This window comes from Streptomyces sp. GL_140, from assembly GCF_057834465.1.
This window is the reverse complement of the sequence record NZ_CM174404.1, coordinates 7,263,099-7,317,342: the sequence shown is the minus strand read 5'-3', so window position 1 is coordinate 7,317,342 and position 54,244 is coordinate 7,263,099. Positions and strand designations below refer to the sequence as shown.

The window sequence follows — 54,244 nt, the reverse complement described above, 5'->3', positions numbered from 1 at the left end:
TGGTGCGGGAGTTCGGCCTCGGGGACTGCCAGGTCGAGGTCCGGGAATCGGGTGAAGAGGGCTTCGAGGGCGATCGTGGCCTCCAGCCGGGCGAGCGGGGCTCCGACGCAGTAGTGGGCGCCGTGGCCGAAGGAGAGGCTGCGGGCCGCGGTGGGGCGGGTGACGTCGAAGCGGTCGGCGTCCGGGCCGTGGAAGGCCTCGTCGCGGCCGGCCGCCGTGTACCCGGCGAGGACCGGGGTGCCCTGCGGGATCACGGTCCCGTCCACGGTCACGTCGCGGGTCGGGTAGCGGAACGGGAACCAGCTGACGGGGCCGTCGAAGCGCAGGGTCTCGTCGACCACGTCCGACCAGCTCGCCTTCCCCCCCAGCACCAGCGCGAGCTGGTCGCGGTGGGTGCACAGCGCCCGGACCGCGTTGCTGATGAGGTTGAGCGTGGTCTCGTGGCCCGCGACGAGCATCAGCCGCATGGTGCCGATGAGTTCGGCCTCGCTGAGCCGGTCGCCGTCCCCCTCGCGGGCGGCTATCAGCGCGCTCGTCAGGTCCTCGCCCGGATCCGCCCGGCGGGCGGCGGCGATCGTGCCGAGCAGCTCGACGAGTTCCCGTACGGCCGCCATTACCTCGGCCGGGGTGGTGTCGGTCGCGATGATGACGGTGTTGGACAGCGTGTGCAGTCGCCCCCGGTGCTCGGGGTCCACTCCGAGGAGCTCGCAGATCACGCTCATCGGGAGCGGCAGCGCGAAGTGCGTGCGCAAGTCGGCCGTCCCGTCCGGGGATTCGGCCGCCGCCCGATGCAGATCGTCCAACAGCTCGGCCGTCAGCTCCTCGACGCGGGGCCGCAGCCGCTCCACCTGGCGGACCGTGAAGGCATTGCCGACGAGCGAGCGCAGCCTGCGGTGGTCCGCGTCGTCGGCGGTGTGCATGCCCTGGGCATTGGCGAAGACGCGCAGCGGCCAGTCCTTGGCGATGGTGCCGTCGTGCAGGGCCGGGAAGTGCCGGGCGTCCTTGGCCACATCGGGGTGACCGAGGAACTCCTTGAGCGCCTCGTGGCCGAGGACGACCGCCCCGGGCACTCCGCCGGGCAGGACCACTTCGGCTACGGCGCCCTGGGCGCGCAGCCGGGCGTTGAGGGCGTGCGGGCAGCCGCCGGCGGGGTCGATGACGTACGCGCTTGCGTGATCGGGGGACAAGCCTGATCTCCTGACGATGTGGACGAACCTCGGCCAACAGTGCGGGTTGGGGGGCGGGTTGTTCAAGCCCGCTCGCGTCCCGTCTCACAATCGGGTCCGGGGCGGCCCGGCCGCGCCGTGTCGCCCCGGCCGTCGCGCGCACGCCCCGTAGGGTCGAGGCCATGACTCAAGCACAAGGAACCCTCGAAGGCAGGGTCGCCCTGGTGGCCGGAGCCACCCGGGGCGCGGGCCGGGGCATCGCGGTGGAACTGGGGGCCCGGGGCGCGACCGTGTACGTGAGCGGGCGCAGCACGCGGGGCCGGCGCTCGGAGTACGACCGGCCCGAGACGATCGAGGAGACGGCCGAGCTGGTCACGGCGGCGGGCGGACGGGGCATCGCGGTGGTCGCGGACCACCTGGTGCCCGCGCAGGTGGAGGCGCTGGTCGGGCGGATCGACGCCGAGCAGGGCCGCCTCGACGTACTGGTCAACGACATCTGGGGCGGCGAGCGGCTCTTCGAGTGGGAGAGCACGGTCTGGGAGCACGATCTGGACAACGGGCTGCGGCTGTTGCGGCTGGCGGTGGAGACCCACGCCGTCACCAGCCACTACGCGCTGCCGCTGCTGCTGCGCCGACCGGGCGGACTGGTCGTGGAGATGACGGACGGCACGGCGGAGTACAACGCGAGCCGCTACCGGAACTCCTTCTTCTACGACATCGCCAAATCGTCGGTGCTGCGCATGGCGTTCACCCTCGGCCACGAGGTGGGCCCGCGCGGGGCGACGGCGGTGGCCCTGACCCCGGGCTGGATGCGCTCGGAGATCATGCTCGACACCTTCGGCGTCTCCGAGGCCAATTGGCGGGACGCCCTGGAGAAGGTCCCGCACTTCTGCATCTCGGAGACCCCGTCCTACGTCGGCCGCGCGGTCGCGGCGCTGGCCGGCGACCCGGAGGTGTCCCGCTGGAACGGGCAGTCGCTCTCCAGCGGGCAGCTCGCCGGGGTCTACGGCTTCACGGATCTCGACGGCAGTCGGCCGGACGCCTGGCGTTACATGGTCGAGGTCCAGGACCCGGACCACCCGGCGGACGCCTCCGGCTACCGCTGAGAGCGGTCCGGCTGCCGCCGAACCCGGCCCGGCCCGGCTACCCCGCCCGCTCCCCCTGCTCCGCCCGCTCCACGATCCGGGCCAGCCCGTCGAGGAGGCAGCGCAGACCGAAGTCCCACACGGTCCCGGGGCTGTACCCGCCCACCGCGCTGCCGACCCGGCCGGCGAGGGGGTAGCGCTCGGGGTCCATGGCCCGTTCCAGCAGGGGCGCGCTGGCGGCCCACCAGTCCTCGTCGCTCTGGCGGGCGTTGTGGTCCGCGGTGTCGGCGGCGGCCAGGGCGTTGGCGTGGACGAAGCCGAGGAGGTGGGTGAGGGCGGCGTCCATCTCCACGTCGGTGAGCCCGATGCCCTCGAAGGCGGCGAGCTCGTGTTCGTACTTGCCGATCACCCCCGGGCCCAGCGGGGGGCGGGTGACGGACAGGTCGGCGATCCACGGATGCCGCAGGAACAGCGCACGGTTCTCGTCGGCGACGCGGGTGACCTTCTCGCGCCAGGATCCGGCCGTCGGGGAGGGCGCGCCGCGCTCCATGGCCCCGTAGGCCTCGTCGAGCATCAGGTCGAGGAGTTCGGCCTTGCCGGGGACGTAGGTGTAGACGGTCATGGGCGTGACGCCGAGCCGCTGGGCGAGCGCCCGCATGGTCAGTGCGGCCAGCCCCTCCTCGTCGGCGAGGGCGATCGCGGCGCCGACGACGGCATCGACCGTCAGCCCCTGCCGGGGGCCGCGGCGGCCGCTCGGGGCCCCCTGTCCCGGTTCGCGCCACAGCAGTTCAAGGGTGCGGACGGGGTCGCCCGCCCCACTGCGGTCCTTCGCCATTCCGGGCCCCTTCCGCAGGCTCGCGCATTAACTCTCTACGCCGTACAGAATACTATGTACAATATAACTTCGAGACACGGTAACAGGAGGAGCCCATGCGGATCACCAGCACCGCCATATGCCTGACCGTCGAGGAGGTCACGGCCTCCGCCACCTTCCTGAACAGGCACTTCGGCTTCGAGGAGACGATGGCGGCCGAAGGCTTCGCCTCCCTCACCCACCCCGACGGCCCGCACGTCGTCTTCGTTCGGCGCGGCCTGGAGGTCCTGCCCGAAGGGCTCCGCGAGCAGTGCGCGGCCGGGGCGATCCTCGCGTTCACCGTCGCCGACCTGCCCGCCGAGTACGAACGGCTGCGCGCGGAGGGCGTCACCATCGCGATGGAGCCGCGCGTGGAGCCCTGGGGCGAGCGCGTGTTCCTGGTCGCCGACCCGAACGGCGTGATCATCGAACTGGTCGACTGGGTCGACGCCCCGGCCGCCGCGACCACCGCCGACGACAAGTGAGGACGGCCCCGTTGAACCGCGCTTCGAACCCCGCCCCGAACCCCGCCTCGCACCCCGCCGACAGTCATCAGGTCATCCGGATCCGGGGCGCCCGGGAGAACAACCTCGCGGACCTCTCGCTCGACATCCCCAAGCGCCGCCTGACCGTCTTCACGGGCGTCTCCGGCTCCGGGAAGTCCTCGCTCGTCTTCGGCACCATCGCCGCCGAATCGCAGCGCATGATCAACGAGACGTACACGGCCTTCATCCAGTCGTTCATGCCGAGCCTGGGCCGGCCGGACGTGGACGGCCTGCACAACCTGAGCGCGGCCATCGTCGTCGACCAGGAGCGGATGGGCGCGGGCTCCCGCTCCACCGTGGGCACGGCCACCGACGCCTACACGATGCTGCGGATCGTCTTCTCCCGGCTCGGCACCCCGCACATCGGCACCTCCAGCGCCTTCAGCTTCAACACCCCCGAAGGCATGTGCCCCCGCTGCGAGGGCATCGGACAGGTCTCCGACATCGACGTGGACCAGCTCGTCGACCGCGAACTCTCCATCAACGAGGGCGCGATCACCGTCCCCGGTTTCGCCGTGGACTCCTGGTACTGGCAGATCATGGCCAACTCCGGCTTCTACTCCCCCGACACCAAGCTCAAGGACTTCACCGAGGGCGAGTGGGCCGACTTCCTCCACAAGGCCCCGGTGAAGGTCAAGGTCGGCTCCAACAACTTCACCTACGAGGGGCTGATCGCCAAGATCAGCCGGACCTACCTCGCCAAGGACCGCGAGTCCATGCAGTCCCACATCCGGGCCTTCGTGGACCGCGCCGTGGTCTTCGCCGACTGCCCGGACTGCCGGGGCACCCGGCTGGCCGCCGCCGCACTCACCTCCCGCATCAACGGGTCGAACATCGCCGACTGTTCGGCGATGCAGATCAGCGACCTCGCCGCCTTCGCCGCCGGAATCGACGACCCCGGCGTCGCTCCGGTGGTCGCGGGCCTGCGCGGGCTGCTCGACTCCCTCGTCGAGATCGGGCTCGGCTACCTCAGCCTGGACCGCCCCTCCGGCACCCTGTCGGGCGGGGAGGCCCAGCGGGTCAAGATGGTCCGGCACCTCGGATCCTCGCTCACCGACATCACGTACGTCTTCGACGAGCCGACCACCGGTCTGCACCCGCACGACATCCGACGCATGAACGACCTGCTGCTGCGGCTGCGCGACAAGGGCAACACCGTGCTGGTCGTGGAGCACAAGCCCGAGGTCATCGCGATCGCCGACCACGTCGTGGACCTCGGACCGGGCGCCGGAACGGCCGGCGGCCGGCTCTGCTACAGCGGGGACGTGGCCGGGCTGCGCGCCTCGGACACCCTCACCGGGCGCCACCTCGAACACCGGGCGGGACTCAAGGAGTCGGTGCGCGTCGCGCGGGGACAGCTGTCCGTCAAGGGCGCCGACCTGCACAACCTCAAGGACGTCTGCGTGGACGTCCCGCTGGGCGTACTGGCGGTGGTCACCGGGGTCGCGGGCTCCGGCAAGAGCTCGCTGATCCACGGCTACCTGGCGGGCCGGGACGGGGTGGTGGTGGCCGACCAGTCCCCCATCCGCGGTTCGCGCCGCTCCAACCCGGCCACGTACACCGGCCTGCTGAACCCGATCCGGACCGCCTTCGCCAAGGCCAACGGGGTCAAGGCGGCGCTGTTCAGCGCGAATTCGGAAGGCGCCTGCCAGCACTGCAACGGCCTCGGGCTGGTCTACACGGACCTGGCGATGATGGCGGGCGTGGCTTCGGTCTGCGAGCAGTGCGAGGGCAAGCGGTTCACGCCCGAGGTGCTCACCTACCTCCTGCGCGGCAAGAACATCAGCGAGGTGCTGGACATGCCGGTCGCGGAGGCCCACGAGTTCTTCGCCACCGGCCAGTCACGGGCGATCCTGGGACGGCTCGCCGACGTGGGGCTGGGGTACCTGCGGCTCGGACAGCCGCTCAACACCCTTTCGGGCGGGGAGCGTCAGCGGCTCAAGCTCGCTATCAGCATGGCGGAGAAGTCCTCCACCTACATCCTGGACGAGCCGACGACCGGGCTGCACATGGCCGATGTGGACAAGCTGCTCGCGCTGCTGGACCGGCTGGTCGACGACGGGAACTCGGTCATCGTCATCGAGCACCACCAGGCGGTCATGGCGCACGCCGACTGGCTGATCGACATCGGTCCGGGCGGCGGCCACTCGGGCGGACAGGTGGTCTTCGAGGGGACCCCGGCGAAGCTGGTCGCCGAGGCGGACACCCTGACCGCCCGTCATCTGCGGGAGTACGTGGCCTCGTAGGAGCACCCGCGCAGCGGCCCCGGCCGCTCCCGCCCCGACCGCTCCCGCCCCGACCGCCGGGCTCAGCCGAGCGGGGCGAAGAACCGGGCCACGTCCTGCTCGGTGACCTCGCCGAGAGTGGCCGGGGACCAGCGCGGAGTGCGGTCCTTGTCCACGACCTGCGCCCGGATGCCCTCCACCAGGTCGGGGGAGGTCAGCGCATGGCAGGAGACCCGGAACTCCTGGTCCAGCACCGCCTCCAGCTCCCCGAGGGCGGCGGCCCTGCGGACCGCCTCCAGGGTCACCTTGAGGGCGGTCGGGGACTTCGCGAGGATCGTCTCGGCGGCTTCCTTGGCCGCCGGGTCGCCCTGCGCGTGCAGCCGGTCCACGATCTCCTCGACGCTGCCGGCCGCGTAGCAGTGGTCGATCCAGCCGCGCCATTCGGCGAGCGGGCCCGGCTCGGGGGTGGCGGCGTGGCGCGCCAGCACCTCGTGGGCGGGGGCGTCCGCGAGCTCGGCGGTCAGCGCGGGCAGCCGGTCGGCGGGGACGAAGTGGTCGGCCAGCCCGCACAGCACCGCGTCGGCGGCGCCCACGGCGGAGCCGGTGAGCGCGAGGTGGGTGCCGAGGAGGCCGGGAGCACGGGCGAGCAGGTGGGTGCCGCCCACATCCGGCACGAAGCCGATGCCGGTTTCGGGCATGGCGACGCGGGAGCGTTCGGTGACCACGCGGACGCTGCCGTGGGCGGAGACTCCGACCCCGCCGCCCATCACGATGCCGTCCATCAGGGCCACGTAGGGCTTGGGGTAGCGGGCGATGTACGCGTTGAGCCGGTACTCGTCGCGCCAGAACTCCGCCGAGGCCCGCGTCCCGGCCTTGGCGTCGTCGTGGATGGCCCGGATGTCCCCTCCGGCGCACAGCCCGCGCTCCCCGGCACCCCGGATGAGCACCCGGTCGACGCCCGGGTCCCGCTCCCAGCCGGTCAGGGCCTCGGCGATGCGCAGCACCATGGGGTGGGTGAGGGCGTTGAGGGCCTTGGGGCGGTTGAGGGTGATCACCCCGGTCCGGCCCCGGACGGCGCACAGGACGGTGTCGTCACGGGTGCCGGCGCGGGTTTCGTCTTCGATGTTCACACCGGCCAGTATGGAGGGCGCATCCGGCGGACCGCCGGTGCGGGCGGCGCCGAGGCGCCCTGCCCGTCCGGCGCCGACAGGGCCCGGAGGTAGCCGGACAGGGCCGCCGCGGTGTCGGCGAGCGGGAAGCGGGCCCCGAGGTACCCGTCCGGGCGCACGAGGAATCCGGTCGGGCCGTCGGGGCGGTAGAGCCGGGCAAACTCCCCGGCGGCATCCCGGTATCCGGGCAGCTCCGCGGGGTCGGTCACGCCCTCCGGGGCCTCGCGGTCGAGGACGCCGACGGTCTGCAGCCCGAGCCCGGCGGACGCCCGGTCCGCGGCCCGGGAGGCCTCCGCGGCCGCGGCCAGGTCGGTGGAGTCGGCCCCGTACAGGAGCACCACGTGCGCCGTGCGGTCGCGCAGGACGTCGAACAGGCGCATGGGGTAGGTGGCGAGCGGCAGGGTCAGCCCGGCGCAGTCCGGGGCCCGGTCACCGGGCTGGGGCGCGCCGGCCGGGCCGGACGGGGCACCGGCGAGCGGGCCGTCCCGGTAGGAGATCAGGAGCTGGGCCTCGCGGAGCATCACCGTGCGGGGGTCGTCCGGGTCGCTGTCGATGCCCTGCTTGCTGTGCCGCAGGGTCCGGCCGACGACCTCCTCGCCGACCGGGCGGCGTTCGGCGTCGTAGCCGGCGAGCAGGGCGGGCCCGGCGGCGCCCCGCAGGACGAGCGCGAGCTTCCAGGCCAGGTTGCAGGCGTCCTGGATCCCGGTGTTCATCCCCTGCGCGCCGGTGGGCGGGTGGATGTGTGCGGCGTCGCCCGCCACGAAGACCCGGCCGTCCCCGTAGCGGTCGACGATGCGGTGGCTGATGCGGAAGACCGACGACCAGCGCATCTTGGAGAGGGTGGCCGGGCGCGGGGAGAGCCGGTCCACGACGGCCTGGATGTCGGACAGTTGGGGAACCCGCCCGCCGTCGGCCTGCAGGCCGTGCGCCACGCCGTCGTCCGCGGCCGCACGCTCGTCGCGGGTCCCGCCCTCGTCGCGGGTTCCGCCCTCGTCGCGGGTTCCGCCCTCGTCGCGGGCCGCCTGCTCGGAGAGCTCGGGCGGGACCATCATCGACATGCGGTAGCGGCCCTCGCCCGGCAACGGGACGCAGATCAGCACGTCGTCGGGGGACCCGTCGGAGGCGAAGTGCGTGGACCGCACGCCGTACTCGTGGGGCAGGTCCCAGTCGGCCACCACGTCGGCCAGCATGTACTCCTCCTGGAAGGCCCCCGCCCTCGAAGCTCAGCCCCAGCCCCTTGCGCACGGTGCTGTGCGCTCCGTCGCAGCCGATGAGGTAGGGGGTGCGCACCTCCTCCTCGGCGCCGGAGGCCGTACGCAGCCGGGCGGTGACCCCGTGCTCGTCCTGGGTGAACGACAGCAGTTCCGTGCCGCGTTCGATGACCGTGCCCAGACCGGCCACGTACTCCTCGATGAGCCGCTCGGTCTCGTACTGCGGCAGCGCGGCGAATCCGTAGGGCACCTCGGGCGGCAACTCCAGCTCGATCCGAGCCACTTCCCGGCCATTGGCGTAGAGCAGCTGTCCGAACAGCGGAACCGAGGCCTCTACGACCGTGCGCGCCAGGCCCATCCGGTCCCAGACCTCCAGGGTGCGCGGCTGGATGCCGATGGCCTTCGCGTACGGGAGCCTGGCCGGCAGCCGGTCGATCAGGCGACAGCCCACACCGTGGCGGCGGAGCTCTGCGGCCGCGCTCAGTCCGACCGGACCGGCGCCCGTGATCAGTACTTCGGGTGTGCGGGTTCGAGCCACGGGTGCCTCCCAGCGCCTGGACCCGGAACGGTCTCCTCCACCATCGTCACCCGGCGGTGGCCCGAATGCGAGCCGGACCGCCGGCTACCCGGCGCCGCCCGCCTTGGCATGGGCTCCCGGCGTGTGTCCGAAGGCCCGGCGGAAGACGTCGATGAAGGCGCTCGCCGAGGACCAGCCGCAGCGGTGCGCGACCGCGGTCACCGGGGTGTCGACGGCCAGCAGCCGCAGGGCGTGGTGCAGCCGCAGCTGGGTCCGCCACTGGGGGAAGGTCATGCCCAGCTCGGCGCGGAACAGCCGACTCAGCGTCCGCTCCCCCGCCCCGGCCCCGGCGTGCGCGGCGAGCTCCGCCAGCCCGCGCGGATCCGCCGGATCGGCGTGCAGCAGCGCGCACACGGCGGCCAGCCGGGGATCGGCGGGGGCGGGCAGGTGCAGCGGCTGGAGCGGCGAGGCCTGGAGCTGGTCCAGCAGCACCCCGAGCATCCGGCGGCGCTGCGGGCTGCCGTCCTCGGGGGCCCGCGTGTACGCCAGGATCAGCTCGCGCAGCAGCGGGCCCACGGCGAGCACTGCGGGGGCGGTGAGGGCGAGCGGGTTGAGGTGGGTCGGCAGGCCGATGCAGTGCAAGTCGGCGCGCCCGAAGGCCCGGTGCTCGTGCACCGTCCCGGCCGGGATCCACAGAGCGCGGGTGGTGGGGGCCACCCAGGTACCGGCGTCGGTGGTGACGGACAGCACCCCGGAACCGGCGTAGCAGATCTGGTGGTCGTCGTGGCGGTGCGGATCGATGCCCTGGTGGGTGTCGAGTTCGCGGATGCTCGTCGCGGCGCGGGGGGTGTGGCGGATTTTCTGCATCACCCGGCAATTTATCGGAAGCGGGCCGACCCCGGCGAGAGCGATTCTCAGTCGGTGACCTCGACGACAGCTCCGCCCCCGCCCCCTGCCCGGTCCCCCGCCCGACCCGTGCCCCGCTCCCCCGCCCGGCTGCGCACGGCCGCCTTCTCCGCCGGACACTCCTGCGTGGACGTCTACCAGGGCGCCGTGGCCGCGCTCGTCCCCTTCCTCGTCTCCGAGCGCTCGTACGGATACGCCGCCGCCTCCGGCATCGTGCTGGCCGCCTCCCTGCTCTCCTCGGTGGTCCAGCCGCTGTTCGGGGCGCTGACCGACCGGTGGCCGATGCCCTGGCTGATCCCGCTGGCCACCGCGGCCGCCGGGCTGGGCGTGGCGCTGGTCGGGCTCGACGCCGGGTACGCGGCCACCCTGGCCGCCGTCGCCCTGTCGGGGCTGGGCGTCGCCGCCTACCACCCGGCGGCGGCCCGGATGGTCCGCGTGACGGGCGGCTCCGGGCACGGCGCCATGAGCTGGTTCGCGCTCGGCGGCAACATCGGATTCGCCTGCGCCCCGCTGCTGGTGGTCGCCGCCCTGGCGCTGCCCGGACCGGCGGGATGGTGGCTGCTGGCGCTCCCCGCATCGCTCGGCATGTTCCTCAACTGGCCGCCCGCCGCCGCTCGTTCGCGGTCCGCTCCGATGCCCGGCCCGGCGCCCGCCGACCGGCCGTCGGACGACTGGCGGGCGTTCCTGCGGCTCTCCCTGGTCGTGGTCGTCCGCTCGGTGGTCTTCATGGGCCTGAGCACCTTCATCGCCCTCTACGTCTGCGAGCGCGGCGGCAGCGGAACCGCGGGCGCCGTGGCCCTGTTCGCGCTCTTCGCGGGCAGCGCCGGCGGCACCCTGCTCGGCGGCCGGCTGGCCACCCGCTGGGGCCGGGTCACCACCGTCCACCGCTCCTACGCGGCGGCCGTGCCCGCCATCGCGGGCATCCTCTTCCTCCCGCTGCCCCTGGTGTACGTGTGCTCCGCGCTGGCCGCCGCCGCGCTGTACGTGCCCTTCTCCCTCCAGGTCACCCTGGGCCAGGACTACCTCCCGACGCGGATGGGCACGGCGAGCGGGGTCACCCTGGGCCTGACCGTCAGCATCGGCGGTCTGGCCAGCCCCCTCATCGGCGCCGCGGCCGACGCCACCTCCCTGGGCACCGCGCTCCTCCCGCTGGCGGCCCTCCCGCTCCTGGCCTGGCTGCTGGCCCGCGGCCTCCCGGAGCCGGCCGCCGCGAAGGAGCTCCCGGCCTGAGGTCTGCCCCACCTCCCCCGGCGGGCGGCCGGGGTCGGGCGGCGGCGGGCGGCTCCGGGGTCCGGCGACCGGCGACCGGCGACCGGCGACCGGCGACCGGCCCCAGGATGGGCGACCTGGCCTAAGACCCGGCCCGCGCGTGCGCGCCGCGGTGCCGCGGCCCGCGGGGCAGGGCTAACGTCGGGGCGTTCCGTGACCCAGCCTCCTCGGAGGGCGCCGTGTCCCACCGCCCAGTCAGCGGCCGCATCCGCGCCCGAGTCCGTACCCTCGTCCACGTCCGTACCCGCGTCCGCGCACTGGCCGTGACCGGCCTGCTGTGCGCGCTCACCGCCGCCGGTCCGGCCCCGGGCGGCGCCCCTGACCCCGGTCCGGGCGCCGCTCCCGGACCGCCACCGGTCACGGCCGTCTCCGCGACGCCGGGGAGCACGACCGCGCTGGCGGGCTACGCGGTGCAGTCGACGGCCCGGGTCTCCGAGACCGCGGCGGCCGTCTCCACGCCCGGCTACCGGGCGAGCGGCTGGTACCCGGCCGGGCCGCGTTCGACCGTGCTCGCGGCTCTCCTCGCGCACGGCACGTACCCCGATCCCTTCTACTCCACCAACCAACAGCGGATCCCCGCTTCCGAGTTCGCCGTGCCGTGGTGGTTCCGGTCCGATTTCACCGTGGCCGACACCAGTGCCCGTACGCATCTGGACTTCAGCGGGGTGATCTCGGCCGCCGACGTGTTCGTCAACGGCCGGCAGGTCGCCGCCGCGTCCACGGTGACAGGCGCGTACACCCACCACGAGCTGGACGTCACCGCCCTGGTCCGGGCGGGCACCAACACGGTCGCCTTCCGGATCCAGCCCAACAACCCGCACAAGCACCTCACCACGGGCTGGCTCGACTGGCTGCAGCCCCCGGCCGACGCGAACATGGGGATCGTCCGCGACGTACTCGTACGCCGGGACGGCCCCGTCGCCCTGCGCGATGCCCACGTGGTGACCGGCCTGGCCCTGCCGGCCCTCGATTCCGCCGACCTGACCGTCAAGGCGAAGCTGCGCAACGACTCGGCCGCCCCGGTCACCGCCACGGTGACCGGGACACTGACCGGTCCCGCCGCAGGCGCCGCGGCCGGCGCCCCGGAACCGGCGTACGCCCCCTTCAGTCAGGACGTCACGCTGCGCGCGCACGAGACGAGGACGGTCACCTTCACCCCTGCGAGCTACCCCCAACTCCACCTGAAATCGCCCCGCGTGTGGTGGCCGGCCGGCATGGGCGCGCAGGAGCTGTACGGCCTGCGCCTGACGGCGACGGCGGCCGGCGCCCTCTCCGACGCGGCCGACGAGACCTTCGGCATCCGCGAGGTGCGGGCCCCGCTCAACTCCGACGGCGCCCGCCAATACCAGGTCAACGGCCGTCCCCTGCTCATCAGGGGCGGCGGCTGGTCGCCGGACGAGTTCCTGCGCTGGGACCGAACCTACGTGGAGGACCGGCTCAAGTACGCCCTCGACCTGGGGCTGAACACGCTGCGCCTGGAAGGGCATCTCGAGCCGGACGAGTTCTTCGACCTGACCGACCGCTACGGGATCCTCACGCTGCCGGGCTGGCAGTGCTGCGGGAAGTGGGAGGGGCAGGTCAACGGCACGGAGGCCGGGGAGCTGTGGGAGGAGGACGACTACCGCGTCGCCGCCGCCTCCATGGCCGCCGAGGCCGCCCGCCTGCGCCGCCATCCCAGCGTCGCCTCCTTCCTCATCGGCAGCGATTTCGCGCCCGACGCCGAGATCGAGCGGGGGTACGTGGACGCGCTGCGCGCCGCCGACTGGCCCACGCCGGTGGTGTCGGCGGCCACCGCCGCTTCGGCGCCGCTGACCGGCAGTTCGGGGATGCGGATGACCGGGCCCTACGACTGGGTGCCGCCCGGCTACTGGTACGACAAGCGCGAGGGCGGGGCCACCGGCTTCAACTCCGAGACCAGTGCCGGGCCTTCCGTTCCCACGCTCGACACCCTGCGGCGCATGATGTCCCCCGCCGAGCTGGAGACGCTATGGCGCGACCCCTCGGCACGGCAGTACCACCGCTCCCCGTCGAAGACCTTCGGCACGCTGAAGCTGTACGACGAGGCCCTGACCGCCCGTTACGGGGCCGCGAGCTCGCTGGAGGACTACGTCCGCAAGGCGCAGCTCGCCCAGTACGAGAACGTACGGGCCCAGTTCGAGGCCTACGCCCGCAACGCCAAGGACTCCGAGGAGCCCTCGACCGGGGTGGTCTACTGGATGTTCAACAGCGGCTGGACCTCCCTCCACTGGCAGCTCCTGGACCGCCATCTCGACCAGGGCGGCGCCTACTTCGGGGCGAAGAAGGCGAACGAGCCGCTGCACGTCCAGTACTCCTACGACGACCGCACGGTGGCCGTGGTCAACCGCCGCCACGAGCCCGCGTCGAAACTGACGGCGCGGGTGACGCTGTTCACCCCGGGCGGGGTCGTGAAGTACGACCGCACCGCGCGCGGCCTCGCGGTCGGCGGCGACGGCGCGAAGACGACGGCGCTGACCCTGCCCGCCTCGGTGGACGGACTGCCCTCGACCTACTTGGCGCGCCTGGTCCTGAGCGGCGACGACGGCCGGGTTCTGAGCCGCAACGTGTACTGGCTCTCGACCCGGCCCGATGTCCTCAACTACGCGGCCACCGACTGGTACTACACCCCGACCACCTCCTACGCGGACCTCACGGGCCTGCGCTCGATGCCGGCGACCCGCGTGTCCGCGACAGCGACAACGACCCGGGACGCCTCCGACGACCAGGCCACCCCGACCACGTCCACCACGGCCGTCACCCTGCGCCATGCGGGTACGGGCAGCACGCCGGCCCTCCTCACGGACGTCCACCTGGTCGACGACAAGGGCCGGCCCGTCCTGCCCGTCCGCTGGTCCGACAACCAGGTCAGCCTCTGGCCGGGCGAGTCCATCACCCTGACCGCCACCTACCGCACCGCCGACCTGCGCGGATCCGCTCCGCACCTGAGGATCTCGGGCTGGAACACCCCCACGACCACCACGCCGGCCCCGGCCCCGGCCCCGGCCCCGGCAACCAAGCAAAACAAGTAAGCCAAACTTGCAAGTTTGCCTGCCTTTCCCCTAAGGTCGGAGCATGCCAGCAGAACAGACCGCCGAGGAACTCCAGCTCGCCCTCGGCATGCTGCTCCGGCAGGTCCGCAACGCCGTCGGCGGCGGGGTGAGCCTGTCTCAGATGTCCGTACTGAAGCGACTCGACCGCCTCGGCGCGTCCACGGCCGCGGATCTGGCCCGAGCCGAGAAGATCCGCCCGCAGTCGGTCATCGCCACCGTCAACGCCCTCCAGGCCGAGGGGCTCGTCGCCCGCACCCCCCACCCCACCGACGGCCGCCAGCTGCTCATCGCACTCACCCCCCGGGGACGGGACCTCGTACAGGAGCGCCGCAAGGCCGGCCACGACCGCGTCGCGGAACTCATCTCCGAGCGGCTGACCCCCTCCGAGCAGGAACTACTGTCGGCGGCCGTCCCGTTGCTGCGCAGACTCGCCGAGGACTGACCACCCCACCGAAGGAGCCCCATGACCACCAACCTGAATCTCGACGGCGGCACCGCCCTGGTCCTCATCGACCTCCAGAAGGGGATCCTGGGCCTCCCGACCGCCCGGCCGACCCCCGAAATCCTGAAGAGCGCCATCGCGCTCGCCGAGGCCTTCCGGGCCCGCAAGCTCCCCGTGGTGCTGGTCAAGGTCGCCTGGTCCCCCGACGGCGGCGACCTGCCCACCACCGACGTCGACCGTCCCGGCCCCGCCGCCGCACCCCCGGCCGCGTTCTCCGAGATCCCCCAGGAGCTCGCCGAGCTCGGCGACGTGGTCGTCACCAAGCGCCACTGGGGCGCCTTCACCGGCACGGAACTCGACCTCCAGCTCCGCCGCCGGGGCATCCACCGGATCGTCCTGGCCGGCATCTCCACGAGCATCGGCGTCGAGTCCACCGCCCGCACCGCCTGGGAGAACAGCTACGAGCTGGTCTTCGCCGAGGACGCCACCACCGACACGGACGCCGACTCCCACGCCCACACCTTCACCAAGATCTTCCCCCGCATCGGCAAGGTCTCCACGACCACGGACATCCTCGAAGCCCTGGACTCCTGACCGCGAGCCGCGGCCCCGCGCCGAGGCGTCACCGGAACCGGAAGCGGAAGCGGAAGCGGGTCACGCAGTTCCCGTCGGGGGCGGGTCAAGGCTGTCGGTGGCGGCGACAGCTCGGGGGTGGTCGGGCACAATCGGGCGCAGGCAGGCACCACGACCATCCGGAACGACTTCGTCATCGCGGGGGGAACGATGGGACGACGCTGGCTGATCACAGGATGCTCCTCCGGGCTCGGGCACGCTCTGGCAAGTGCCGCGGCCGGGGCCGGTGACGAGGTGGCGGTCACCGCCCGCAAGACCGCCGATCTGGCGGAGCTGGCCGCCGCCTGGCCCGGCCGGATCATTCCGGTGCCGCTCGAACTGCGCGACGCCGCTTCCTGCGAGGAAGCCGTCCGCACCGCGGCCGACCGGCTCGGCGGCATCGACGTCCTCGTCAACAACGCCGGCGTCGGACTGTTCGGCGCGGTCGAGGAGCTCTCGGACACCGAGGTGCGGGACCAGCTGGAGATCCTCGTCGTGGGGCCCTGGCGACTCGCCCGCCTCGTACTGCCCCTGATGCGGGCCCAGGGACAGGGCCACATCCTCAACGTGTCCTCCATCGTCGGCCGTATGGCCTTCCCCGGTCTGGGCGCCTACGTCGCCGGCAAGCACGCCCTCGAAGGCATGAGCCAGGCGCTGGCCGCCGAAGCCGCCCCGCACAACATCCGGGTCACCGTGCTCGAACCGGGCATGTTCGCCACGCGCTACGGAACCGCCCTGGCCGAGGCGAGCCACCGCATCCCCGCCTACGACGGCACCAACCTCGACACGCTCGTAGGCACCCGCGGCATCGCCGAGAACCCCGAGACCGGCCGCCCCGAGGACTTCGCGGCCCAGGTCCTCGACATCGTCGCCTCGGACACGCCGACACCCCTGCGGATCCCGATCGGCCACGACGCCTACGGCTACTTGGACCTCGCCGAACAGGCGTCCCGCGAGGACTACGCGGCGGCCCGCGCCCTCACCCAGGCACCGCCCCCGGCCGTCTGACCCGGGTCTCCTCGTCGCCGCCCCGACCGAACGGGCGGCGACGAGGAGACCGTGACCGGCCCTGCCGGTTCAGAGCCGAGTGGTCAGCAGCAGTGGCTGCGGCAGTTGCTGGTCCACGTAGTTGGCCGAGCCGCTGACGGTCACCTCACGTCCGGTGACGGAGATCTTCCACGGCGAGTACGACATCCCGTCCGCATCCGCCGGGAACCCCAGCGAGGTCACGCGCGTCCCGGACACCCGCAGCGCGTAGCCGCCGTAGCCCTTGGCCACCCGACCGACCGCGACCACGCCGTCGCGCGTCGCGGCCAGCCCCGTCAGGGCGCCGGCGTCGGCCGGGGCGTCCATGCGCGTCCACGTCCGCCCGTCCCAGTGCATGATCAGCGCGTGGCCGCGGTCCTTGTCGTCCAGGAGCGTGCGGCCCGCCACCCACACGTCGCGCGGCCCGTTGGCGACCACATCATTGAACTCGCCGTACAGACCGCCGTACGGCGGCGGCGGCAACGCGGTCCAGGACCGCCCGTCGAAGTGCAGGACCAGCGGCCGGTCGTCGTCGCCGTAGCCGCTGCCGACCGCCCAGACGTCCTTCGGGCCGGACGCCGAGATCGCGTTGAGCCCCCAGTTCGCGTACTGCTTGGGCAGCTTGACGGGCTTCCAGGCGTGCCCGTCCCAGTGCTGTACGAGGCCCTCCATGTGGTCGACCTGGGTCGAACCGCCGTCCGGGTCGGGTATCCGCTCGTCGAGGATCTGCGCCCAGCCCGCCGCCCACACGTTGTTGGGCGCGACCGCGGCAACGCCCAGCAGGCCGCCGCCGAGCGACTTCTCCGGCATCGGCGCCGACTCGACCCGCCACGAACGCCCGTTCCAGTGCTGCGTCATGACGGGTGCGCCCTCCCAGTCGGCGTCACCGACCAGCCACGCGTCCCGGGCCGAGGACGCCGCGAGGGCATTGATCCGGCCGGTGCCCCCGGGGGCCGTCGGGATCTCCTTCCACGGCCCGTCGCCCCGGTCGTCGTGCGTGAAGAGCGCGGGCGTCAACGAGTCGCCCCCGCCGTCCTGGGAGATCCGGAAGCCGGCCGTCCAGGTGGTGTGCGCGTCGGGTCTGACCGAACCGCTCAGAACCGTGTCGACGCCCGGCACCTTGGCCTCGTTCCAGCGCGGCGCGGCCGCCTCCGGCACGGGGTCCGCGACAGCGGTCGTGGACAGCCCGCCACCGAGGACGAGCACGGACGCGGCACCCACCAACAACGATCGGGCTCGAACGACGACAGCCATGTCGCATTCTCCAGACTCGGGGCGCGGCACCCCGTCCCCCACATGACGCCCGACCCCACGGCACAGGTTTCATCCCGCGACGAAATACGTAGGAGGACTGGTACCCGCCCGACCCCGCAAACGACCGAGGGGCCGTTTCAGATTTCTCTGAAACGGCCCCTGATCTGCGACTTCGAAAAGTCGGGACGACAGGATTTGAACCTGCGACCCCTTGACCCCCAGGAGTGCGGTCCGGGGGTATTTTCTGGATATAACAGACTTAATTGGGACGCAAGTTGTGCGCAAGAGGGTCCATCGTGCGCCATCGCGCACACCGTGTGGTCCCCAACTGGTCTCCATCGGGCCGACCCTGTTCCGCCATCAGGGGCTCGGCGAAGCAGAGCGGTGGACCAACCCTCACACCCTTTGGTGAACGGCGTGACAGCCCGGAAGGTGCCAGATGCAAGTGCCCGCCAGGGCGCGGCATTCCCGCCCCCGGCACCGATCCTGACCAGGACATCTGAGTCCACTACGGCTCCACCGGCACGAGCATGTGGATCAGCCCCACACGTAACCGCTGAGCGGTCCTCCTCACGCGCAAACTCCGCTTCGGGCCGGTGGTGGGCCTGGCGGGCGGCGGTGTCCAGGGTGTGCAGGTCGGCCGCGCCCGCAGGCGGGGACGGGCAGTCGGCCGGGTCCCGCATGTGGGGGCGGGTACTGCGACGTGGCGCGTAATGAGCTTGTGAGATCCAGCCCCGCAGGACGGTGTGTCAGGCCTGGGGCCGGGATCGGTCCGGGTGGGGGATCTGGGTGGTCTCGAAGGTGCCGTCGGCGATCTGGCGGGCCAGTTGCGCGAGCTGGTGGTGATGGGCGCGTGCGTAGGAGCGGAACGCGGCGAATGCCTCGTCGACAGTGACCTGCCAGCGTTCCGCCAGGATGCCCTTGACCTGTTCCAGCACGATGCGGCTGGTCAGGGCGTGCTGGAGTTGGGCGCGCTCGACCTCGCTGTGGGCGACGGTGCGCTGCTGCAGGATGGCGATGGTCGCCACATCCGCCAGCGCTTGGGCGAGGGCGATGTCCTGGGCGCTGAGCGGGTCGGGGTCGGTCTGGAACAGGCCCATCACTCCGATGACCCGGCCGCGCAGCCGGAGCGGGATCGCGTTGGCGGTGACGAACCCGGTCTCGGCGGCGCGTGGAGCGAACTGTGGCCAGCCCGAGGTGATCTGAGGGTCGGTCAGGTTGATGTTGGTGCGTGGCTCGCCGCTCTTGTAGCAGTCCACGCAGGGGCCCTGGTCGTGCTGGGTGGCGAAGAGTTCCAGCAGCCGGGTGTGTTCGTCGGAGGCTGCCATGGTCTGCAGGACCTCGTGCTGGTCGGCCAGCATGATGCCGACGGCGGCCACGTCCAGCAGTTCCATGCAGCGCACGGAGAGCTGCTGGAGGAAGTCGATGAGGTCGAAGTCGTCGATCAGGGAGTCTGCGACTTCCACGAAGACCTCGGACACGCGTTGTTCTCGGGTCACGGTGATCAGTCCTTGTCTACGGCGGTCGGGGGCATGCCGTTGCCAGTGCCGTTGTGGTCCAGGCGAAGCCGCCGATCCACCACGTCCTTGGAGATGTCGGTGATGGAACGTCCGCTGCTGTAAGCGTGCGCACGCAGTCGTAGGAGAGCTTGAGGCAGGGACATGGCGAGTTGGACGCTGAGCATGCCGGTGGCCTGGTGGACCACCGCGTGCTGCAAGGCGTGCGGAGAGTCCACCGGCGCGTGGGTGCTCAGAGGTGGTTCGCCGCTGCCCAGGCAGCGGGCAGTCAGCGCGGCGGCCAGCGTCAGCGCATCGTCGGTCTGCTGGCCGGTCAGCGGACCCGGCGTTCGGCGAACCGCTGTCAGGACGCCGACGCGGATCGCGCCGATGCCCATCGGGAAGCAGAACACCGCCCGGGCGTCCAGGTCGGGGGCCTCCATGGACAGTGCCGGCCAGCGGGCGTGTCGGACCCGGGCCAGGTCTGGTACCCACACCATCGCGCCGGTACGGACCGCCTCTGGTCCCGGCCCCTCGCCGAGGGTCAGTTGCAGGTCCTCGAAGCGGCGCGTGGTGAGGTCCGAGCACCACATGAGCTCGGTCAGGCCGGCTGCGGTGACCAGGGAGACCGCGAGACCGTCCACGCCCAAGGCCTGGGCTCCGGCCAGGGAGGCGTCGTCGACCCCCTGTGACCGGTCGTCGAGTTGCAGCGTGCGCAGGACCGAGGCCATGCGGTCACTGATCATCCGTCATCACCGCTCGCCCTGCGACAGAGCCGGGCGGGCCCGCTGTGGCCGGTCCTGGTCATGAGGCCAACAGCCTGGGGTACACCACAGCCGGGACCCAGGTGCCGACTTCGGGCGCGCGGGGTAGCCGGTGGAGGAGGAAACCGGTGCCGGTCAGTGCCAGGAGCCGGATCAGCATCGGGCGCGGGTGATGCAGGCACAGCGACCCTGTGGCCGTAGCGGTGCGCGCGGCGACGGTCAGGAAGGCGTTGAGGCCGCTGACATCGCAGAAGGCAAGCGCGCTCAGGTCGATGTCGATGGTCCGCACTCCCTCGCGCAGGCAGTCATCGACCATCGCCCGCAGCGGAGCTGCGGTATCCAGATCAAGCTCACCCGCAAGGGTGATCGTCGTTTCATCGCCTCGGTCGTACCGGTGGAGGTTCAATCTCTGCAGAACAGGCATAGCGCCTCGGTTCTTGGGACCACATGGTGCGGCGCCGGGCGGGCCGGTCTTCTCGGCCCCGTCTTACGCGTATCTCCTGTGGTCGGATACCCGGACAGGTCAGGCGAGCGATCGGCCTGGCGACCCTGGACTCGAGGACCGCCAAATCGACATGTTTCGCCTCAAAAGGACAGCGCCTGAGGTGGACCGGGGGACCCTCTGTACCCCGCAGGCACCTGCACGACAAGCGCGCTATCCACGTCAGGGACCGGGACGTCCATCGCAGCATAGCCCCCGCTCCTGCCCCGGGACATCCCGCCCAGTCACCAGGCGGCGTCCGCCTTTCCGATCGGCCGCATGGACAACACCGCCGGGCTCATCGAGCGCCGCGGCCACCTGTGTATGTCCGGGCCGCCGTCGAGAAACGACCGATGCCTGTGGGCGCGCTATCCGGCGCTGCGTGTACCGGGCGGGTCCTGGGGGTCCACACCGGTGGAGGCAGAGGCGTCCTTGGTTCCGCTGGGGCGTTGTGAGCGGCCTCGCGGGCCGAGGTCGTGCATGCCCTTGTCGCCAGAGCCCTTGCGCTCCAATCGGGCCACACCCCGCCGTGGCCGCTCAAGAACTGCCGGGCCGACGCCGATGTGCGGGGTAGTCGTCCGCTGGACCGAACGGATCACGAGGAGCCGCCGTGACGAGGATGGACCCCTTCACCGATGTCCTCGACGGCCCCATGTACGTGGTCACGGCCGCGGCCGGGGGCGTGCGGGCGGGCTGCCTGGTGGGGTTCGCCTCGCAGTGCTCGATCCACCCGCCGCGGTTCGTCGTCTGGCTGTCCACCGCCAACCACACCTACCGGGTCGCCTGCGAGGCCTCGTACCTCACCGTGCACGCACTGCTCCGTGAGCAGCGGGCGCTCGCGGAGCTCTTCGGCGGCGAGACGGGCGACCGGGTGGACAAGTTCGCGCGGGCCGCCTGGCGACAGGGAGAGGCCGGAAGCCCAGTCCTGACGGAGGTCCGCACCTGGTTCACGGGCCGCGTCGAGGGGCGGATCGAGGGTGGCGACCACGTGGGCTTCCTGCTGGCCCCCGCCGGCCAGTGCAAGCCCACCCGGGGCACCCCGCCCGCACTGCTCCGCTACAGCGATGTCCGGGACCTGGAGCCCGGGCATCCGGCTTGACGCCCGGGCGCGCAACACGCAGCGCGAGTCCGCGGGAACGACGGCCCGAGGGGGTCACACGGCAGGAAACCTGACCCTACGAAGAGGACGGACACAATGACGCGCAGTCGCACCGATGCCCGGATCAGACATCCCCGGCACGAGAGGCGTGGGGAGGCCCGGCTGCCTGCCGTGATCGCGACCGTCGTGGCGATCGGGCTCTACCAGATCCTGCCGCAGCAGCTTCTGCTCGGACCCCGCTATGTGCTGCTCGCCCTGGAACTGCTGCTCCTTGTGCCGTTGATCGCGATCAATCCCCGCCGGCTCACGCGCCAGACCAAGCTCTCCCGTGCCCTGTCCCTCACACTCGTCCTGGTCATCGCGGCAAGCAATCTGGTCTCCTTGGGCATCCTGATCCACGCTCTGGTCTCGACCGGGGTGAAGGAAGGGGGTTCCTTGCTGACGGCCGCGTTCCAGGTATGGCTGACCAACATCATCGTCTTCGGCCTGGCCTACTGGGAACTGGACCGGGGCGGCCCCGTCAGCCGAACCCAAGCTCCGCGCGCCGACTTGCCGTTGGCGGACTTCCGCTTCTCCCAGGACGAGAACGACGACGCCGTCCAGGAGGTCGCGGACGGCTCCAGCGTCAAGTCCGACTGGGTCCCCACCTTGATGGACTACCTGTACGTCTCCGTCACCAACTCAACCGCCTTCAGCCCGACCGACACCATGCCCCTGTCCACCCGCGCCAAGCTCCTGATGAGCGTGCAGAGCGTCGCCGCCCTGATGACCTCTCTCCTGGTCATCGCCCGCGCGGTGAGCATCCTGCACTAGGCATGTCCCGAGTTCTGCGGGGCCGTAGCGGGCCGGGCACGTCACCGCAGCGGCAAGGGGGTGCGCAGTGTGGTGCGCCCCTGATCCCAGGCGTCGCGGATGTGGGCGGCCAGGCGGTCTTCCAGCAGGACGGTCGCCGCGCAGCCGAAGGCGATGTCGGGTTCCAGGGCGGGCTCGTCGGCGAGGAGCCCGCCGATGACCTCGTGGCGTACGACCTGTTCGTGGACGGCGTCGGCTTCGACGTGTTCGGTGTAGAAGTGTTCGGCGGCCGGTCCCGCGTCGCAGCGTCGCATCGCTTTGGCGAGGCGGCGGGAGCCGGGTGAGGAAGTGACCTCCACGCAGGCGAAGTGCCCAACGAGGGCGCCGCGCAGGGCCCGGTGCAAGCCGAAGAGGGACATCAGGTTGACAGTCGCGAGAAGTGGCGCGGGGGCCTGGTCCAGGTAGCGGCCGTACGTGGGGTCCAGGCCGAGGTCGGTCATGAGGTCGGCGAAGAGCCGGGCGTGGATGCGGTCGGGGTGGCCCGCGCCGAACTCGTCGTACTCGATGGCCACCATCGCGGCCTTGGCCCGTCCGGTCAGCCGCGGGATGACCCAGACGTGCGGGTCGGCCTCCTTGAGGTGATAGAGGGAGCGCAGCGCCGCGTACTCGCGCAACTGCCACAGTTCGCCTTCGGTTTCGAGGTGATGGCTGACGCTTTCGGTCAGGTCCACGGGTTCGACGAGGAGCGGGGCGAAGGCCTCCTCGACGGAGCGGGGCGCGTCGCGGAGCTCGGTGCGCAGTGCGTGGAGGAACCGGGTCTCCAGGGCTTGACGCAGGCGCAGGAGGTCCGGGTCCCATTCACGTTCGTCTTTGACGCCTTCGAAGCCGCGGTAGTGCAGCTCGTAGAGGAAGTAGAGGGCGAGCTGGAGGTCTTCGCCCCAGGGATCGGCCTTCAGGACCGACCCGGTCGCGTACTCCGGTGGCAGGCCGGTGCGCAGGGCCTCCCTGACGGCGTCCGACAGTTCGCCCCTCCCCTGGACGAGGGCGGGGCCGGCGGTGGCTGTGCTGCTGCCGGCAGGGGTCATGGGGAGTTCCCGTCCTCGGGGGGTGCGTCGGTTCGCTCGCGGGGGCGGTGGCTGGTGTCGCACCAGGGATACGTGCGGCTGCGCAGGCAGGTGCACAGCGCGACCATGAACCGGTCGGACCGGGCGACTGTCCCGTCGTCGAGGACGATCTCCACGGGGCCTTCGACCAGGACGGGGCCGTGGGGATCCAGGGCTACGCGGCGTGCCGGGCCGCAGCGAGCGCGGGCGGCGCTTTCAGAGGTTCTGGGCACGGATGATCACCAGCTCTTCCCATTCCTCGCCGCCGTCAGCCAGTCCTTGGTCCTCCAGCCAGGCCCGCCTGGAGCGCAGGACCGGCCCCCACGGTACGGAGGCCCGCGCCGTCACCTGCGCGGACAGCCCGGCGCGTTCCAGGTGGTCCACCGTGGCGTCGGCCCCGCACATCTGCGACTGCACCATCAGCAGGACGCCGCCGGGGCGCAGCAAGGCCGGGGCACTCGCACAGATCCGGTCGATGATGTCGCGTCCCCCGGGTCCGGCGTCCCAGGCCCGCCTCGCCCCGTGCGACGGCAGCCGGGCGCGCGGGGAGGGCACGTACGGGGGGTTGCTCAGGACGACGTCGAAGCGGCGCCCTGCCGTCCTTACGGCGAAGTCCCCGTGCAGAACCCGCAGCGGCAGCCGCTGCCGGAGGGCGTTGAGGCGGGCTGCGGCCACCGCGGGCCAGGAGACGTCCACAGCCGTGACACGGGCTCCCCTGCCCGCTGCGTGAAGTGCCAGCGCGCCCGTACCCGTCCCGATCTCCATCACCTCGGTACCCGGCCCCAGCTGCTCGTGCGAGAGCGCCTCGGCGAGAAGACGGGTATCGGCCTGCGGACGGTAGACACCAGGTAGCGCGATCAGCCGCTCGGGAAGTGTTTCCAAGGTCAGAGCCGTACTCGGCACCCGCATACCTCCGGATCCAATGCGGTCCGCAGGCGCGGATCGCGATCGCGACAGTTGCGCGACTCAGGGCGGCTGCCCCGTTCCGGGCCCCCCACTCCCCATGCCGCCGATCTTCGGAGGATCAGATGGAATGAGGCGTGTCTGACAGCGTTGCCTAGGATATCGGGGCGATCATCCGCAATAAGGCAATTTGCCCCTATCCGAGGCTACGCCTGTGGATCCCGGAAGAGGCGCAATCGGAGCGAGGTCGGGGGAGCCCCTGGCCTCAGTCTCGCCGTTTCAGCGCGCGCGCCATTTGGGGGAGCTCTTCGTGAAGCAGTCGGCCGGCGAGCGCGCCGCCGAAGACGACGACGCCTACACCGACGAGCCAGGTCTGGATGACGAGGACGGTTCCGAAGGGGCCGTAGGTGACGGCGCTGGATGCGATCAGTGGTGAGAACACGAGCCGGGAGAAGATCCTGAGTCCGAGGAGCCCGAGCATGGTGGCCACCGCCCCGGGCAGCAGGGCCGTCCAGGCGACGCGGCCGCCGAGCAGTAGTCGCTGGGACCACCAGAAGAACAGGGTGCCGCTGAGTACCGTGATGACACCGCGGGCCGGTGACTCGCGCCACAGCGGTGTGATCGCCGACAGGAAGAGGATTCCGATGAGGACGGTGAGCCACAGGACGTGGCGCCACCGGGCCCACCAGCGGGCCGGGGGCAGATCCCAGATCTTCTCGTAGCCGCTCTGCACCACCGCGCCGAAGGACAGACCGAACACGGCGAGCACGGCGAGACCGAACGCCGTCGTGGTCCGCCAGGCCTCACCCGGCAGGGCGAACAGGTGCTCGATCTCCGTCCTGGCGGCGGCCGATACGCCAAGCCCGTCCCCGAGCCACTGCGCGAATCCCCGTCCGCCCGCCGTATCCGCCGCGGAGACCACGATCAGCAGCGGCACCAGTGTCAGGAACCCGAGCGCCGCGAATCCCAACGAAAGCTGCCACAGGTCGATTTCACTGATGCGCCCCCACCGGCGCCCGGCCCGGGTGCGGCGGACCATGCTGCGCAAGCGCCCCAACGGGGACGGGCGGCGTGGGGCGTCGGAGGAGATCCCGTTGTCAGGGCACACTTTTACGGGTCCCCGATCCAGGATCCCCGGCCGCCCTCGGCTGCTCGGCTGGAATGCCGTGCTCGGGAGCTTTGCGCCAGCGGGCTTCGCAGAACGAGTAGAGGCCGAACACTACGAGGCCCACCGCGGCGGCGATCAGCAGCACCGGCCCGGCAGGTGTGGCGGCGAACGAACGCAGCGTCTCGTCCAAGCCCTTGGCCCGGCCGGCGTCGAACTGCACTGCGGCCAGCAGGATGAACAGTCCGGCCACCGCCGCGAGCACACCGCACGCCACACCGCCGACAATGCCCAGCCCTGCGACAACCCGCCGCGTCGGCGGACTCATCTCACCCGTCCGGAGATTCTCCTCGAACTTCCGCATCACGCTGCGCACCACGATCACCACGCCCACGATGACCAGGACTGCTCCGAACACGCCGACGAGCACCCGCCCGAGGGGCCAGTTCAGCACCCGCGCGGTGTATTCCTTCGACGTTTCGTTCCCACCACGGCTTCCGGAGGACCCGCCGACCAGCGCGGTCTGGACCACGCCGATACTGATCACGGTGTAGAAGACCGCCAGCCCCAGCGAACCCAGGCGGCGGGTCCACTGATCGCCGCCTGCCCCTGCCGGTCCGAAGGCGGCTTCGGACAGCCGCCACAGCGCCATAGCCGCCAGCCCCACCACCAGCGCCCACAGCAGCACCCGGCCGAACGGCTGCTCGCCGATGGTCCTCACCGCACCCGACCGGTCGGCCTCCTTGCCACCGCTGTCGCCGCCGAAACCCATCTGCACGGCCAGGAGCCCGACCAGCACGTAGATCACGCCCCGGGCGGAGAGCCCGACCCTGGACATGGCCTCCATCGCGCGACTGTCGGCCACGCGCCGCCCTTGGGCCTTGGCCTGGGCGGCACCCTTCTTGATGGCCATACCTGGCACCTCCGTGTGCCCTGCGGTGAGGTCGACAGGGCGGGCGCAGTGGTCAGTGCTTGAAGGCGTCCTTGATCTTCGCCCCGGCCTGCTTGGTGTTGCCCTTTACCTGGTCGCCGCGACCTTCGGCTTGCAGGTGCCAGTTGCCGGTGATGCGGCCGACGGTCTTCTTGGCCCCGCCCTTGACCGCCTCCGCCTTGTGCGCGATCTTCTTGCCGATGCTCATGGCTCGCCGCCCTTCGTAAGTCGTGCGCCGTATGTGGCGGGCTACCGGGGTTCCGATCGGTGCTTGAACGGGTTCAGCCCCCTCCGGCGCTCGCCATCCGGGTTGGGCCCGCGCGCCCCTGTCGTCCGCGGGCGGGCGATGCCGCGCTGGTCGACGACGTCCTCGCGCCCCTGGCCGGCAGCGGCTGTCTCGCGGCGCGCCGTGGATCCGGGGCGTGCGTCGTGGCCGCGGCGAGAGGTGCGGCGGGCACCGCCCAGGAGAAGGCTCAGCCCGAGCAGGGCCACGGCTCCGACGACGATTCCGTAGAAGAACAGCGTGCCGGTGGAGCCGGTGATCTCGTAGCCGAACACGGAGAATCCGCTGGTCAGCTCGTGGGCGCCGCCGTCGTTGCCAACGACGCCGGCCACACCGACGACCAGCGCGGCGATAAGGAGGACGAGTCCGAGGATGACGAGCATGGCGCGCTCCAGAGGTCTGCCCGCTGTCTCTCCACGGTAGGACTGTCCTGCCCGGGAAGCCACAGCCAGAGGGCGGATCTACCCTGGAAGCAGGGGGCTTGCATCGCCCCGTGAGATCGGCGGACATCATGATCGTCCTTGGCATCATCCTGCTGGTCATCGGCTACCTGGTCGGCTTCGCCATCCTGTCGACCATCGGGATCATCCTGGTCGTCGTCGGCATCATCCTGTGGATCCTGGGATCCGTCGGACACAAGGTCGGCGGACGACGGCATTACTGGTAGCCGCCCCTGACCCCGCACGGGAACAGCCCGTCCCGCACGACCGGCGCCGAGGACGCGTACACGACGGCCGTCACGTCCGTACCGAGCCTCGGGCACGCGAACCCGCGAACCTGCGAACCGAGGCGTTCACGCCATGACCCTCTTCTACCTCCTGCTGACCGCCGCGATCGTGCTGGTCATCATCGGCGCGACCACCGAAGGGATGCTGTACCTGGTCTCCGCCGGCGTACTGCTCCTCATCGCCGACGTGCTCTACCTCGCAGTGAGATCGGTAGTCCACCGCCGGCGTCCAGCCCACTGACCCGCCCGCCGGCACCCGACCGGTCCCCGGAGAGACGGACTGGCCACCGCTTACTCGACAGTATTTTTTGGGTGATACGTGAAATTCTGGAATGTGGCACACCCAGGGACGGCACCCGCGCCGGTGACGCTCGTACGCCCCAGTTCCGGCTGACTGTGTGAGCGGTCAGAGAGTGGAGGATGCGATGTGGACCATCGTCATCATCGTGGCCGCCGTGGTCGTCCTGGCCGTCGTCGCGCTGACCGTGCGGACCATGGCCCGGCGCCGGCACCTGCGGGAGCAGTTCGGGCCCGAATACGAGCGCACGGTCGAGGCGGGGCAGAGCCGTGGAGCGGCCGAGCGCGACCTTAAGGAGAGGGAGGAGCGGCATGAGGCGCTGGAGATCAGGCCTCTTCCCTCCACGGTCCGCGACCGGTACGCCCGCGACTGGGCCAGCGTGCAGGAGCACTTCGTCGACAGTCCCGACCAGGCCGTAGGCCAGGCGGACCGGCTCGTGACCACGCTCATGAGCGAGCGCGGCTACCCGACCGAGAGCTACGAGCAGCAGAAGCGGGACCTCTCGGTCGAACACTCCCGGACATTGGACCACTACCGCATCGCCCATGAGATCAACGGGCGCGCCGGTAGCAGGGACACCACGACGGAAGAACTGCGGAGCGCGATGGTCCATTATCGCGCGCTGTTCGAGGAACTGCTGCACGACGACACCGCTTCACCGGGTGAGGGAACCCGCTGAGTGCCGAGCATCCGAGCGCGGCTGTTCACCACCCTGGAGGCGAAGGACATGCAGAGAGAAGGACCATACGGGAGCGACGAGTACGCCGAGCCCGCCGGAGAGACCCTGTCCACCGAGGACATCGCCCGGCCCCAGACAGAAGCATCGCGACAGCCTGCCGACGATGAAGTGCAGGCAGTCCCCGACACCGAGGGGGCAGAACCCAGGACCAGAATCACGGACGAGGCCGGAGACGAGCCGGACGCCGTGCCCGGCGAACGGGACGAGTCGACCCAGGAGCCCGATTCTGCGCCGCTCCTCGGGGCGAAGGAGGCAGCGGGCCTGCGTACCCGGTGGCAGGAGATCCAACAGGGGTTCGTCGATGACCCGAAGCAGTCGGTGCTTGCCGCAGACGGGCTCGTTGCCGAGGTGATGCAACTGCTCGCCACCACATTCGCCGACCACAAGCAGGGACTCGAAGGCCAATGGCACCGAGGCGAGGAGGTCGCCACCGAAGACCTGCGCCTGGCCCTGCGCCAGTACAGGTCCTTCTTCGACCGCCTGCTCAGTACCTGACCAACCGAGGACGGGCAGCCGCCGCAAAGAGACTCCGATGAAATCGAGGAGGCCGTCATGGACGAGCAAGGCGGCGCCGGAGGCGTACCTCCGCACGACGGGCACGGCTCACGAAGGATCACTCCGCCCACCGAGCGCAGCGGCGACGAGCGTACGGCTGCGGCCGACACGGACGAGGCAAGCCGCCTCGACCGGCCCGAACCCGTACCGAACCCCGTGACGGGACATCGGCGCTGGGTGGGCCCGAAGAGTCGCGAGGGCGAGGAGAAGCGGGGCGAGAGCGATGAGTGAGGCAGGGATCTGGGGCTACGGAGAGGACGTCGGACACCAGCCGGGGATCGACCTGATCGGGTACAAGGTCGAGGCGACGGACGTCCAGATCGGAAAGATCGACAAGCATTCCGAGGACGTGGCAGCTTCCTACCTTGTCGTGGACACCGGGGCCTGGATCTTCGGCAAGCACGTACTGCTTCCCGCGGGCACCATCCGCCGGATCGACACCGTCGAAGAGAAGGTGTACGTCGACCGGACCAAAGAGCAGATCAAGGACGCGCCCGAGTTCGACGAGGCGAAACGCTCGGGCGAGCCCAGCTACCTGGAACAGTTCGCCCGCTACTACGGCCAACCCCACATGTAGTCCACGAACCACCCGCGGTGCCGCGAAGGCGGCGGTCCTGAGTGACAGGCCGTGGTTGGTCCTTGTTCCCGCGCCTCACTGCGGAAGGCGCTTGCGCCGTGATCGTCACCGGACATGGCAGGGCCCGGCCGGGGTGACTGTGGACCGGCCGGGCCCTGCTGCGTGGGGAATGGTGTCAGATCTCGTCGGGCATTCGGTCCCGGTCCGGCACGATGTCGTCAGCAGGCCGGCCAGAGGACTTCTGACCCTTGGACTCGGACTCCTTGCCCTTGCGCTCGGACTCCTTGCCCTTACGTTCCGGCGCGGGCTTGCCAGGCTGTCGATGCTGCGGATCCTGACCGCTGCGCTCGCGTTCCTGCTCCTCGCGGCCCTTGCCCGGCTGCTGGTGCTTGTCCTGCATACCGCCCATGACGGTGACTCCCTTGAAGGTCGATCGGGGGATTCCCACGACCACGCTGGCACGAAACGTCACCAACCGCACCATTTGAGTCGCCGTACGTGATGAGTGGGTCGCGGCCCCAGCCCGTCGTGTCGGCAGGCGCGTACTCCTCTCCGGCGTGAGGATGAGGCCGCACAGCCCCTTCACACCGACCGACAGGAGCCCTGTCATGCTCGAGCGCACGCTTCGCAAGGAAACCACCGAGGTCACCTTCATCCTTCCCGCCGATACCCCACCAGGGCCGGTCAGCGTGGTCGGGGACTTCAACGAGTGGCAGCCTGGCGCTCACACCCTCATGCCGCGCAAGGACGGCAAGAGGGCGGTCACCGTGACCCTGCCGGCCAAGACAACGCACTCCTTCCGCTACCTTGCAGCCGGCGACTACTGGTTCAACGACGAGAGCGCAGGCGACCGGGAGGGCCCGAACAGTCGTCTCCACACCTGAGGCCGCAGCCGACCCCCGCCTACCAGCGTCGCTCCCAGTCCCAGTCGGGCCTGTAAAAGGAACGGCTCTGTCTCACATTCGGTGGTGACGGAGGGTGGTGTTATCCGATGAGGATGCGGTGGCGGAGCAGCGTGAAGGCTGCTCGTCCGTGCATCTGGCGGGCCATCCGCTTGCTCTTGGTGTTGATCCCCTCGGTCGGGCCGTTGCTGTACGGAAGTGTGACCGCGGCGATGACAGCGTCGCGGTCGCGCTCGAGGCCTCGGGTGAAGGCATGTAGGTGAGGCAGGTCGGCAGTACGGACCTGGGCGATCCAGAGTTCGAGGGCGTCCTCGTTCTCGGGCCGAGGCTTCAGAAGCGGGGCGAAGGTCCGGACGGCGGTGGCCAGGTGTGTCATCTCGGGGCAGGCAGCATTCAGCCGGTCCAGGAGGTCACGGTGTCCGGTCTTGAGGTTCTCGGGCCTGGTCAGGAGCATTCGGGCCAGCCTGCGCGGGGAGATGTGGCTGCGGCCGGTGTCCGCCCTGCCTTGGTTGATGTACTTGTGCAGGAGGTTGAGGCAACTGGTGAACCCGAGTGCCTTGATCTCCTCGAAGAGATGCTGGACGGGGACAGCGGAGTCCTCGGCCCGGCGTCCGCGCAGGTGCTCGCGATAGGGATCGACGAGGCTGGACCGGTACTTTGGGACCCGGAGCATCCGCTCGGGTCGGTCGGCTCGGGCATAGCGTTTGACGGTGTTCAGGGCCAGTTGCAGGCGGCGGCCGCATCGAGGAGGCCCACGCCCTGGTCGAGCAGGTCGTGGACCTGCTGCCAGCGTTCCAGTGTGGTCTGCGCGCGAGGCCCGTCATACAAGGGTGCGTCGAGCACCGAGGCCCAGCAGGTGCTGTGCGCCTTCACCTCGTCCAGAGCGGCTTCGCACAGGTTGTGCCAGACATGCCAGCGGTCACTGACCTGCACGGCGTCCGGCAGGGCCCGGCGGATGGCTTCCGCGTAAGTCGTCGATCCGTCACGGCAGACGACCTCGACCCCCGGATGGGCATGCAGCCACGCTTCCAGCGTGCCGGCCGTGCGGTCGGGCAGCACGTCGATCCGTTCGTGTGTCTCCGCATCGATCACCACGGTGGCATAGCGGTGCCGTCGGCGCAGAGCGAAGTCGTCCACCCCGATGACTCGGGGCACCCGCCCGGTCGGCAGGGGGATGCCCAACAGGACGCGTAAGGCTGTGTGGCGCGACAGCCTCATCGCGAGTATCGCCAGCAGACGAGCCCCAGCCCGGCCCGCTAACTCCTTGACCACCGCCTTAACCTGCCTGGTGAGACGGGTTGTGCGTCGCTGGTATCGCTCCAGCACTCCTGGCACTTGCTCGCGGAAGGTGTGGCGGCAGCCGTATGTGGGACACAGCAGCCGGCGCACTCGAACGCGGAGCACCACCCGCCGGCCGTCGACCGGTACGTCGGCCAGCGTCCGCCAGTGAAAACCATGCACCCGTCCCGACACCGCCCCGCACGCCGCGCAGGGCGCGGGCCACTTCGGAGTTCGCGCCCTCACCACGACCCGCCCGCCCTCATCGGCCACGTCCTCAATGACCAGCGGAGATATACCCGAAAACACCATCTGCACAAGCTCGTTGACATCCATCACACCGACAGCAACGACCTCCACCACCCAGCGTTACCACCGAATGTGAGACAGAGCCGAAAACTCTACAGACCCGCGTCCGCTCACCGTCGTCTCCAAGACCCTGCGGCACTCCACCCTGTCGACCACCGCCAACATCTACAGCCACCTCACCCAGCAAGCCGCCCGCCAAGCCGTCGACACCATCGACCACACCCTCACCCGGGCCCAGAAGCAACACGACCGACGAGCCTGGCTGGAACGGCTGCGACCACCGCGCGACCACATCCAACGCCTCCGCGAAGCCCTCAACCGGCTCCGCTCCCCCACCCGCCCGCGTTCAGCACCAAGGCGAACCAGCCCCTAAGCGGGCGTGCGACCACACTGCGACCACCAGGACTCCGGGCATGGAAAAGGCCGTCCTCTCATCTGCGAGAGAACGGCCTCCGACCTGCATGAAGCAAAGTCGGGACGACAGGATTTGAACCTGCGACCCCTTGACCCCCAGTCAAGTGCGCTACCAAGCTGCGCCACGTCCCGATGTGCTTGCGACTGGGCTTCCCTTTTGGGCTCTCCCCGTCCCGGCGGCACATGCAGAACATTACCCCACGACGAGGGGTGTGCATGCACCGGTAATCGGTGGGGGGAGGATGAGGGGGTGAACGCACGGGATCGGGACGGTGAGGGGCGGGCGCGCAGTGCGCGGCCCAGGGACGGGCTGGGACGTCCGCTGCCCTACGGGGCCCAAGGAGTGGAGCGGCAGCCCGAGGGGGTGGTCCGGACGCCCGGCGAGACCCTCGCGGAGGCGCAGCGGCTGCTGGACTCCGGAATGCCCTTCCACGCGCACGAGGTCTTCGAGGACGCCTGGAAGTCGGGGCCCGGGGCCGAGGCGTGGCTGTGGCGGGGGCTCGCGCAGCTGGCGGTGGGGCTGACGCACTCGGCGCGGGGGAACGCGGTGGGCGGGGCGCGGCTGCTGCGGCGCGGAGCGGAGGTCCTGGCCGGAGGGGGCGGGACGGCCGGAGGGGGCGGGACGGACGGGGCTGCCGGGACGCGGTCGCCCTACGGGACGGACCTGGTCGGGCTCGTGCAGTGGGCCCGGGCGCTGGCGCGGCGGGTGGAGGCGGGTGCGGCCGTCGACGCGGCGGCCGAGGCGCCCCGGCTCGCCGGTCGCGGGGACCCCGTCTGAGGAAGGGGCCCCGGCGTCCGGCCTTCGGCTACGCCGGCTGGAGGAGGTCCCAGCGGTTGCCGTAGAGGTCCTGGAAGACCACGACGGAGCCGTACGGCTCGTGGCGCGGCTCTTCCAGGAAGCGGACGCCTTCGGCCGTCATGCGGGCGTGGTCGGCGGCGAAGTCGTCGGTGTAGAGGAAGAAGCCGACGCGGCCGCCCGTCTGGTCGCCGACCCGGGAGCGCTGGGCGTCGTCCTTGGCGCGGGCCAGCAGGAGGGCGGACTCCTTGGCCCCCGGCGGGCGGACCACGACCCATCGCGAGCCGTCCGGCCGGGCGGTGTCCTCGGCCAGCTCGAAGCCGAGGGCGCGGGTGTAGAAGTCGATGGCCTCGTCGTAGTCGTGGACCACGAGAGCCGTGAGGGCGATGTGTGCGGACATGACGCCTATTGTGCGCCGAGGAGGACGACCTCCAGGGTGCGGGGGCCGTGCACTCCTTCCACCCGGTCCAGTTCGATGTCGCTGGTGGCCGAGGGGCCGGAGATCCAGGTCAGCGGTCGGGTCGGGTCGAGTCGGGGCAGCGCCTGCGGGACCGAGTCCACCACCTGGCCGGGGACCCTGACCACGCAGATGTGGTGGTCGGGGATCAGCGTGATCCGGCGCCGTCCCTGGTCGGGGCCGCCGTCGAGGACGATCGTGCCGGTCTCGGCGATGGCCAGGGCGCAGCCGGTCACCACGCTGTCCACGCCCTCCAGTTCGCGTGCGGTGGACGCGGCCCGGTCGTGGATCCGGGTCGGGTCCGCCGCCGAGAGCCAGTACGGGGGCAGCTGTGGCGGGACGAGCACGGTACGCGCTCCCCGCTCGGCCAGCAGCCGCATCAGGAGCATCGCGAGGCCGTCCTCGTCGACCCGGTGCACCTTCGCCCGGTACTCGGTCAGGTTCGCGGCGAGCAGGTCCACGGTTTCGGCCGGGGTGCGCGTCCCGTGGACCCGGAGGTAGTCCCGGGGAATCTCCGGCTCCGGGGCCGACCCTGGGGCGGGCTCGGGCACGGCCCGGCGGATGCGGGCCAGGATCCGGTCCTTGCTGCTCACGATCGTCCTCCCTGTTCCCGTCCCTGCTCCTGTTCCCGCTCCCCGGAATGCTCCCGGGCCTGTTCCCGGGCCGCCCACCAGTCGCGGAACGGCTGCGCCGGGAGCTCCGGAAGCTCCCGGCTGTCGGTCCAGGCACGGCCGGGCCCCGGGAGCCGGCGCGGGCGCAGCCGCCGGGCCCGGCTCAGCAGCCGCTCCCCCGCGCGCAGCGCGCCCGGCCGGTCCAGCAGCAGCCGGGCGGCGCGCATGGCGGCCCGTTCGGCGGCGTGGCCGTGGGCCGGACGGATGCGTACGCGGACGCCCTCGCGGGTCACCGGGCCGCCCTGGGCCACGCGTTCGCGGAGGTGGACGAGCACCTCGGGAATGTCGATGGCGACCGGGCAGACCTCGTAGCAGGCCCCGCACAGGGTGGAGGCGTAGGGCAGGGAGGCGTCGATCTCGCTTCCGGTGCCGCGGAGTTGGGGGCTGAGGATGGCGCCGATGGGGCCGGGGTAGACGGAGCCGTAGGCGTGGCCGCCGGCGCGCTCGTAGACCGGGCAGACGTTGAGGCAGGCGGAGCAGCGGATGCAGCGCAGGGCCTGGCGGCCCACCTCGTCGGCGAGGGTGTCGGTGCGGCCGTTGTCGAGGAGGACGAGGTGGAAGGCGGCGGGTCCGTCGCCTTCCTCGGTGCCGGTCCACATGGTCGTGTACGGGTTCATCCGCTCCGAAGTCGACGACCGCGGCAGCGTCTGGAGGAAGACTTCGAGGTCCCGGAAGGAAGGGACGACCTTCTCGATGCCGACCACCGAGATCAGGGTCTCGGGCAGGGTCAGGCACATCCGGCCGTTGCCCTCGGACTCCAGGACGACCATGGTGCCGGTCTCGGCGACCATGAAGTTGGCGCCGGAGACGGCGACTTTGGCGCGCAGGAACTTCTCGCGCAGGTGGAGGCGAGCCGCTTCGGCGAGCTCGCGCGGGTCGTCGCCCAGGCCGTCCGGCGCGGGCCGTCCCCAACTGCCCATCTCCGAGGTGAAGATGTCGCGGATCTCGGCCCGGTTGCGGTGGATGGCCGGGACCAGGATGTGGGAGGGCCGGTCGTGGCCCAGCTGCACGATGAGCTCGGCGAGGTCGGTCTCGTACGCGGCGATCCCGGCCGCCTCAAGGGCCTCGTTGAGGCCGATCTCCTGGGTGGCCATGGACTTGACCTTGACCACCTCGCGCTCGCCGGTCGCCAGGACCAGTTCCGTGACGATCCGGTTGGCCTCCGCCGCGTCGACCGCCCAGTGGACGGTGCCGCCCGCGGCGGTGACGGCGGCCTCCAACTCCAGGAGGTAGCGGTCGAGGTGACGGAGCGTGTGGTCCTTGATCTCCTTGCCGGCGGTGCGCAGCGCGTCCCAGTCCGCCAGCTCGGCGACGGCGCGGGCCCGCTTGTCGCGGATGGTGTGGGTGGCGTGCCGGAGGTTGGCGCGCAGGACCGGGTCCCCCACCGCCTCGTGCGCCGCCGCGGCGAAAGCGGGAAAGGGCGGGGCCGCGGGAAAGGGCGGGGCCGCTGGAAAGGCCGGCATGCCAAGGTGCGTGCGCGTCATCGCGGGGTGTCCTCCTCGGTCGCGGCCAGGATCTCGGCGAGGTGCAGGGCCCGCAGCGGGGCGCCGGCCCGACGCAGGATGCCGTCCAGGTGGGCGAGGCAGGAGTTGTCGGCCCCGCACAGCACGTCGGCGCCGGTGGCCACCGCGCTGCCGATCTTGTCGGTGCCCATGGCGGCCGATACGTCCGGGTTCTTGACGGCGAAGGTCCCGCCGAAGCCGCAGCACTCCTCGGCGCCGGGAAGTTCGCGCAGTTCGAGCCCGCGCACCGCCTCCAGCAGCCGCCGGGGCCGCTCCCCCAGCCCGAGGCCCCGTAGGCCGTGGCAGGACGGGTGGTAGGTGACCGGGTACGGGAAGTACGCGCCCACGTCCGTCACCCCGAGGACGTCCACCAGGAACTCGGTGAGCTCGTACACCCGGGGCGCCAGGTCCTCGGCCAGCTCGGACAGCCCGGGACCCCGCCCCTCCACCTCGGCGGCGCGCCCGATCCGGGGGTAGTGGGAGCGGATCATGGCGGCGCAGGAGCCCGACGGGGTGACGACGTACTGGTACCCCGCGAAGGCCTCGGCGGTGCGCCGCAGCAGGGGTTCGGCCTCGCGCCGGTAGCCGGTGTTGTACTGCGGCTGCCCGCAGCAGCTCTGCGCCGCCGGGAAGTCCACGCCCACCCCGAGACGCTCCAGGAGACGGACCACGGCGATGCCGGTGCGCGGGTACAGGGCGTCGTTGACGCAGGTGACGAACAGGGCGACGCGCATGACGGGCAGAATAGCCCGGTGAAGAAGTTCTCAGTGATCGGCATAGGCGCGGGCGACCCGGACCACCTGACCCTCCAGGCGGTCAGGGCGATCGGCGCGGCGGACGCATTCCTCATCCTGGAGAAGGGCGAGGAGAAGGCGGATCTGACCGGGCTGCGGCGCGCGATGCTCGACGAGCACGCCCGCCCAGGCCACCGGCTGGTGGAGGGCCGCGACCCCGACCGCGACCGGACCCCCGCCGACTACACCCCCACCGTGGACGGCTGGCGCAGCGCCCGGGCCGAGATCTTCGAGCGGTTCATCGCCGAGGACCTGGCGGAGGGCGAGACCGGGGCGTTCCTGGTGTGGGGCGATCCCTCGCTCTACGACTCCACCCTCGCGATCCTCGACGAGGTGCTGGAGAAGGGCCGGGTCGCCTTCGAGCACGAGGTGGTGCCCGGCATCAGCAGCATCTCCTCGCTGCTGGCCCGGCACCGCACGAACCTCAACCGGGTCGGCCGGCCGGTCCAGATCACCACCGGGCGGCGGCTCGCCGAGGGCTGGCCGGCCGATGTGGACGACGTGGTGGTGATGCTGGACGCCCGGCACGCCTTCACGGCCCACCTCGACCAGGACCTGTACATCTACTGGGGCGCCTACGTGGGCACCCCCGACGAGATCCTGGTCTCGGGGAAGCTGGCGGAGGTGGCCGGCCGGATCGAGGAGCTGCGCGCCGAGGCCCGTGCCCGCAAGGGCTGGATCATGGACACGTACCTGCTCCGGCGCGGCTGAGCGGTCCCCTACCCCAGGTAGGCGGGCAGGACCTCGGCGAGCCGCTCGTACTCCTCGGCCCGGTTGTAGACCTGCCCGCACACCCGGATGCCGCCGCCGCCCGGCCACGGCCAGATCAGCACCCGGATTCCGGCCTCCGCCGCGATCCGCTCGCGCAGGACGGTGGCGTCCTCGCGGGTCTCGGCCGTGCCGGCGGGCAGCCGCAGGGCGCGCATGGGCAGGCCCTCGGTGTGCGGGAGCGCGGTGAGTCCGGGGATGGCGGCGAGCAGCGCGGCCCCGTGGGCGGCCAGCGCGCTGTTGTGGGCCCGCACCTTGGCGGCGTCGAGCCGTTCCAGGAGGTCCAGGCCCTCCGGGGCGGCGAGCCAGCCGGTGTAGTCGACGGTGGCGCGGTACTCGACCGAGCGCGGGAAGCCGTGGTGGTCCTCCCAGGACGGTACGAGGGCGCGGACCCGGTCGCGGTGGCCGGGGGCGACGGCGAGGATCGCGGTGCCCGACGGGGCGTAGCCCCACTTGTGGAGGTTGCCGAACCAGAAGTCGGCGCCGCCGCCGAGCGGGTCGGCGAGCGCGCCGGGCGCGTGCGCGCCGTCCACGACGGTGGTGATGCCCCGGGCCCGGAGGTCGGCGAGCAGCCGGGGCGAGGCGATGACCCGGGCGGTGGGCGAGCTGATGTGGTCGAGCAGGGCCACCTTGGTGCGGGGCGTGAGCCCGGCCAGCACGGTTTCCCGTACGGCGTCCTCGTCGGGGAGGAGCGGGTCCAGGGTGACGGTGGTGACGGGGGCGCGGCGGGCGGCGGCATCGACCACGGTGCCGTAGCCGTGGTCGGTCACCAGGATCTCGTCGCCTTCGGCGAGCGCGATGGCGTCGAGGGCGAGGTTGGCGCCTTCGGTGGCGTTGGAGATGAAGGCGAGCCCGTCCGGGTCCGCTCCGCCGAGGTGTGCGGCGATCCGGGTGCGGGCGGCGGCGAGGCGGTCGGCGGCTCCGATGAAGAAGGCGTCGGGGTCGGCGTGCGCTTCGGCCGTCAGGGCGGCCTGGAGCTCCCGCACGGGGTGGGGCACCGCGCCGAAGGAGCCGTGGTTGAGGTGGGCGACGGCGGGGTCGAGCCCGAACAGGGCCCGGCCGCCGGCGAACTCCGCGGGGCGTATCGACGCGTGGGGCGCGGTCACGTGGACCTCCGTGAGAGGTGGGGCGCTGATGTTCCAGTGGATCATCCCCCGGCGCGGCCCGCCCCGTAACCCCGCCCCTTGGGCGGATCGCTAGTGCTGTGGCCGGGAAGGCCGGCCGAGCCTCAGCTCCCTCCGGCGGAAGTTCCGCTCGCCGACCGCGCGCCAGATCAGGCGGGGCGGGAGCGGCATCTCGCCGATGATCATCTCCCGCTCCTGTGCGTCCGCGTCCTTGAGGATCATCCCGAGGACGGTGAACAGCTTGCTCTTGGGCACCGCCGTCCTGGCCGCCTCACCGACCATCGCCCATTCCTCGGGCGAGACCACCCCGGGGACCAGCGGCAGCGCCTCGCGCTCCTCCTCGTCGAAATGCGCGTCGACCGACCGCGACACCTCTTCGAGCACGGCGACCAGTTCGCCGCCGTCCCGCTCGTTCACCACGGCCGACCACCGGTCCAGGAGCGCGGCGGCCAGCGCGAGGCGCTCCGCCAGGCCTTCGTGCTGGCCCTCCATCCGGCGCCACAGGTCCCCCTGGCCGGGAAGCCGCTCGGTCAGCTTCGGCCACAGCAGTACGTCCTCGCCCGCGTGGTGGTGGTGCAGGGTCTCCAGCAGCAGCATCAGCCGCTCCGCGACCCGTTTGACCTGCCCCCGGCCCCCCTCGGGCGCGCTGCGCACCCGGTCCGCCGCCTCGTGGAACTCCCGCCGGAACATCCGGTGGACCACGACCATGTCGTGTGTGAACGGCCTTGCCCGACTCTCCATCTCCGATGACCCCCCGGTCTTGACGGACACGTCCGCCGCCAGCGTGACGCATGCCGGTCCGCGGACGCCAGGGCGCACGGCGGCGCGCGGGCGGATCGGGCGGTCAGCGCCCGGGCGGGCGCATCTCCTGGCGGAGCGTGGCCCGCGCGCCCATCGCGGCAAGCCAGTCGTCCAGGTCTGCCATCGCGGGCGGGTCCAGGTGGGCCGGGTCCACCGTGGTGCGGAGCTGGTGGGGCACGCCGGAGCCCAGGAGAAGCCGCAGGCTGCGCTCCGCCGAGGCGGCCGCGTGGCCGATTCCGGTGACCCGCTCGTAGCGGCCGGGCGGGGCCTTGACGTCGAAGCCGACCCAGTCCAGCAGGCCCTCGTCCAGCAGCCGGGCGAGGCGCCGGGGGAAGGCTCCGCCGGTGTGCAGGCCGACCTGGAGGCCCAGGGCGCGTGCCTCCCGTACCGCCTGCGCGAGACCGCGCTGGAGCAGCGGCTCCCCGCCGGAGAAGACGATCCCGTCGAGGAGCCCCGTACGGCGGGCGAGGTGGCCGAGCACCTCGTCCCAGGAGACGGCGGCCGGGGCGCGGGCGGGCAGCAGGGCGGGGTTGTGGCAGTAGCCGCAGCGCCAGGGGCAGCCCTGGCAGAAGACGGTGGTCACGAGCCGGCCCGGCCAGTCGCAGGTGGACAGGCGGGACCAGCCGCCGATCCGGACGACCTCGGCGGAAGCCACCGGGCCCGCCGTCGCGGCGGCGCTCACACCGCCGCCTTGAAGTGGACGCGTTCGGCGTGCTCGCCCTTCTTGCCGATGTTGAAGGAGGACACCGGGCGGTGGTAGCCCATGACCCGGGTCCACACCTCGCACACCGCGCCGCAGCCGGGGCACTCGGGCTGCTCCCCCGCCAGGTAGCCGTGGTCGGCGCAGATGGAGAAGGTCGGGGTGACCGTCAGGTACGGGAGCCGGAAGGTCTCCAGCGAACGCCGGACCAGCTTGCGGCAGGCCTCGGCCGTCGGAATCCGCTCCGGGGTGTACAGGTGCAGGACGGTGCCGCCCGTGTACTTGCCCTGGAGTTCGTCCTGGCGCTCCAGCGCCTCGAAGGGGTCGTCGGTCCATCCGACGGGCAGCTGGGAGGAGTTGGTGTAGTACGGGTTGGCGTCGGTGCCGGCCTGGAGGATCCCGGGGAAGCGGGCCCGGTCCTCCTTCGCGAACCGGTACGTGGTGCCCTCGGCGGGGGTGGCCTCCAGGTTGTAGAGGTGGCCGGTGCTCTCCTGGAAGTCGACCATCCGGGCCCGGACCCGGTCCAGCAGCCGGACCGCGAGGGCGTGGCCCTCGTCCGTGGTGATGTCGTGGGCGTCCGCGCTGAAGTTGCGGATCATCTCGTTGATCCCGTTGACCCCGATGGTGGAGAAGTGGTTGCGCAGGGTGCCCAAGTACCGCTTGGTGTAGGGGAAGAGGCCGCCGTCGATCAGGTTCTGGACGGTGGTCCGCTTGAGTTCGAGGCTGTCCCTGGCGAGTTCGCACAGCCGGTCCACCTCGGCCAGCAGCCCCGCTTCGTCGCCCGCGCAGGTGTGCCCGAGCCGGGCGCAGTTGAGGGTCACGACCCCGAGCGAACCGGTCTGCTCGGCGCTTCCGAAGAGGCCGTTGCCGCGCTTGAGCAGTTCCTTCAGGTCGAGCTGGAGGCGGCAACACATGGAGCGGACCATGTTCGGTTCGAGCTCGGAGTTGATGAAGTTCTGGAAGTACGGGAGCCCGTACTTGGCCGTCATCGCGAAGAGCCGCTCGGCGTTCTCGCTCTCCCAGGGGAAGTCCCGGGTGATGTTGTAGGTCGGGATGGGGAAGGTGAACACCCGGCCGGTGGCGTCCCCTTCGGTCATCACCTTGATGTACGCCCGGTTGATCAGGTCCATCTCGGCCTGGAGCTCGCCGTAGGTGAAGCCGGTTTCCTCGCCCGCCACGACCGGGATCTGCTCGCGCAGGTCCTCGGGGCAGGTCCAGTCGAAGGTGAGGTTGGTGAAGGGGGTCTGGGTGCCCCAGCGCGAGGGCACGTTGAGGTTGTGGACCAGCTCCTGGATGCACTGCCTGACCTGCGGGTACGTCATCGCGTCGAGGCGGACGTAGGGGGCGAGGTAGGTGTCGAAGGAGGAGAAGGCCTGGGCGCCCGCCCATTCGTTCTGCAGGGTGCCCAGGAAGTTCACGATCTGGCCCACGGCCGAGGAGAGGTGCCGGGGCGGAGCGGAGTCGATCTGGCCGGGGACCCCGTTGAAGCCCTCGGTCAGCAGGGTGCGCAGGGACCAGCCGGCGCAGTAGCCGGAGAGCATGTCCAGGTCGTGGATGTGGAAGTCGCCCTCGCGGTGGGCGCGGGCCACGTCCGCCGGGTAGACCTGCTCCAGCCAGTAGTTCGCGGTGATCTTGCCCGCCGTGTTGAGGATGAGGCCGCCGAGCGAGTAGCCCTGGTTGGCGTTGGCGTTCACCCGCCAGTCCCGGCGGTCCAGGTACTCGGTCACGGTCTCTACGGCATCGACGACAGCAGTCACGGCAGCCCTCCCACGAGGCTTGGCACGGAAGTACGGATCACATGCCGGCAGGGGTCGGACTCGTCCACGCGGGGTGGACACAACCGTTGCGGGGCAGTCCCGGATTCACACCGGATTCCCTGGTGACTCGGTCGGGGCGGATGTGCGCGAGCAGCATCCGAATCCCGCCGAACCGGCAGAGCCAACACTACATATGGATGTGGGCTGCACCGACAACCACTACATATTGGGTGACGAAGGTCCCGGGGCATGGGCCTTCCGGCCCGGCCTAGCTTCGGCCGCTGGTGGCCGCGTAGTACTGGAGGTCCTGCACGTCCACCTTGCGGTCCACGGGGTAGAGCAGCTCCACCCGCGCCCCGGCCTTCCCGTCCCGCACCACCGTCGCCGAGCTGGTGCCCGGGTTCAGCGCCAGCAGCTCGGAGTGGACCCCGGACCGGGCCTCGTACGCGCCCTTGGCGGATCCGACGGCCGTACGGACGCTCGCGGGCTCCGACAGGAAGCTCAGCACCTCCACCGTGTCCCGGGGTGCGGCGCTGCCCTTGCGCAGTGACATCACGAGAGACTGGCCCCCGGTCGGCCCGGCGGCGGCGTACTGGGTGCGGGAGGTCAGGTAGAGGGTGTCGCGGACGATCTCGGGCCAGCTGTCCGTCTTGAACTTGGTGAGGTAGTACGAGCACAGGTCGAGGTAGGCGTATCCGTTGTGCAGGGACGGGGCGAACTGGCTGCCCTCGCTGTAGTCGTTCCAGGTGGTGAGCTGGACCCAGTCGGCGCCGTCCTCGATGGCGCGGGTCCATGTGGCGCGCAGGGTTGCCGTGTTGCCCGCCTCGTCGTAGATCCCCTGGTTGGGGCGGGCGTCCTGGACCGACACGGGCTGCATCCAGACCTTGCCCAGGGCGTGCGCCTGCCGGACGTCGCCCGTGGAGCTCTGCTGGCCGACGTAGCTTCGGCTGCCCCACTCGGAGAACCCGTAACTGATGGGCGCGAACTGGGTGTTGCTGCCGTCGAAGTCGAGGAAGAGCGGGACCAGGGCGGTGCGGATCCCGTGCCGGGACTTCAGGAGGTCCATGACCTGGCTCCACCAGGCGGCGCTGCGCGCCTCCGCCTTGAAGGGCGAGACCACGAGGCGTCCGTCGGGGAGCCGGTGCGCGGAGGGCGCCTTGCCCAGATCCGCGAGGGCGTTCGCGAGCACGCCGGGGTCGTCGTCCTTCAGGGAGGTCATGTCCGGCATCAGCATGATCTTGAAGCCCGGGTCCACCGAACGGGCCGCTTCCATCAGGAGCTCGCAGCGCTCCCAGTTCTTCCCGGAGAGGGAGAGCAGGTCGAGGGTGAATCCGTCGATGCCCGCGGCGCGCGCGGTGCGCACCTCCTGCTGGAGGTTGGCGAGCTCCCAGTTGCCGTCCTTGGGCAGGACCGGGAGCGGCCGGTCGCGCAGCAGGCCGCCGTACCGTTCGTGCTTGCCGCCCTCTCCGTCCGGGTTCAGGTAGTTGCGGGTGTAGTAGTCGGCGTCGGCGCTCGCGTTGTCGAGGGAGAGCGGGTACGGCGTGAAGTAGTGGGCGAAGACCAGCTTCTTGCCGGCGGAGCCCGAGCGCAGTGCGGCCGGTTGCGGCAGGTCGAAGGGCAGAGCTCCGGCGGGGCGCGCTCCGGTGCCCGCCCCGGCCGTCGGGTCTTGCTTGTCCGTCGCGCCGGCGGCGGGGCTGGACTGCGCGGGTGCGGGTGCGCCCTGGTCGGCGGCCCCGGAGGGGGCGTCGCCCTCGGGGCCGTCGGGCCGGATGTCGACCGGGTTCGCCGCCCCGGAGCCCTCCAGCCGGTCGGCGGCCGTGAGCGGGTCCCAGGCGATGCCGGTGGCGGCGCACACGCCGACGAGGAGGAAGGCGGACAGGAAGAGGGTCAGCAGGGGCCTGCGGCCCCTGAAGCCCGGACGGCGCCGGTGCGACGCGGGTCTCTGCCTGCGCCGTGCCCGTCGCTGGTCCGCATCCATGGTGACGTCCTCCCCGCATATGCCCGCACATCGGGCCGCACAGCAGTACAGCCGATTCCCGGTCCCCGGACAACTATTCTCCAGGGGCCCGACACCTGGCGCGTACATCACGGGAAGTGTGGGAAGTACGGGAAATACGGAAATTCGACCACACGGCCAACTGCCCACCGACGGCGGCCCGATGAGCTCGCGCTGTACAAAGACGCATCGCCTGTACAACTGCTGCGATCACCGGGTGCCACGGGCCTTTCACCGGAATAGGGAATTCCCCTGGCCTTCCGGGGAATGTGGCGCATAATCGTCTCCATGCGGCCTGAAACAACCCTCTTGCCGCGTATGGTCACGCATGCATGGGGGGCATCGTGCCGATGAACAACTCTACGGGCGCCGGCACCGTTCCGGCCACATCCGCAGAGCTTTCCCGCCTGCTCACCGCCGTACGGCGGGGCCGGGTGGTCACCATCACCGGACGGTTCCGGGAGCCCCGGGGCCTGCTGGTGCGGGAGATCGGGGAACGGCTCGCGTCCAACTTCTACGACGGGGTGGCTCTGGTCGTCGTGGACCACCGCTTCGGGGTCCGCGACCTGACGGCCGCGCTGGGTTGCGTACCGGGCATGCCGTTCCTGCCTTGCGGCACGGCGAACGCGGCGTCGTGGCTGGCGGAGCGCGACATGCTGCTCGTCCTCGACGGCTCCGACCACCTGGCGTCCGAGACGCTGGCCTGGCTGCACGACCTCCTGCGCGCGGCCCCGGGCCTGCGGATCCTGGCGGCCGGACGCCATCCGCTGGGCTTCCCGCACGAGTGCGTGCACCGCCTCTGAGACCTGGGCCCGCCCGACGTCTGCGGCCCGCCTGAAACCCGCGGCCCGCGGCTCGCCCGGAGCCTGCGGCCTACCGCCCGGGCTCCGCGCCCTGCCCGGCCCGCCAGTCCTCGGCCAGCAGCCCCATCACCACCTCGTCCAGGAACTCCCCGCACACCCAGGCCGCCCCGCGCAGGGTCCCCTCCAGGGCGAATCCGTTCGCGGTCGCAGCCCGGATCACCGGGATGTTCTCGGCCAGGGTGTCCACCTGGAGCCGGTGCAGCCCGCGCACGGAGAACCCGTAGCGGCACAGCAGTCGCACCACGTCCTCGCCCAGGCCCCGGCCGCGACAGCCGGGGCGCAGCGAGATGCCGAGGTGGGCGGTGCGGTTGTGCGGGTCGATGGACCAGAGCAGGGCCTCGCCCGCCAGTTCGCCTGTGGCCCGCTCCACGACGGAGAAGACGGCGACCTCGTCGGAGGGCTCGCGGGGCTCGTACGGGGAGTGCCCGCTCACCGCCCCCACCGGCCGCCAGGGCCGCGTGTCGGCGCGCGAGCGCGTGGCCACGTCCTCGTAGAGCTCGGCGTGGAGCACGGCCACGTCGTCGGTGTGCCGGGCGCGCAGTCCGACCAGTTCGCCTTGGATCATTGGGCCTTACTAGCCCGTGCCGGGCCGCTGCCACAACCGGGTTTCCGCCCCTCGGCCCCTTGGCCCCGCCCCGGGCCGGCCCCGGACGCGACTCCGCCCCGGTCGGCGACTGCCGGCCGGGGCGGACCCGCTGGAGCGGTGTTCCTCGACTGGTGCCGCGTGACGCGGCAGTGGGACTAGCCGAGGATCGCGAGCGCCTGGTTCAGCGTCGCGGACGGCCGCATGATCGCAGAGGCCTTGGCGGCGTCGGGCTGGTAGTAGCCGCCGATGTCGGCCGGGGAGCCCTGCACCGCGATGAGCTCGGCGACGATCTTCTCCTCCGACTCGGCCAGGGTCTTGGCGAGCGGGTCGAACGCGGCGGCCAGCTTCGGGTCGTCGGTCTGGCGCGACAGCTCCTGGGCCCAGTACAGCGCCAGGTAGAAGTGGCTGCCGCGGTTGTCGATGCCGCCCAGCTTGCGGCTCGGCGACTTGTCCTCGTTGAGGAAGGTGCCGGTCGCACGGTCCAGGGTGTCCGCGAGGACCTGGGCGCGGGCGTTGCCGGTGGTGGTGGCCAGGTGCTCGAAGGAGACGGCCAGCGCGAGGAACTCGCCGAGCGAGTCCCAGCGGAGGTAGTTCTCCTTGACGAGCTGCTGCACGTGCTTCGGGGCGGAGCCGCCGGCGCCCGTCTCGAAGAGGCCGCCGCCGTTCATCAGCGGGACGACCGACAGCATCTTGGCGCTGGTGCCCAGCTCCAGGATCGGGAAGAGGTCGGTCAGGTAGTCGCGCAGCACGTTGCCGGTCACCGAGATGGTGTCCTCGCCGCGGCGGATCCGCTCCAGGGAGTAGGCCGTGGCCTCGACCGGGGACAGGATCTTGATGGTCAGACCCTCGGTGTCGTGCTCGGCGAGGTACGTCTTGACCTTGGCGATCAGCTGCGCGTCGTGCGCGCGGCCCTCGTCGAGCCAGAAGACGGCCGGGACGCCGGTGGCGCGGGCGCGGGTGACGGCGAGCTTGACCCAGTCCTGGATCGGCGCGTCCTTGGTCTGGCAGGCGCGGAAGATGTCACCGGCGGCGACCTCCTGCTCCAGGACCGTGGCACCCGAGGCGTCGACGACGCGGACGGTGCCCGCGGCGGCCAGCTCGAAGGTCTTGTCGTGGCTGCCGTACTCCTCGGCCTTCTGGGCCATGAGGCCGACGTTCGGCACCGAGCCCATCGTGGACGGGTCGTACGCGCCGTGCGCGCGGCAGTCGTCGATGACGACCTGGTAGACACCGGCGTAGCTGCTGTCCGGGAGGACGGCGAGCGTGTCGGCCTCGGCGCCGTCCGGGCCCCACATGTGGCCGGAGGTGCGGATCATGGCCGGCATCGAGGCGTCGACGATGACGTCGGACGGCACGTGCAGGTTGGTGATGCCCTTGTCGGAGTCGACCATCGCGAGGGCCGGGCCCTCGGCGATCTCGGCCTCGAAGGAGGCCTTGATCGCGTCGGCGTCGGGCAGCGCACCCAGGCCGTTCAGGATGGTGCCGAGACCGTCGTTCGGGGAGAGGCCGGCGGCGGCCAGGGTCTCGCCGTAGCGGGCGAAGGTCTTCGGGAAGAAGGCGCGGACCACGTGGCCGAAGATGATCGGGTCGGAGACCTTCATCATCGTGGCCTTGAGGTGCACGGAGAACAGGACGCCCTCGGCCTTGGCGCGCTCGATCTGGTTGTTGAGGAAGGTGCGCAGCTCGTCGACGTGCAGGACGGACGCGTCCACGACCTCACCGGCGAGTACCGGTACGGAGTCGCGCAGCACGGTGACGGCGCCGTCGGCGGCGACGTGCTCGATGCGGAGCGTGCCGGCCTCGGCGATCACGGCGGACTTCTCGGTGGAGCGGAAGTCGTCGGCGCCCATGGTGGCGACGTTCGTCTTCGACTCGGAGGTCCAGGCGCCCATGCGGTGCGGGTGCGCCTTGGCGTAGTTCTTGACCGAGGCGGGGGCGCGGCGGTCGGAGTTGCCCTCGCGCAGGACCGGGTTGACGGCGCTGCCCTTGATCTTGTCGTAGCGGGCGCGGTTCTCGCGCTCCTCGTCGCTCTTCGGGTCGTCCGGGTAGTCCGGGAGCGCGTAGCCCTGGCCCTGGAGCTCGGCGACCGCGGCCTTGAGCTGCGGGATCGAGGCCGAGACGTTGGGCAGCTTGATGATGTTGGCGCCCGGGGTCTTCGCCAGTTCGCCGAGCTCGGCGAGGGCGTCCGCGATGCGCTGGCCCTCTTCCAGGTACTCGGGGAAGCTGGCGATGATCCGACCTGCCAGGGAGATGTCACGGGTCTCGACATTCACACCGGCCGTCGACGCGTATGCCTGGATCACAGGCAGGAACGAATACGTCGCGAGGGCCGGGGCCTCGTCAGTGTGCGTGTAGATGATGGTCGAGTCAGTCACCGGATGCTCCGCTCCACAGTCTGCGTCTCTCGTCTGCAACATTGCTCGACATCAAGATATCTCGTGATCGGGCCGGTCTGGACAGCCCCCTGCTCAAGGCGGAAGGAGACACGTGTCACGTTCGGTGACAGGAGCGCGGGAGGGGCGCCGCGGGACGGCCCCCGGGCCCCCGGACCGGCGAAAGCGCCGCCACCGGCTGTTTCCAGCCAGGGACGGCGCTTCGGTACTACTGGTCACGGACCTGCTCAGGCGTGGACGGCCTTGGGGCTCGGGCCGTACTGGTTCGGGGTCGGCTGACCCTCGGTCGCCATGAGGACGATCAGCCAGATGCCACCGATCAGCGGGACCAGGGCGATGAGCATCCACCAGCCCGACTTGCCCGTGTCGTGCAGGCGGCGGACACCGACACCCAGACCCGGCAGGAACACGGCCAGCGCGTAGATGCCGTAGAGCAGCGGGTACGTGCCGATGACGTTGTCGATGATGGCGACGATGATCAGCGCGGCCAGGTTGAAGAGGAAGAACATCCAGTACTCCTGGCGGCGCGCACGGCCGGCGAAGTCGACGTACTTCTTCAGAACATCGGTGTAGTAGTGCATGAGTCCCCCCAAGAGACCTGTTCGCGGCCCGTCCTGATGAAGCAAGCCGGGGCAGAACTTATGCCCCGCTTACGGCGCGGTCAAGCCACTTCACAGGGACCAGGAACGAACCCGCCTGAAACACCCACACCTCTCGACCCACCGTTCCCTGATGTCACCGAAAGTGACGAAATGGGCTGACGGAAGTCTTACGTCAGCGCGTGGGAGCCACCGCCCCGCCCCGCGACTCCGTAGCGTCCTAGTCATGCGCCTACTCGTCACAGGAGGAGCCGGGTTCATCGGCTCGCACATCGTTACCGCACTGCGTCTTCGCGGCCACCATCCGGTCGTGCTGGACCTCGTACCCCCGGCGGCCGACGCCGAGTTCGTACGGGCGGACGTCCGCGACCCGGAGGCGGTCCGGGCTGCCCTGCGCGGAGTGGACGCCGTCTGCCACCAGGCCGCGATGGTCGGCCTCGGCAAGGACTTCGCGGACGCCCCCGAGTACGTCTCCCACAACGACCTCGGCACGGCCGTCCTCCTGGCCGCGATGGCCGACACGGGGGTACGGGACCTGGTCCTCGCCGGCTCGATGGTGGTCTACGGGGAAGGCCGCTACGAGTGCCCCCGCCACGGTGTCGTGCGACCGGGCCCGCGCCGCACGGCGGACCTGGCCGCCGGACGCTTCGAACCCCACTGCCCCGTCTGCGACTCGGAGCTGACGCCCGGTCTGGTGGCCGAGGACGCCCCGACCGACCCCCGCAACGTGTACGCGACGACGAAACTGACGCAGGAACACCTGGCGGCCTCGTGGGCCCGGTGCGTGGACGGCCGGGCGGTGTCGCTGCGCTACCACAACGTGTACGGCCCGGGGATGCCGCGCGACACCCCGTACGCGGGGGTGGCCTCCTTCTTCCGCTCCTCGCTGGCCCGGGGCGAGGCGCCGCAGGTGTACGAGGACGGCGGCCAGCGGCGGGACTTCGTGCACGTAGGGGACATCGCCGAGGCCAACGCCCTCGCCCTGGAGGCCCCGACCCCGCTCGGCGCCTGCACCCCGTACAACGCGGGCAGCGGCACCCCGCACACGGTCGGCGAGATGGCCACCGCCCTCGCCCTGGCCCACGGCGGCCCGCTCCCGGTGGTCACCGGCGAGTTCCGCCTCGGCGACGTCCGCCACATCACGGCCGACTCCCGGCGCCTGCGCACGGACCTGGGCTGGCGCCCCCGGATCGACTTCACGACGGGCATGACGGAATTCGCCCACGCCGAGCAGCGCAATTCGAGCCTCGCCGGCGATTGAGGCGCGGGGGTCCGGGGGCAGCGCCCCCGGCAGCCGGCCCGCACGGGCCCACGGCCCCTGGCACCCGGCCCCTCGGCCTCAGCCCGGCGCCGGCAACGTCACCTCGAACCGGCAGCCCCCGGGTACGTTCCGTACCTCCGCGAACCCCGCATGCGCCTCCACGATCCCCCGCACGATCGCCAGCCCGAGCCCCGCCCCCGCCGAAGGCACGGGCGTCCGCGCCGAGGTGCCCCGCCACCCCGTGTCGAAGACCCGCGGCAGGTCCTCCGCAGGGATGCCGCCGCAGCCGTCCGTGACGGACACGACCACCGAACCCGCCCGCCGGGAGGCCGCGATGGCCACCGTTCCGTCCGCCGGCGTATGCCGGATCGCGTTGATCAGCAGGTTGGCCAGGACCCTCGTCATCTCCTTGCCGTCCACCTCCACCGGCACCCGGTCCACCGCTTCGCCCACCAGCCGCACCCCGTGCTCCCGCGCCAGCGGGTCCACCCCGGACAGCGCGTCGCCCACCAGGTCGTACACGGACATCCGGCTCGGGCTCAGCGCCAGCGCACCCGCGTGGATGCGGGAGAGTTCGAACAGGTCCCCGACCATGGAGTTCAGCCGGTCCACCTCGGTCCGGATCTGCCGGTGGTAGCGCGCCGGGTCCTCGGCCATGCCGTCCTCCAGAGCCTCCGACATGGCCCGCAGTCCGGCCAGCGGCGTCCGCAGGTCGTGGGAGATCCAGGCCACCAGCTCCCGCCGCGACTTCTCCAGGGCCCGCTCCCGCTCCCGGGACGCGGCCAGTTTCCCGCTGGTGGCCGCCAGCTCCCGGGAGAGTGCGGCCAGCTCGGCGGTGGCCAGGCCCGGCGGCGCCGCGAAGCTGCCGTCCTCGCCGAAGTCCCGCGCGGCCAGCGACAGTTCCCGGCTGCGGGCCACCACCCACCGGCCGAGCAGCAGCGCCACCGCCAGCGAGACCACCGCCGCCATCGCCAGTACCAGGGTGACCACCCCGAGGTCGTGCCCGGAGAGGAACATCGCCTGGGCCACGGCGAGCGTCCCGGCCAGCATGGCCGTCACCGTCACCGCGGCGATCACCGTCAGGGACACCGCCACCGACCGGTGCCGCACCAGCCGCAGCACGAGCGCGCCGAGCGCCCCCGCGCAGACGGCGCCGCCGAACGCGAAGAGGGCGATGAGCAGTATGTCCTTCATGCCGGCTCCCCCTCCGGTTCGAAGCGGTAGCCGACGCCCCACACGGTCTGGATCAGCCGGGGCTGCCCGGGGTCGTCCTCGATCTTGGCGCGCAGGCGGCGTACGTGCACGGTCACCGTCGACAGGTCCCCGAAGTCCCACCCCCACACGTCCCGCATCAGCTCCTCGCGCCCGTGCGCCTGCCCGGGATGCCGCAGGAAGTGCGCCAGCAGATCGAACTCGCGGACGGTGAGCGCGAGTTCGCGGCCGTCCTTGGCCGCCCGGTGAGTGGCCGGGTCCAGGGTGATCCCGGCGCCCGTCAGCCGGTCCTCCCGTACGCCGCCCACCGCGCCCGCCGCGCCCGCCGCGCCCGCCGTCGATCCGGACCCGGAAGCCCCGCCCGCACCGGAAGTCCCCGCGGCCGCCGCGCCTCGCCGCAGCACGGACGAGACCCGCAGGACCAGTTCGCGCGGACTGAACGGCTTCGTGACGTAGTCGTCGGCGCCCAGCTCCAGCCCGGCGATGCGGTCGTCCTCGTCGCCGCGGGCGGTCAGCATGATCACCGGCACCGGGCCGGTCGCGCGCAGCCTTCGGCACACCTCCAGCCCGTCGAGCCCCGGCAGCATGAGGTCCAGTACGACCAGGTCCGGCCAGACCCGGCCGGCGCAGGCCAGGGCGGCCGGGCCGTCCGCTGCGGTCTCCACCTCGAAGCCGGCGCGCCGGAGGTAGCCCATGACCACCTCGGCCACCGTCGGGTCGTCGTCGACGACCAGGATCCGACCGGAGGAGCCGGAGGCTGATTCCACACCACTGCCGTTCATACCGTCCAGCCTCCCACCCGGCGGCCCGGCGCGGCGCCGCGGACGGGGCCGCAGGGGGGACGTCCGCGTTTCGTAAGGACTCCACGGCCCTTTCGCGGGGCCCTGGTTCATACGGTGAAACCGTGAGCGAAACCATGACGGTAGACGTCGTACTTCCCTGTCTGAACGAGGCCGAGGCCCTGCCCTGGGTCCTGGCCCGCATCCCGGCGGGCTGGCGGGCCCTGGTCGTGGACAACGGATCCACGGACGGCTCGGCCGACCTCGCCCGGTCGCTCGGCGCGACCGTGGTGGAGGAGTCCCGGCGCGGTTTCGGCGCCGCCTGCCACGCCGGACTGCTCGCCGCGGAGGCCGACATCGTCTGCTTCTGCGACTGCGACGCCTCCCTGGATCCCGGGCTGCTGGCCGGTTTCGTGGCGGCCGTCGCCGCCGGCGAGAGCGATCTGGTGCTCGGCCGGCGCCGCCCGCAGGGGCGCGGCGCCTGGCCCGCGCACGCACGGGCCGGGAACCTGGCGCTGGCCCGGCTGCTGCGGCGGCGGACCGGGTTGCGGCTGCGCGACCTCGGCCCGATGCGGGCCGCGCGCCGGGAACGGCTGCTGGGGCTGGACCTGTCGGACCGGCGCTCCGGCTACCCCCTCCAGATGGTGGTCCGGGCGGCCGACGCGGGCTGGCGGATCCGGGAGGTGGACGTGCCGTACCTGCCGAGGTCGGGGAAGTCGAAGGTGACCGGCACCTGGCGGGGCACCTGGCAGGCGGTGCGTGACATGAGCCGCGTACTGGCGGAACCCCCGGCCCGGCCGGCGGGCGGATCCCCCGCCGGTTCCACTGCCGGATGCCCTGCAGCCGAATCACCCGCTGCCGGATCCACTGCCGGAGGCGCCCGGTGAACGCCGCCGCCGACTCCGCGCGGACCACGCTGCTGGTGATCGCGAAGGAGCCCGTGCCCGGCCGGGTCAAGACCCGGCTCACCCCGCCGTTCACCCCCGCCGAGGCGGCGGAGCTGGCCGAGGCCGCCCTCGCCGACACCCTCGCCGCCGTGGCCCGCACCCCCGCGGCCCGCCGGGTACTGGTCCTCGAAGGCCGGCCCGGACCGTGGCTGCCGCCCGGCTTCGAGGTGATCGCGCAGCGGCCCGGAACCCTGGACCTGCGGCTCGCCGCCGCCTTCGAGGCGTGCACCGGACCGGCCCTGCTGATCGGCATGGACACCCCGCAGGTCACGCCGGAGCTGCTGGAGGTGGACTGGTCGGCGTACGACGCGTGGTTCGGCCCGGCCGTCGACGGCGGGTTCTGGGCGCTCGGACTGGCCGTTCCCGATCCGGCGCTGCTGCTCGGGGTACCGATGTCGGTGCCCGAGACGGGCGCAGTCCAGTACGAGCGGCTGCGCGCGGCCGGGCTGCGGATCGGGCGGCTGCCGGTGCTGCGGGACGTGGACACCGCCGAGGACGCCCGGCTGGTCGCCGGCGAAGCGCCGCACGGCTCGTTCGCGGCGCGGCTGACGGTACGCCGATGAGCACGCTCGCCCCCGCTACGGAGCCGGGCGCGGCCACCCCGGTCACCCCGGCCGGGGCCACCGCCGCCAAGGCCTGGTCCGCCGACCCCTACACCGCGGCCTTGCGCAGCGGCCGCGGCCCGCTCTACCTGCGGCGGGGCGACGGCTGGCTGCTCCCGCTGGACGTGGAGCGCTGGTGCGAGGCACCCGACCGGGCGGACCTCACGGTGCTGCGGCGCTGCCGGGGCGCCGCCATCGACATCGGCTGCGGCCCCGGAAGGCTGGTGTCGGCACTGGCGGCCCGGGGACACCGGGCGCTGGGCATCGACGTCAGCCCGGAGGCGGTGGCCCGTACCGCCCGCTCGGGCGGCACGGCACTGCACCGGTCGGTCTTCGACTCCCTGCCGGGCGAAGGGCGTTGGGACACGGGCCTGCTGATCGACGGCAACATCGGCATCGGCGGCGACCCGACGGCGCTGCTGCGGCGGATGGCCGAGGTGCTGGCGGTGACGGGGTCCCTGATCGTGGAGTGCGCCGAGGCGGAGGCCGAGGTCGAGGTGGACGAGCGCTGCGAAGTCCGCGTGGCCGACGGCCGCGGCGGCCTCGGCGCCCCGTTCCGCTGGGCCCGGGTCGACGCCGCGGCCCTGGCCCGGCACGCCGCGGCCGCAGGCTGGATCCCCGGCGGGCACTGGACGGCGGCGGGCCGGGCCTTCACGGTGCTCACCCGGTCTGGCGGGGCCGCGTAGGCCCGGTGGGGATTGCAGGGCTTGCAGGCCTTGCGGGGCCCCGACGGTCGGGGGGAACCCCGCGTCCGTTCAAGGCCTGCGGGCCACCCACACGGTGCGCTGTGCGCTGATGCGGAGATCGGTGCGGTGCGGCAGGGCTTCGGGGCCCTCGCCGTCGAGGAGCGCGGCGAAGACGGCCCGGTCCTGGGCGTCGAGGCCGCCGACGGCGTGGTCGCGGACGCGGCGCAGGGTGCTCTGCGCGTAGCGGCCGGCGGCTGCGGGCAGCGGGTCCGTCAGCTCCACGGTGAACAGCCGCTCGGCCTCGATGGTGAATCCGGCCGCGGTCAGCAGGGCCGCCCAGTCGGAGCCGAGGTGCGGCACGTCCTCGGACTTGGCCGCGTCCAGGACGGCATGGGCGCGCTCCTCCAGTCCGGGTCGCCCTGTGCCGAGGTCCTCGGGGAGGAAGCGCGGGAGGGTGTCGAACTCGGCCACCGCGAGGAGGCCGCCGGGGCGCAGCGCGGCGTGGATCTCGGCGAGGGCCCGGCCGGGGTCGGCCATGTGGTGCAGGGAGGTGGAAGCCCACACCAGGTCGGCGGGGCCGACGGCCGGCCAGGCCGCGTCCAGGTCGGCGCGTACCGGGTGGACGCGGTCGGCGAGGCCGAGGGCGCGGGCCTTGTTCCCCAGGTGCTCCAGCATTCCGGCGGAGATGTCGAGGGTGGTCGCCTCGGCCCCTTCGAACTGCCGGAGGAGGGCGAAGGTGCCCGTACCGGTGCCGCTGCCCACGTCGAGGATCCGGCGGACGGGCGGGTCCCCCGCGGTGAGCTCGTGGACCAGGCCGACGGCTCCGGTGAGGTAGTCGTGCAGGAC

At 71.7% G+C, this 54,244-nt stretch carries 55 protein-coding genes, 1 tRNA gene, 2 pseudogenes and 1 riboswitch (2 of these 59 only partly in view); of the genes and pseudogenes, 24 read left to right on the top strand and 34 right to left on the bottom strand.

The features are described 5' to 3' along the window. Nucleotides 1-1,187, bottom strand: the 5' portion of a protein-coding gene (locus AC3IYJ_RS34040; RefSeq protein WP_489398345.1) for a cytochrome P450 family protein. Its footprint begins 58 nt before the window's first position; 1,187 of the gene's 1,245 nt are visible here — the first part of the coding sequence; it begins with the start codon at nt 1,185-1,187; its stop codon lies beyond the left edge, outside the window. Between the two features lie 161 nt (nt 1,188-1,348). Between AC3IYJ_RS34040 and AC3IYJ_RS34035 the strand changes: the two genes are divergently transcribed. Then, nucleotides 1,349-2,272: an SDR family oxidoreductase gene (locus AC3IYJ_RS34035; protein ID WP_489398344.1), complete on the top strand. Its 924-nt coding sequence runs from the start codon at nt 1,349-1,351 to the stop codon at nt 2,270-2,272. A gap of 37 nt (nt 2,273-2,309) precedes the next feature. On the opposite strand, the gene AC3IYJ_RS34030 is transcribed toward AC3IYJ_RS34035, so the two are convergent. Next, complete coding sequence (locus tag AC3IYJ_RS34030; RefSeq protein WP_489398343.1) at nt 2,310-3,086, bottom strand: TetR/AcrR family transcriptional regulator; 777 nt, start codon at nt 3,084-3,086, stop codon at nt 2,310-2,312. 95 nt (nt 3,087-3,181) lie between these two features. On the opposite strand from AC3IYJ_RS34030, the gene AC3IYJ_RS34025 reads away from it, so the two are divergent. Both AC3IYJ_RS34025 and AC3IYJ_RS34020 read left to right on the top strand, forming a co-directional pair. Continuing rightward, the gene (locus AC3IYJ_RS34025) at nt 3,182-3,589 is read left to right on the top strand and encodes a VOC family protein (protein ID WP_489398342.1); all 408 of its coding nucleotides are present in this window, start codon (nt 3,182-3,184) and stop codon (nt 3,587-3,589) included. An 11-nt stretch (nt 3,590-3,600) separates the two neighbouring features. Further along, nucleotides 3,601-5,895 carry an ATP-binding cassette domain-containing protein gene (locus tag AC3IYJ_RS34020; protein ID WP_489398341.1) on the top strand — a complete coding sequence of 765 codons (2,295 nt, stop codon included), beginning with the start codon at nt 3,601-3,603 and terminating at the stop codon, nt 5,893-5,895. 62 nt (nt 5,896-5,957) lie between these two features. Here the strand turns inward: AC3IYJ_RS34020 and AC3IYJ_RS34015 are convergent, their stop codons facing one another. The 3 genes and pseudogenes from AC3IYJ_RS34015 to AC3IYJ_RS34005 form a co-directional block, all read right to left on the bottom strand. Then, the gene (locus AC3IYJ_RS34015) at nt 5,958-7,004 is read right to left on the bottom strand and encodes an enoyl-CoA hydratase/isomerase family protein (RefSeq protein ID WP_489398340.1); all 1,047 of its coding nucleotides are present in this window, start codon (nt 7,002-7,004) and stop codon (nt 5,958-5,960) included. Then, nucleotides 7,001-8,792 (bottom strand): annotated as a pseudogene (locus AC3IYJ_RS34010) (FAD-dependent monooxygenase). Before AC3IYJ_RS34010 ends, AC3IYJ_RS34015 begins: the two are co-directional and overlap by 4 nt. An 84-nt stretch (nt 8,793-8,876) precedes the next feature. Then, nucleotides 8,877-9,638 (bottom strand): helix-turn-helix domain-containing protein, encoded by a 762-nt coding sequence (locus tag AC3IYJ_RS34005; RefSeq protein WP_489398339.1) that lies wholly within the window; start codon nt 9,636-9,638, stop codon nt 8,877-8,879. A gap of 129 nt (nt 9,639-9,767) precedes the next feature. On the opposite strand from AC3IYJ_RS34005, the gene AC3IYJ_RS34000 reads away from it, so the two are divergent. From AC3IYJ_RS34000 to AC3IYJ_RS33980, 5 genes are all read left to right on the top strand, one after another. Continuing rightward, on the top strand, nt 9,768-10,907 hold the full coding sequence (locus tag AC3IYJ_RS34000; protein WP_489403020.1) for an MFS transporter: 1,140 nt from the start codon (nt 9,768-9,770) through the stop codon (nt 10,905-10,907). 218 nt (nt 10,908-11,125) lie between these two features. Continuing rightward, on the top strand, nt 11,126-13,993 hold the full coding sequence (locus AC3IYJ_RS33995) for a glycoside hydrolase family 2 protein (protein ID WP_489398338.1): 2,868 nt from the start codon (nt 11,126-11,128) through the stop codon (nt 13,991-13,993). 43 nt (nt 13,994-14,036) lie between these two features. After that, a complete protein-coding gene (locus AC3IYJ_RS33990; protein WP_489398337.1) occupies nt 14,037-14,456 on the top strand; it encodes a MarR family winged helix-turn-helix transcriptional regulator in 420 nt (139 codons plus the stop codon). A 21-nt stretch (nt 14,457-14,477) separates the two neighbouring features. Then, a complete protein-coding gene (locus AC3IYJ_RS33985; RefSeq protein WP_489398336.1) occupies nt 14,478-15,050 on the top strand; it encodes a hydrolase in 573 nt (190 codons plus the stop codon). 189 nt (nt 15,051-15,239) lie between these two features. Further along, nucleotides 15,240-16,076, top strand: a complete 837-nt coding sequence (locus AC3IYJ_RS33980) for an SDR family oxidoreductase (RefSeq protein WP_489398335.1) — start codon at nt 15,240-15,242, stop codon at nt 16,074-16,076. 69 nt (nt 16,077-16,145) lie between these two features. Here AC3IYJ_RS33980 and AC3IYJ_RS33975 read toward each other — a convergent pair whose 3' ends face one another. The 4 genes from AC3IYJ_RS33975 to AC3IYJ_RS33960 all read right to left on the bottom strand — a co-directional run bounded on the left by AC3IYJ_RS33975 (nt 16,146) and on the right by AC3IYJ_RS33960 (nt 20,032). After that, on the bottom strand, nt 16,146-17,348 hold the full coding sequence (locus tag AC3IYJ_RS33975) for a beta propeller repeat protein (RefSeq protein ID WP_489398334.1): 1,203 nt from the start codon (nt 17,346-17,348) through the stop codon (nt 16,146-16,148). Between the two features lie 749 nt (nt 17,349-18,097). Further along, nucleotides 18,098-18,847 carry a GAF domain-containing protein gene (locus tag AC3IYJ_RS33970; protein ID WP_489398333.1) on the bottom strand — a complete coding sequence of 250 codons (750 nt, stop codon included), beginning with the start codon at nt 18,845-18,847 and terminating at the stop codon, nt 18,098-18,100. 5 nt (nt 18,848-18,852) lie between these two features. Then, nucleotides 18,853-19,590: an ANTAR domain-containing protein gene (locus AC3IYJ_RS33965; protein WP_489398332.1), complete on the bottom strand. Its 738-nt coding sequence runs from the start codon at nt 19,588-19,590 to the stop codon at nt 18,853-18,855. 58 nt (nt 19,591-19,648) lie between these two features. Next, nucleotides 19,649-20,032, bottom strand: coding sequence for an STAS domain-containing protein (locus AC3IYJ_RS33960; protein ID WP_489398331.1), 384 nt, complete (start codon nt 20,030-20,032; stop codon nt 19,649-19,651). Between the two features lie 667 nt (nt 20,033-20,699). Between AC3IYJ_RS33960 and AC3IYJ_RS33955 the strand changes: the two genes are divergently transcribed. Beyond that, nucleotides 20,700-21,188 (top strand): flavin reductase family protein, encoded by a 489-nt coding sequence (locus AC3IYJ_RS33955; RefSeq protein ID WP_489398330.1) that lies wholly within the window; start codon nt 20,700-20,702, stop codon nt 21,186-21,188. Between the two features lie 96 nt (nt 21,189-21,284). Further along, the gene (locus tag AC3IYJ_RS33950; protein WP_489398329.1) at nt 21,285-22,001 is read left to right on the top strand and encodes a hypothetical protein; all 717 of its coding nucleotides are present in this window, start codon (nt 21,285-21,287) and stop codon (nt 21,999-22,001) included. Nucleotides 22,002-22,042: 41 nt separating this feature from the next. Here the strand turns inward: AC3IYJ_RS33950 and AC3IYJ_RS33945 are convergent, their stop codons facing one another. The 7 genes from AC3IYJ_RS33945 to AC3IYJ_RS33915 form a co-directional block, all read right to left on the bottom strand. After that, complete coding sequence (locus AC3IYJ_RS33945; protein ID WP_489398328.1) at nt 22,043-23,065, bottom strand: iron-containing redox enzyme family protein; 1,023 nt, start codon at nt 23,063-23,065, stop codon at nt 22,043-22,045. Continuing rightward, on the bottom strand, nt 23,062-23,316 hold the full coding sequence (locus AC3IYJ_RS33940) for a CDGSH iron-sulfur domain-containing protein (protein ID WP_489398327.1): 255 nt from the start codon (nt 23,314-23,316) through the stop codon (nt 23,062-23,064). The genes AC3IYJ_RS33945 and AC3IYJ_RS33940 overlap by 4 nt, the downstream gene beginning before the upstream one ends. Beyond that, entirely contained in the window at nt 23,300-23,992 is a 693-nt protein-coding gene (locus AC3IYJ_RS33935; RefSeq protein WP_489398326.1) for a HemK2/MTQ2 family protein methyltransferase, read from the bottom strand. The genes AC3IYJ_RS33940 and AC3IYJ_RS33935 overlap by 17 nt, the downstream gene beginning before the upstream one ends. A 259-nt stretch (nt 23,993-24,251) precedes the next feature. After that, nucleotides 24,252-25,025, bottom strand: coding sequence for a YhjD/YihY/BrkB family envelope integrity protein (locus AC3IYJ_RS33930; RefSeq protein ID WP_489398325.1), 774 nt, complete (start codon nt 25,023-25,025; stop codon nt 24,252-24,254). Nucleotides 25,026-25,083: 58 nt separating this feature from the next. Continuing rightward, nucleotides 25,084-26,004 carry a DUF1206 domain-containing protein gene (locus tag AC3IYJ_RS33925; protein WP_489398324.1) on the bottom strand — a complete coding sequence of 307 codons (921 nt, stop codon included), beginning with the start codon at nt 26,002-26,004 and terminating at the stop codon, nt 25,084-25,086. A gap of 52 nt (nt 26,005-26,056) precedes the next feature. Further along, nucleotides 26,057-26,230 (bottom strand): CsbD family protein, encoded by a 174-nt coding sequence (locus tag AC3IYJ_RS33920; protein WP_489398323.1) that lies wholly within the window; start codon nt 26,228-26,230, stop codon nt 26,057-26,059. 41 nt (nt 26,231-26,271) lie between these two features. Next, a complete protein-coding gene (locus tag AC3IYJ_RS33915; protein ID WP_489398322.1) occupies nt 26,272-26,688 on the bottom strand; it encodes a hypothetical protein in 417 nt (138 codons plus the stop codon). A 128-nt stretch (nt 26,689-26,816) separates the two neighbouring features. On the opposite strand from AC3IYJ_RS33915, the gene AC3IYJ_RS33910 reads away from it, so the two are divergent. From AC3IYJ_RS33910 to AC3IYJ_RS33885, 6 genes are all read left to right on the top strand, one after another. Then, a complete protein-coding gene (locus AC3IYJ_RS33910) occupies nt 26,817-26,972 on the top strand; it encodes a DUF6131 family protein (protein ID WP_489403019.1) in 156 nt (51 codons plus the stop codon). A 133-nt stretch (nt 26,973-27,105) separates the two neighbouring features. After that, entirely contained in the window at nt 27,106-27,273 is a 168-nt protein-coding gene (locus AC3IYJ_RS33905) for a hypothetical protein (protein WP_489398321.1), read from the top strand. Between the two features lie 184 nt (nt 27,274-27,457). Continuing rightward, nucleotides 27,458-28,009: a hypothetical protein gene (locus tag AC3IYJ_RS33900; RefSeq protein WP_489398320.1), complete on the top strand. Its 552-nt coding sequence runs from the start codon at nt 27,458-27,460 to the stop codon at nt 28,007-28,009. Continuing rightward, entirely contained in the window at nt 28,010-28,564 is a 555-nt protein-coding gene (locus tag AC3IYJ_RS33895; RefSeq protein WP_489398319.1) for a hypothetical protein, read from the top strand. Between the two features lie 57 nt (nt 28,565-28,621). Continuing rightward, entirely contained in the window at nt 28,622-28,855 is a 234-nt protein-coding gene (locus AC3IYJ_RS33890; RefSeq protein WP_489398318.1) for a hypothetical protein, read from the top strand. Further along, a complete protein-coding gene (locus AC3IYJ_RS33885; RefSeq protein WP_489398317.1) occupies nt 28,848-29,201 on the top strand; it encodes a PRC-barrel domain-containing protein in 354 nt (117 codons plus the stop codon). Before AC3IYJ_RS33890 ends, AC3IYJ_RS33885 begins: the two co-directional genes overlap by 8 nt. A 175-nt stretch (nt 29,202-29,376) precedes the next feature. Here AC3IYJ_RS33885 and AC3IYJ_RS33880 read toward each other — a convergent pair whose 3' ends face one another. After that, on the bottom strand, nt 29,377-29,610 hold the full coding sequence (locus AC3IYJ_RS33880) for a hypothetical protein (RefSeq protein WP_489398316.1): 234 nt from the start codon (nt 29,608-29,610) through the stop codon (nt 29,377-29,379). Between the two features lie 199 nt (nt 29,611-29,809). Here AC3IYJ_RS33880 and AC3IYJ_RS33875 point away from each other — a divergent pair, with 199 nt between their 5' ends. Beyond that, nucleotides 29,810-30,085, top strand: a complete 276-nt coding sequence (locus AC3IYJ_RS33875) for an isoamylase early set domain-containing protein (protein WP_489398315.1) — start codon at nt 29,810-29,812, stop codon at nt 30,083-30,085. A 100-nt stretch (nt 30,086-30,185) separates the two neighbouring features. Here AC3IYJ_RS33875 and AC3IYJ_RS33870 read toward each other — a convergent pair. Both AC3IYJ_RS33870 and AC3IYJ_RS33865 read right to left on the bottom strand, forming a co-directional pair. After that, a pseudogene (locus AC3IYJ_RS33870) lies at nt 30,186-31,717 on the bottom strand (ISL3 family transposase). A 445-nt stretch (nt 31,718-32,162) separates the two neighbouring features. Continuing rightward, nucleotides 32,163-32,236, bottom strand: a tRNA-Pro gene (locus AC3IYJ_RS33865). A 118-nt stretch (nt 32,237-32,354) separates the two neighbouring features. Here AC3IYJ_RS33865 and AC3IYJ_RS33860 point away from each other — a divergent pair. Beyond that, nucleotides 32,355-32,882, top strand: a complete 528-nt coding sequence (locus tag AC3IYJ_RS33860) for a DUF309 domain-containing protein (protein ID WP_489398314.1) — start codon at nt 32,355-32,357, stop codon at nt 32,880-32,882. Between the two features lie 28 nt (nt 32,883-32,910). On the opposite strand, the gene AC3IYJ_RS33855 is transcribed toward AC3IYJ_RS33860, so the two are convergent. The 4 genes from AC3IYJ_RS33855 to AC3IYJ_RS33840 are packed head-to-tail and all read right to left on the bottom strand — an operon-like array spanning nt 32,911 to nt 36,264. Beyond that, the gene (locus AC3IYJ_RS33855) at nt 32,911-33,300 is read right to left on the bottom strand and encodes a VOC family protein (protein WP_489398313.1); all 390 of its coding nucleotides are present in this window, start codon (nt 33,298-33,300) and stop codon (nt 32,911-32,913) included. Nucleotides 33,301-33,305: 5 nt separating this feature from the next. After that, the gene (locus AC3IYJ_RS33850; protein ID WP_489398312.1) at nt 33,306-33,950 is read right to left on the bottom strand and encodes a LutC/YkgG family protein; all 645 of its coding nucleotides are present in this window, start codon (nt 33,948-33,950) and stop codon (nt 33,306-33,308) included. Further along, the gene (locus tag AC3IYJ_RS33845; protein WP_489398311.1) at nt 33,947-35,512 is read right to left on the bottom strand and encodes a lactate utilization protein B; all 1,566 of its coding nucleotides are present in this window, start codon (nt 35,510-35,512) and stop codon (nt 33,947-33,949) included. The genes AC3IYJ_RS33850 and AC3IYJ_RS33845 overlap by 4 nt, the downstream gene beginning before the upstream one ends. Further along, nucleotides 35,509-36,264 (bottom strand): (Fe-S)-binding protein, encoded by a 756-nt coding sequence (locus AC3IYJ_RS33840; RefSeq protein ID WP_489398310.1) that lies wholly within the window; start codon nt 36,262-36,264, stop codon nt 35,509-35,511. The genes AC3IYJ_RS33845 and AC3IYJ_RS33840 overlap by 4 nt, the downstream gene beginning before the upstream one ends. An 18-nt stretch (nt 36,265-36,282) precedes the next feature. On the opposite strand from AC3IYJ_RS33840, the gene cobF reads away from it, so the two are divergent. Continuing rightward, the gene (gene cobF, locus AC3IYJ_RS33835; RefSeq protein WP_489398309.1) at nt 36,283-37,035 is read left to right on the top strand and encodes a precorrin-6A synthase (deacetylating); all 753 of its coding nucleotides are present in this window, start codon (nt 36,283-36,285) and stop codon (nt 37,033-37,035) included. 8 nt (nt 37,036-37,043) lie between these two features. Here the strand turns inward: cobF and AC3IYJ_RS33830 are convergent, their stop codons facing one another. The 5 genes from AC3IYJ_RS33830 to AC3IYJ_RS33810 all read right to left on the bottom strand — a co-directional run bounded on the left by AC3IYJ_RS33830 (nt 37,044) and on the right by AC3IYJ_RS33810 (nt 43,452). Continuing rightward, nucleotides 37,044-38,198, bottom strand: a complete 1,155-nt coding sequence (locus AC3IYJ_RS33830; RefSeq protein WP_489398308.1) for an aminotransferase class V-fold PLP-dependent enzyme — start codon at nt 38,196-38,198, stop codon at nt 37,044-37,046. 90 nt (nt 38,199-38,288) lie between these two features. Further along, nucleotides 38,289-38,924: a hemerythrin domain-containing protein gene (locus AC3IYJ_RS33825; protein ID WP_489398307.1), complete on the bottom strand. Its 636-nt coding sequence runs from the start codon at nt 38,922-38,924 to the stop codon at nt 38,289-38,291. 136 nt (nt 38,925-39,060) lie between these two features. Beyond that, nucleotides 39,061-39,699: an anaerobic ribonucleoside-triphosphate reductase activating protein gene (locus tag AC3IYJ_RS33820; RefSeq protein ID WP_489398306.1), complete on the bottom strand. Its 639-nt coding sequence runs from the start codon at nt 39,697-39,699 to the stop codon at nt 39,061-39,063. After that, nucleotides 39,696-41,525 (bottom strand): ribonucleoside triphosphate reductase, encoded by a 1,830-nt coding sequence (locus AC3IYJ_RS33815; protein ID WP_489403018.1) that lies wholly within the window; start codon nt 41,523-41,525, stop codon nt 39,696-39,698. Before AC3IYJ_RS33815 ends, AC3IYJ_RS33820 begins: the two co-directional genes overlap by 4 nt. Beyond that, nucleotides 41,504-41,666, bottom strand: a riboswitch (cobalamin riboswitch). It overlaps the preceding gene by 22 nt. 76 nt (nt 41,667-41,742) lie before the next feature. Then, on the bottom strand, nt 41,743-43,452 hold the full coding sequence (locus AC3IYJ_RS33810) for a glycoside hydrolase family 71 protein (protein WP_489398305.1): 1,710 nt from the start codon (nt 43,450-43,452) through the stop codon (nt 41,743-41,745). A gap of 350 nt (nt 43,453-43,802) precedes the next feature. Here AC3IYJ_RS33810 and AC3IYJ_RS33805 point away from each other — a divergent pair, with 350 nt between their 5' ends. Further along, a complete protein-coding gene (locus AC3IYJ_RS33805) occupies nt 43,803-44,273 on the top strand; it encodes a hypothetical protein (RefSeq protein WP_489398304.1) in 471 nt (156 codons plus the stop codon). Between the two features lie 70 nt (nt 44,274-44,343). On the opposite strand, the gene AC3IYJ_RS33800 is transcribed toward AC3IYJ_RS33805, so the two are convergent. The 3 genes from AC3IYJ_RS33800 to AC3IYJ_RS33790 all read right to left on the bottom strand — a co-directional run bounded on the left by AC3IYJ_RS33800 (nt 44,344) and on the right by AC3IYJ_RS33790 (nt 47,893). Next, nucleotides 44,344-44,898, bottom strand: coding sequence for a GNAT family N-acetyltransferase (locus AC3IYJ_RS33800; protein ID WP_489398303.1), 555 nt, complete (start codon nt 44,896-44,898; stop codon nt 44,344-44,346). A gap of 176 nt (nt 44,899-45,074) precedes the next feature. Then, the gene (locus AC3IYJ_RS33795) at nt 45,075-47,294 is read right to left on the bottom strand and encodes an NADP-dependent isocitrate dehydrogenase (RefSeq protein ID WP_489398302.1); all 2,220 of its coding nucleotides are present in this window, start codon (nt 47,292-47,294) and stop codon (nt 45,075-45,077) included. A 245-nt stretch (nt 47,295-47,539) separates the two neighbouring features. Then, the gene (locus AC3IYJ_RS33790; RefSeq protein WP_489398301.1) at nt 47,540-47,893 is read right to left on the bottom strand and encodes a DUF805 domain-containing protein; all 354 of its coding nucleotides are present in this window, start codon (nt 47,891-47,893) and stop codon (nt 47,540-47,542) included. Nucleotides 47,894-48,137: 244 nt separating this feature from the next. Here AC3IYJ_RS33790 and AC3IYJ_RS33785 point away from each other — a divergent pair, with 244 nt between their 5' ends. Beyond that, nucleotides 48,138-49,172 (top strand): NAD-dependent epimerase/dehydratase family protein, encoded by a 1,035-nt coding sequence (locus tag AC3IYJ_RS33785; protein WP_489398300.1) that lies wholly within the window; start codon nt 48,138-48,140, stop codon nt 49,170-49,172. Nucleotides 49,173-49,250: 78 nt separating this feature from the next. Here the strand turns inward: AC3IYJ_RS33785 and AC3IYJ_RS33780 are convergent, their stop codons facing one another. Together AC3IYJ_RS33780 and AC3IYJ_RS33775 are read right to left on the bottom strand one after the other, a co-directional pair. Further along, nucleotides 49,251-50,366, bottom strand: coding sequence for a sensor histidine kinase (locus tag AC3IYJ_RS33780; protein ID WP_489398299.1), 1,116 nt, complete (start codon nt 50,364-50,366; stop codon nt 49,251-49,253). Next, entirely contained in the window at nt 50,363-51,166 is an 804-nt protein-coding gene (locus tag AC3IYJ_RS33775) for a response regulator (protein WP_489398298.1), read from the bottom strand. Before AC3IYJ_RS33775 ends, AC3IYJ_RS33780 begins: the two co-directional genes overlap by 4 nt. A gap of 134 nt (nt 51,167-51,300) precedes the next feature. Here AC3IYJ_RS33775 and AC3IYJ_RS33770 point away from each other — a divergent pair, with 134 nt between their 5' ends. From AC3IYJ_RS33770 to AC3IYJ_RS33760, 3 genes are read left to right on the top strand one after another with little or no spacing between them, the layout of a single operon-like run. Continuing rightward, nucleotides 51,301-52,050 carry a glycosyltransferase family 2 protein gene (locus tag AC3IYJ_RS33770; protein ID WP_489403017.1) on the top strand — a complete coding sequence of 250 codons (750 nt, stop codon included), beginning with the start codon at nt 51,301-51,303 and terminating at the stop codon, nt 52,048-52,050. After that, nucleotides 52,047-52,673 carry a TIGR04282 family arsenosugar biosynthesis glycosyltransferase gene (locus AC3IYJ_RS33765; protein WP_489398297.1) on the top strand — a complete coding sequence of 209 codons (627 nt, stop codon included), beginning with the start codon at nt 52,047-52,049 and terminating at the stop codon, nt 52,671-52,673. Before AC3IYJ_RS33770 ends, AC3IYJ_RS33765 begins: the two co-directional genes overlap by 4 nt. Then, entirely contained in the window at nt 52,670-53,398 is a 729-nt protein-coding gene (locus tag AC3IYJ_RS33760) for a class I SAM-dependent methyltransferase (RefSeq protein WP_489398296.1), read from the top strand. The genes AC3IYJ_RS33765 and AC3IYJ_RS33760 overlap by 4 nt, the downstream gene beginning before the upstream one ends. A 69-nt stretch (nt 53,399-53,467) precedes the next feature. Here the strand turns inward: AC3IYJ_RS33760 and AC3IYJ_RS33755 are convergent, their stop codons facing one another. After that, nucleotides 53,468-54,244: the 3' portion of a class I SAM-dependent methyltransferase gene (locus tag AC3IYJ_RS33755; protein ID WP_489398295.1), read on the bottom strand. The gene runs 141 nt beyond the window's last position; only the last 777 of its 918 coding nucleotides appear in the window; the start codon falls outside the window, past its right edge — the gene reads right to left on this strand; its stop codon occupies nt 53,468-53,470.

What these genes read in the sequence shown, in the direction of transcription:
- AC3IYJ_RS33780 (WP_489398299.1), bottom strand. Translation starts at nt 50,366, where the DNA reads ATGAAGGACATACTGCTCATCGCCCTCTTCGCGTTCGGCGGCGCCGTC.
- AC3IYJ_RS34025 (WP_489398342.1), top strand. Translation starts at nt 3,182, where the DNA reads ATGCGGATCACCAGCACCGCCATATGCCTGACCGTCGAGGAGGTCACG.
- AC3IYJ_RS34030 (WP_489398343.1), bottom strand. Translation starts at nt 3,086, where the DNA reads ATGGCGAAGGACCGCAGTGGGGCGGGCGACCCCGTCCGCACCCTTGAA.
- AC3IYJ_RS34035 (WP_489398344.1), top strand. Translation starts at nt 1,349, where the DNA reads ATGACTCAAGCACAAGGAACCCTCGAAGGCAGGGTCGCCCTGGTGGCC.
- AC3IYJ_RS33985 (WP_489398336.1), top strand. Translation starts at nt 14,478, where the DNA reads ATGACCACCAACCTGAATCTCGACGGCGGCACCGCCCTGGTCCTCATC.
- AC3IYJ_RS33965 (WP_489398332.1), bottom strand. Translation starts at nt 19,590, where the DNA reads ATGATCAGTGACCGCATGGCCTCGGTCCTGCGCACGCTGCAACTCGAC.
- AC3IYJ_RS33905 (WP_489398321.1), top strand. Translation starts at nt 27,106, where the DNA reads ATGACCCTCTTCTACCTCCTGCTGACCGCCGCGATCGTGCTGGTCATC.
- AC3IYJ_RS33790 (WP_489398301.1), bottom strand. Translation starts at nt 47,893, where the DNA reads ATGCACTACTACACCGATGTTCTGAAGAAGTACGTCGACTTCGCCGGC.
- AC3IYJ_RS33810 (WP_489398305.1), bottom strand. Translation starts at nt 43,452, where the DNA reads ATGGATGCGGACCAGCGACGGGCACGGCGCAGGCAGAGACCCGCGTCG.
- AC3IYJ_RS33915 (WP_489398322.1), bottom strand. Translation starts at nt 26,688, where the DNA reads ATGCTCGTCATCCTCGGACTCGTCCTCCTTATCGCCGCGCTGGTCGTC.
- AC3IYJ_RS33950 (WP_489398329.1), top strand. Translation starts at nt 21,285, where the DNA reads ATGACGCGCAGTCGCACCGATGCCCGGATCAGACATCCCCGGCACGAG.
- AC3IYJ_RS33840 (WP_489398310.1), bottom strand. Translation starts at nt 36,264, where the DNA reads ATGCGCGTCGCCCTGTTCGTCACCTGCGTCAACGACGCCCTGTACCCG.
- AC3IYJ_RS33785 (WP_489398300.1), top strand. Translation starts at nt 48,138, where the DNA reads ATGCGCCTACTCGTCACAGGAGGAGCCGGGTTCATCGGCTCGCACATC.
- AC3IYJ_RS33960 (WP_489398331.1), bottom strand. Translation starts at nt 20,032, where the DNA reads ATGCCTGTTCTGCAGAGATTGAACCTCCACCGGTACGACCGAGGCGAT.
- AC3IYJ_RS33805 (WP_489398304.1), top strand. Translation starts at nt 43,803, where the DNA reads ATGGGGGGCATCGTGCCGATGAACAACTCTACGGGCGCCGGCACCGTT.
- AC3IYJ_RS33885 (WP_489398317.1), top strand. Translation starts at nt 28,848, where the DNA reads ATGAGTGAGGCAGGGATCTGGGGCTACGGAGAGGACGTCGGACACCAG.
- AC3IYJ_RS33875 (WP_489398315.1), top strand. Translation starts at nt 29,810, where the DNA reads ATGCTCGAGCGCACGCTTCGCAAGGAAACCACCGAGGTCACCTTCATC.
- AC3IYJ_RS33760 (WP_489398296.1), top strand. Translation starts at nt 52,670, where the DNA reads ATGAGCACGCTCGCCCCCGCTACGGAGCCGGGCGCGGCCACCCCGGTC.
- AC3IYJ_RS33935 (WP_489398326.1), bottom strand. Translation starts at nt 23,992, where the DNA reads ATGCGGGTGCCGAGTACGGCTCTGACCTTGGAAACACTTCCCGAGCGG.
- AC3IYJ_RS33975 (WP_489398334.1), bottom strand. Translation starts at nt 17,348, where the DNA reads ATGGCTGTCGTCGTTCGAGCCCGATCGTTGTTGGTGGGTGCCGCGTCC.
- AC3IYJ_RS33925 (WP_489398324.1), bottom strand. Translation starts at nt 26,004, where the DNA reads ATGGCCATCAAGAAGGGTGCCGCCCAGGCCAAGGCCCAAGGGCGGCGC.
- AC3IYJ_RS33855 (WP_489398313.1), bottom strand. Translation starts at nt 33,300, where the DNA reads ATGTCCGCACACATCGCCCTCACGGCTCTCGTGGTCCACGACTACGAC.
- AC3IYJ_RS33980 (WP_489398335.1), top strand. Translation starts at nt 15,240, where the DNA reads ATGGGACGACGCTGGCTGATCACAGGATGCTCCTCCGGGCTCGGGCAC.
- AC3IYJ_RS33775 (WP_489398298.1), bottom strand. Translation starts at nt 51,166, where the DNA reads ATGAACGGCAGTGGTGTGGAATCAGCCTCCGGCTCCTCCGGTCGGATC.
- AC3IYJ_RS33900 (WP_489398320.1), top strand. Translation starts at nt 27,458, where the DNA reads ATGTGGACCATCGTCATCATCGTGGCCGCCGTGGTCGTCCTGGCCGTC.
- AC3IYJ_RS33880 (WP_489398316.1), bottom strand. Translation starts at nt 29,610, where the DNA reads ATGGGCGGTATGCAGGACAAGCACCAGCAGCCGGGCAAGGGCCGCGAG.
- AC3IYJ_RS33920 (WP_489398323.1), bottom strand. Translation starts at nt 26,230, where the DNA reads ATGAGCATCGGCAAGAAGATCGCGCACAAGGCGGAGGCGGTCAAGGGC.
- AC3IYJ_RS33930 (WP_489398325.1), bottom strand. Translation starts at nt 25,025, where the DNA reads ATGGTCCGCCGCACCCGGGCCGGGCGCCGGTGGGGGCGCATCAGTGAA.
- AC3IYJ_RS33910 (WP_489403019.1), top strand. Translation starts at nt 26,817, where the DNA reads ATGATCGTCCTTGGCATCATCCTGCTGGTCATCGGCTACCTGGTCGGC.
- AC3IYJ_RS33945 (WP_489398328.1), bottom strand. Translation starts at nt 23,065, where the DNA reads ATGACCCCTGCCGGCAGCAGCACAGCCACCGCCGGCCCCGCCCTCGTC.
- AC3IYJ_RS33800 (WP_489398303.1), bottom strand. Translation starts at nt 44,898, where the DNA reads ATGATCCAAGGCGAACTGGTCGGACTGCGCGCCCGGCACACCGACGAC.
- AC3IYJ_RS33890 (WP_489398318.1), top strand. Translation starts at nt 28,622, where the DNA reads ATGGACGAGCAAGGCGGCGCCGGAGGCGTACCTCCGCACGACGGGCAC.
- AC3IYJ_RS33990 (WP_489398337.1), top strand. Translation starts at nt 14,037, where the DNA reads ATGCCAGCAGAACAGACCGCCGAGGAACTCCAGCTCGCCCTCGGCATG.
- AC3IYJ_RS33825 (WP_489398307.1), bottom strand. Translation starts at nt 38,924, where the DNA reads ATGGTCGTGGTCCACCGGATGTTCCGGCGGGAGTTCCACGAGGCGGCG.
- AC3IYJ_RS33770 (WP_489403017.1), top strand. Translation starts at nt 51,301, where the DNA reads ATGACGGTAGACGTCGTACTTCCCTGTCTGAACGAGGCCGAGGCCCTG.
- AC3IYJ_RS34005 (WP_489398339.1), bottom strand. Translation starts at nt 9,638, where the DNA reads ATGCAGAAAATCCGCCACACCCCCCGCGCCGCGACGAGCATCCGCGAA.
- AC3IYJ_RS33845 (WP_489398311.1), bottom strand. Translation starts at nt 35,512, where the DNA reads ATGACGCGCACGCACCTTGGCATGCCGGCCTTTCCAGCGGCCCCGCCC.